The sequence below is a fragment of the Acinetobacter equi genome (assembly GCF_001307195.1).
Classification (GTDB): Bacteria; Pseudomonadota; Gammaproteobacteria; order Pseudomonadales; family Moraxellaceae; genus Acinetobacter; species Acinetobacter equi.
The window spans coordinates 346028-403698 of the sequence record NZ_CP012808.1; the positions used below are offsets into that span (position 1 = coordinate 346028).

Below are 57671 nucleotides of genomic sequence, written 5' to 3' on the forward strand. Positions count from 1 at the left end.
CCAACCTCATTAAAAATTAAGGCAATTTGTGCATGTAATCTATCACCTATTACTGTATGTGACAGATTGTTTTGTAATTTAAAATAATTTGCTAAATCTATCTCATCAAGCACTTGTGAATAGCCATAATACAAACCTGCATTACTTGGGATACTTTCTGTACTTGCTATAAGAAAATGATCTACTGTATCTAATTTAAAATTAGAGTAATTAGAACTAACGTATTGTTTCAATTTATTATTATTATAAAATAATGCTCTAATAGGATAATTTCTATCAGAAATTGATTTTTCTTTCAGTAATTCATAAAAAAACTCAGAAATCTTTGGATAATTAACCGAGTCACCAATTACAATACCTAAAATATTAAAAAACTCTCCTAAAATTTCAATATTTTCTTTATCAAAATAATTTTCCATATAATGGAAAAATAAATCTCCTTTAAAAAAATCGATATATGTATCTGATAAATTATCAATTTTTGAATTTAAATCTTTATAAGCATTAGATTGCGTCCATTTCTGATATTTATTTTCATCTACAACTTCTAAATAATTCTTCCAATTACTTTTAAAATCTTTATCCTTTTTTTCATTTATACTTCGAATAAAAATTTCTTTAGCTTCAGGTGTGAGTATTTCTAATAAATCAAATTTTTCATCATTAAGTTTATTTTTCAATTCCTTTTTACTTAACCCATTATTTATTTTAAATTTATTGCCTTGTAATCCATACATCATTTCATTTGGTAACAAGCCTTTTTTATAATTCGCTAGAATTCCTCTTTTAGTATAGTCCTCCACTTCAAAATATGCTGAAGCAGCACATGATCTACTAACCCCAAGTTGAATTTGTGAAAACTTTTCATCCATATAAAGATCTTTTTCATTATTCTTGTTATATTTTTCTTTGTAATACCTCATCACTTGCCCAATATCTTTTAGAATTCCAACTGGATCATCTAATACAATAACTGGATAATCTATTGATTTTTTATCTCCATCAAAATAGTAATTTTTCAAATTTTCAAAAATTTTATTTTGATTTTTAAATAACGGATTTTTTTTGAAATATCTCTATCTTTAATCCATGAATTTGAATGTTCAAAATCAAAATTAGCTAAATCATCAATATATGTATACTGACTTTTCTCTAATCTATATTCATGTTGTATCTTATTTTTTGACACTATTCTAAATAAATCTTTTCTATTTTCTAATTTTTTTATGACTGTTTTTGAGAACTGGTGTCTTGAATAAATAATCCCTATTTCATCTACTCCTACATATAAATCTAAATGCAATGCATTTATAGTTGTATCACCATAACCTTTTGACTTTTTAGACTCTTGCGTCTCAAAACATATCGCATGTGTTTTTTCAACATCTTCATGATCTTCTATATTTTCTAACGGTATTGTCGACAAATAGCCATTGCTGCTTATAGAATAAGCTCTAATAGGATATTCAAGCCCTTGTTTATGATGATCATGACTCCAAGCCTCAGCGTATACATATAAATAGCCTGTTTCCAATAATCTTAATGTATAAACCAAATTATCAGGTAAGTTTGGATAATTTTTTGTTAAATGACTGGGGCATTCTTTCACTTGATTTTTAAATCCTATGCCAATTCTTACTGGCAAGTCTACTCCTAATCTGGCACAAATATCACAGCGATTACCATCCCCTTGATCTAAATTTCCTTGTTCTATATTTTCATTTACATCTTCCATCTTAAATTACTCCATACTTTTTATACACATTTGAAACTATTTCTATAAAATATTCTTTTCTTGGAAGCTTTCTTAAATTATCTACCATTTCATTTATTTCTTTCTTTATATCTAAATTAATATCATCAATTAAACTAATATCTAATTTTTTATTATAAATAAAATCATCTTGATTTAAATTCAACCCTCTAAACTCTCCATTTATACATATAATATACTCATCAAAGTTATTTAAAAACTTTTCTTTCCACCCAGAAAAAATATTTCTATATATTTTATTTTCATCGTACATAAGAGCATTTAAATGTAGAGAAACCCTTGGATCATAAAACCGAAAAAGGCTTTTCCTACTATTTCCAACTACCATTAATTTCACCATAAGATCAGCCATTTCCTCTAAATCTAATGTAGACTTAATTAGATTCTGGGCTATATACATATCATCAAAATAATTTACAAATCTTGTATAATAATTTAAAACTAGTTCTTCTAAAAAACTTTGCTTAATATCTTCACTGATGGAATTTAAATCTACTAATATTGGACAAAAATATTTTTTTTTAAAAACATCTTCACCTAAATATTTATATTTAATATTATTTCCATCATATATTTCAATCATATTAGGAAAAAACCGTTGTTCATATACCATATAATTATATTTCTTAAAATTTTCTAAATTTAAATCTATTACATTTAACATTCATTAAAACCTTAATCTAAACTTATTAAAGCATTGCCATTTCTAGCTGCATTTTGCAATTTATAAGGACATTTTAATATTGGAAGCTCTATAAATTTGCTATCAATATGTTGCCCTGCCTTAAATAAATGCTGCCCTGCTTTACTTTCAAATTTACTTGCCGTTGTAGAAAAAATCCCTGATGCATTAATCTTTAATTCTGAACCATCTGCAACAATTTGAATTTCTTTAGGACTCGTAATATAAACAGTATCTTCTGTCGATATTACCTGTATTCCCTTACGTGCAATAAAATCTGCTTCACCATCTTGTGCCTGTAGTTCTACATTCCCTTTAGCTGCATAAGCACGCAACCCCTCTTGGGCTGCAAATAAACTTATTTTTTGGCTTGCATGCCCAACTAAAGACTTTTGAGTAGACACATTAATACTATCACCTGCGGTATAACCCATCTGTCCATCTGCAGATAAATACAAATCCTCATTTGTAGAAACTGCTATAGATTTTGGAGCAGCCAAAACCATTACAGCTGCTTTAAAAGCATCGGCCTTTTTAGGATCTTCTTTCACCAAAGTTGCAATAAAACCTTGTATTTTATCCAATACTTCTAAAGGATCAGTCTGTTGATTCTTCGCTACTTCACTTAAAGCTTTTGCACTACTTAAATTCGATTCAAGCTGACTTTTCGCTTCATTCGCATCTAAGTGACTACCTTCGGCATTGTCTTGTTTATGCGTTGTCAGTAATAAACCATTGCCTGCGCGTACCGCACCCCATTGGTCTGTTCTCAGCTCAAAACCTTCTCCACGTCCTTCACTTTCTGCTTGCTCTTTAGGATGACTTAAATTACCTAAGTTAAGCTGAGTTGCCCCATGACTACTTTGAAGTTGAGTTGAAATTTGCTCTGTCGTATCATCAAATCTTAATTGTCCAAAGCCTTCACCTGCAACTTCCTTGGAACGTATACCACTGAGCTTTTTGGTATCTGGCAATTGCCCTTTTATATCGAACTTAGTTGGGCTTCGCTCTGCTTCATGAATACGTCCAACTACAAATGGTCGGTCAATATTGCCATCAAAGAAGTCGATAACGACTATTTCACCAATACGAGGTAAGAAACGTGCTCCATATCCTTCACCTGCCCAAGGTGTAAGGACATCTACCCAAGCAGAGTCTGTGTCATTGTCATTTGTCCCTGCACCACTATCATGAGCATGGTCTTCACTTCGGGTAAATAGGAAACGGACTTTTATACGTCCCCATTCATCCACATGAATTTCTTCACCTTCAGGACCAACCACTTTGGCACGTTGTGGATATGTTGTCGGTCGATCTTTCAGTAAATGATATTCGGGAACAACGGGTATTGTGCGTCTTTGTAAAACTAATTCATTGGCTTGACGTTCATCACCAACCTGTTGTTCTGCTTTCAACCAGTTACTTTGTTGAAGTAATTGTTGAATTTGCTGACTTAAATCTTTGGGTAAATTATTTTGGTTATAAAAGTGTTTTGATAGAATTAGAAATTGTTTGTCTGAACCACTATGTAAATCTATTTCTGGATGTTCATTAAATTCAAACCAATAACCAACTTGAGCATCTCGTACAGTCGATTTTGCAATAAATTGTTTGGCTTGGGCATCATAATATTTACTGAGGTTTTCATTTAATTTTTCTATTTGTTGATTACTTGATGCTGTAGCTTGGTCTTCTCCATTTAAGTCCTGCATCCAAGCAGGGCTCATATGCCATGCTTGTTCTAGGCTTAAACTGACATTATCTTGATTTCCACTATGTTGATGCTTACTCAGTACTGAACCTGCACCTTCTTCTTGGCTTAAGCTATCGGCTTGCCAACGTTGTACATGAACTGCAGTGGGTTGTAAGCTACGTTGGGCAATAAAGCTCACGATACTGTCTTGCTTTTCTGTAGCATTTGAACGGTGGTAACGAATATTCCCACGGCTTAATGATTTGTATTGTGCTTGATCATCAATTAAACGTAGTTTTTGAGCTTCAATTGAAGCCATAAATGATGAAACCGTTTGCTGTGCTTCATCTATTAAGTAGCTAATACCTTCACTTTTCCATAGTCTTTGTAAAAAGCTAAGGTCAAGTTCATTACTTTGCATAATGAATGGGCGAACATCGCCATTTTAGCTTAGTCCTGTTAAATCTAAGTTTAAACTGGCAGCAAAAAGTGGACTTTTGTCTTGCCATTCTTTAAAAAGAATTTCCGTTACCTCACGGACACTTTTATTCATAAAGACACGGCTATTGCGTCGTTTTGTCCAAAGAGAAGTTGGATCTTCTAAAGTGAGTTTGTATGCAGTTAATGCACCATCACTTTGTCCTTGAGCAGCTTGGGTAATAATTCCTGTGGTACGAAACAATTGCCCACGGTCAGTCACCTGATCTACAGCAACTTGTACGCCAATAAATTGTTTTAATGGTAAATATGCATTCGTTGAGAAACAAATAAGTTCAGCCTGAAGTCCACCATTAATTTGATGTTGACCTTCAATGCGTTGTAAAAAGACTTCAGTATTAAGTGCTGGATTTGAAAACTGAATATGAAGTGATCTTTTTTGTGCACCTAAGCCCAAGTTTTCTAGGGCTGAAAATATATTTCCCAACATAATTTTTGTCTTATTTAATTTGAGGTAATAATTATCTTTAATCTTAACAAATTAACGTGACTTATTTAACTATTTAGACATATTTGTAACAATTTTAATGCAAAAAAACGGTGCCTAAGCACCGTTTCTATTGAAGTAAAATTATTCTACATCCATCAAATCTGGGCTCATACCTACTGTATTAAAGCCTGCATCAACATATAAAATTTCACCAGTAATACCATTTGCCCACGGTGAACATAAGAACAACGCAGCATTACCTACATCTTCAATTGTCACATTACGCTTAAGCGGTGCAACTTTTTCATTGGCATCTAACATTTTACGGAATGATTTAATACCAGATGCTGCTAATGTACGAATTGGTCCCGCAGAAATTGCATTTACACGAATACCTTCAGCACCTAAGCTTGATGCTAAATAACGAACACCTGCTTCTAAAGATGCTTTTGCCATACCCATAACATTATAGTTAGGCATAACACGCTCAGAACCTTGATATGTCAATGTCAATAAACAACCTTGACGCGCTAACAATAACGGTTTTGCTGCACGTGCCATTGAAATAAAGCTATATGCACTAATATCGTGTGCAATTTTAAAACCATCACGGTCAGTTACATCAGTAAAGTCACCATCTAAAGTATGTGCAGGTGCAAAACCAATTGAGTGAATCAAGCCATCTAAACCATCCCAATGCTTTGCTAATTCTGCAAATGCTTGGTCAATTTCAGAGTCAATAGCCACGTCGCAAGGAAAAACGAGTGTTGAACCAAATTGTGCAGCAAATTCATCTACACGTTTTTTTAATTTTTCATTTGGATAAGTAAATGCGAGTTCTGCACCTTCACGATGTAATGCTTGTGCAATACCAAATGCAATTGAAAGTTTACTTGCAATACCTGCAATCAGGAAACGTTTACCTGCCAATAATCCTTGTGCCATGGAATTCTCACTTAAAATAGTTTGCCGACATAATGCCTAATTTTCTGCATTTCTGAAATTGCATAATGCATCTTTTTTAACTTTTAAGCATATAAAAAAATCGCTCAAATAAATTGAGCGATTTTTCTAGCATTCAAACTTCATCTATAAATTAGTCGTCTTGTAACATGCCTAATAAACGTAAAAATGAAAAATACATCCAAACCAAAGTGGCTAAAAGTGCAATACCACACAACCATTCCATTGATTTTGGTGCATTTTGTGCTGCACCATTTTCAATTAAATCAAAATCTAGAATTAGATTAAGTGATGCAATTACGGCAACAAAAGCAGCAAAGCCAATTCCCAATGCACTCGTTTCAAATAAAAAAGGAATACTTGAGCCAAAAGCCATACGCATAATAAATTGCACAACAAATACAATCGCAATTGCAATTGTTGCTGACATCACAATAGATTTAAACTTTTCTGTCGCACGAATAATACGGAAACGATATAAACCAAACATCACTAATGTCGTCACAAAAGTCGCTAATAAAGCTTGCAACGGCACACCTGGAAATTTCAATTGGAAAATAACTGAAATACCACCTAGAAATGCACCTTCAAACAATGCATAAGGAATCGCTAAAACTCGTGCTAAATTCGGTTTAAATGTTGCAACTAGTGCAATAATAAAACCACCAATTGCTCCGACCATTGCCCCAGCATAAGCCAATGAGCCATTACCTGTTAAGAATGTATAAAAAAATAAAGCGACACCCACAACAGCAGCGATCACAGTTAAAAGCACAGACTTTTGAATTGCACCTTGAACAGTCATTGGTTGTGCGTAGTCACTAGAAACCTCTACACGCGTTAAAATTGGGTTATTACTTTGCATATTCCTCTCGTTTTTATAATCGAAAATATAGTTAATATTTTACACTCAGTTGATATTTTAACCAAAATAAAACTGAGCACTTTTGTAAGTTTTCTATACATAAAATGCATAAATAAAAAGAAAGGTATTTTTACCTTTCTTTTATAATGTATTTACTAAATGAAATTGATTTTATAACCTAGCTTTTTCATCTTTTTTAAAAATTAAAGAATGAAAAAGTAAATGATTAATCTTTATTCATAATAAAGAAGTATTCACGATAATACTTTAGCTCTGCAATTGAATCACGAATATCATCCATTGCTAAATGAGAGGCATTTTTTTTCAATCCGCTCATAATTTCAGGACGCCAGCGTTTTGCAAGTTCTTTCACTGAGGATACATCTAAATTACGATAATGGAAATATTGTTCCATTTCAGGCATTAAACGATGTAAAAAACGTCTATCTTGGCAAATTGAGTTACCACACATTGGTGATGTCTTTGGATTTACCCATTTTTTCAAAAATTCTAAAGTTTGTAATTCCGCATCACGTGCAGTCAATTTACTACGACGTACACGTTCAATTAGACCTGATTGCCCATGTTGGCGAGTATTCCACTCATCCATTGCATTAAGAATCACATCTGACTGATGAACTGCCAGCACTGGACCTTCTGCCAGAATATTTAAATTATCATCAGTTACAATTGTTGCAACTTCAATAATTTGATCGTTATCTGTATCTAGACCTGTCATTTCCAAGTCAATCCAAATAAGGCGAGTATCAGGTGTGCTGCTCATAAATGTGCAATCTTATTAGGCTAAAAAATACAATAGTAGCAAATTTATTTGTTCTTTGCTGTAATTCCCCCCCTGCTTCATGCTATTTTTGCCATTCTGTATTCATGGTTTTTTTAGGATGTGAATGGCTTTAATTCGTAAGCGTCGTTTGACCGAGCAACAACAACGTCGTATTGAGAAACAGCATAAAACTCGTCAGGAAGAAATAGATACTTCTAATGATTTAGAAGGTCTAGTCGTACAGCATTATGGCCGCCAGTTAGAGGTGCAAGCCTTATCGTCGCCTGAACAACATCCAGAGAAACCACAGGTCAAAGAAGGTGAACCTGATCCTTTTTGGAAGCCAATTGAAGTTGGTAGTGTTTGGCGTTGTCATACGCGTACCAATCTTGAACTATTAGTTACTGGTGATCGTGTTAAATGGCAGGCAGATCCTAATACTGGTTTAGGTATTATTACTGCAATTCATCCACGAAAATCATTACTCACACGCCCAGATCGCTATCACAAAGTGAAGCCTGTTGCGGCTAATATTAGTTTGATTGTTATTGTATTTGCAGTATTACCAGAACCAGCACCGGGTTTAATCGATCGCTATTTGGTTGCTTGTGCTGATGCAAATATTCCTGCACTATTGGTTTTAAATAAAACAGATTTGCTACAAGAAAATGACCCTATTCTAGGTTTAGTAAAAGAATACGAACATTTAGGATATGAAGTCATGTTGACACAATCGACAGGTGATCTATCTGACTTAGCGCAACGTCTAGCAGGTGAAACTGTCGCTTTTGTAGGACAATCTGGTGTAGGTAAAAGCTCACTCATTAATACGATTGTTCCTAATGCAGCGCAGAAGACAAATATCATTTCAGAAAACTCTGCTTTGGGACAACATACTACAACCTCAACTCGTTTAATTAGTTTTGGGGATGGTGCTGCTTTAATTGATTCTCCAGGAATTCGTGAATTTGGACTCTGGCATTTAAATAGCGACAAAGTTCAGCAAGGATTTCCTGAAATTGAAAACTTACTTGGTCATTGTCAATTTCGTAATTGTACGCACAAACATGAAAAACAATGTGCACTGCGTTTAGCTGCTCAAAATGGCGAAATTTTAACGCGTCGTTTGGACAGTTTTTTACGTTTAATTGATGAAATTGCTGAGGCTCAGCAAAAAAATTAAATTTTATTAACATTTAGCCCTTGAAGCGGTGATTTTGATCGCCATATTTATAGGCTATACTCTTCGACAATTTTAAAATTGTAATTAGGTGACTTGTGGAACGTTGGTTCGAATTTATGGGGAATCACCCCTTCTTATTTGGAACATTGGCTGTTTTAATCGTATTGTTCTTCATTTTAGAAGGCCAACGTAATGGTCGTAAAATTTCCCCGCAATCTTTAGGTATTTTGGTAAAAGCCAAAAATGCAATGCTTATTGATTTACGTGATGCGAAAGATTTCCGTGAAGGACATATTAGCGGTAGCCGCAATATTCCTTATAGCCAGATCACAAAGCATATTGAAGAGTTAAAAACATCTGAACGTCCACTTGTTTTCATTTGTAATTTAGGTCAAGTCGCAGGCACTGCCCTACAACAAGTTGGTCATTCAGACGCCTATCGTCTCGATGGTGGTATTAGCAACTGGAAAGCCCAAGGCTTACCTTTGGTTAAAGCTAAATAATTCGCTAAAGGAGGCCAATCATGGCTAATGTTACAATTTATTCAACAACCGTTTGCCCATATTGCATTCGCGCTAAGCAACTTCTTGAGCGTAAAGGTGTAGAATACAAAGAAATTAATTTATCGAATGAAGCGCCAGAAGTGCGTATTGAATTAATGCAACGTACAAATCATCGTACAGTGCCACAAATTTTCATCAAAGATCAATTTATCGGTGGTTTTGACCAACTTTATGCTTTAGAGCGTGAAGGTAAACTCAACGATTTATTGGCATAATATTTACTAATCATACTCTTTTAAATTCAAGGATTAAAAAATGAGTGAAGAACAACAAGTTCAACCACAATTAGCTTTAGAACGTATTTATACAAAAGATATTTCTTTTGAAGTACCGGGTACACAAGTTTTTACAAAGGCATGGGAACCTGAACTCAATATCAATCTTTCATCTTCTGCTGAAAAAATTGATCCTACACATTACGAAGTTTCTTTAAAGGTTGTTGTTCAAGCGAACAATGCTGGCGAAACTGCGTTCATCGTAGATGTAACACAAGCAGGTATTTTCTTAATCGACAATGTTGAAGAAGATCGTCTTCCATACATCTTAGGTGCTTACTGCCCTAACATTTTATTCCCATTCTTACGCGAAGCTGTAAATGATATGGTAACTAAAGGAAGCTTCCCTCAATTGCTTCTTACACCAATCAATTTCGATGCTGAATTTGAAGCTAACCTTAAGCGTGCTCAAGCTCAAGCCGTTGAAGGTCAAGCTTAATATTTTAAGCAAAAAAAAGACCGCTTATGCGGTCTTTTTTTATTTTATTTTTTTAGCTTATCTAATCTTTTCAATACTTCAGAAACAGCAACCATAGCAAAACTAGAAGTCACAACAACAGCTGAACCATACCCACCACAACGTAAGCCTGCACTTGGACAAACATCTGCACTAGAAAATGGATTATCAATTGAATAAACACAGGTAATTCCAAATTTTTCTTTTGGCTTTTTACAAACTCCTTTACTTCGCAATTGTGCACGTAATTTTGCCAACATTGGATCTTGTTCAGTCTTAGATAAATCTGCCACACGAATTTTTAATGGGTCTAATTTTCCACCTGCCCCACCAGATACAATTAAAGGAATTTTATTAAAACGACAATGAAGCATTAAGGCTAATTTTGCTTTTACATCATCAATGCAATCTAAAATAATATCAGGTGTGTTGGCTAATACTTCTTTAATATTTTCAGGTGTTAAATAATCATCAATTAAATTAATTTTAATTCGTGGATTAATAGAACGACAACGCTCAGCCATGACTTCAATTTTTTCATGCCCTAATGTTGATGTCATTGCTGGAAGTTGACGATTAATATTTGATGCCGCAACGACATCCATATCAACCAATGTTAATTCACCTATACCCGTTCTTGCTAAAGCTTCTACAGCCCAAGAGCCAACGCCACCTATACCAATCACCATCACATGACTTTTTTCATAATGATTAAATGCATCATCTCCATAAATTTTGGCTACACCAGCAAAACGGCGATCATATTCATCATTGTGAGGAAGGTCTGTCATGATTCATTCTAAATAACAAAAATCTTGAGTTTATTTTATCAAATTAAAATACTTCATTGCTGATTAATCTATTCCCCATGACTCAGGGAAATAGATTTGATCAATTAAATATTGAATTTTATAACTCTTTCTTTCATTTATTTTAACGTTATTAGATACTGGCGAAAGTTCACGATAATAATGATAATTCATTTGCCATACATAAGGTTTTAAATATTGAATATTCAGCACTAAAGTTTCATCATCATGACACTTTCCCATACTTATATCGAAATCCATGTAAGAGAAACATGCTCGAATCATTCTCCATACTGAAAATGGAATATCTTGGAATCTAAGTTTATACTTACTATCTATCAATAATTCAAAAAAATCTGCCCTTTCTTCACTCATTCCTCCACCTGAATACATTTCTCCAAATGACTGAATTAGAGCAATGGCAAACGTATTTTCTGAAATTTTAAACAATCGTGGATAAATAAATTTATGATCAGAAGGTTCATTTACATCGCCTTGTGTAGCCCAAAAGGTATTCACCTTTTGTGGACTATAATTAGAAAAATCCCATGAGTTCAATAACTCATAATTTTTATTTATCTTATTCAATTGATAGAATTTCAAATCTGATATTACATAAAATTGATTGCTAGAGTTTTTGACTCTATATAAATGCCAATCTTCATTTTGTTGACATTCAATGATAAGGACTTTACAAATATTTTTCTTATCTTGAGCTTTAATCTCGATTCTTTTGAAATCTATTATATTTTCTGTCGCCCATCCCATTACTGGATAGAACAACAAAAGACTTAATAATATTTTTTTCATTTTCATTCACATTTTTATTTTCAACTTATTAAATCAAAAGTTTTTAAAGAATTCCACCATACTCTCTCCGCTAATTGAGTACGATTCATCTTCAAACACTCAGCTAATCCATCAAGCACATAAGGTAAATTTACAGGAGTATTTCTTGTTCGATGCTCTGTTGAAGTCTGACAACATAAAGGTGTCATATCTGGACAATCCGTTTCTAAAACAACATGATCCGCACCAATAGCTTGAACGACTTGTTGTAATTTTTTCGCATTAGGATTGGTAATTTGCCCTGTTATGCCAATTTTAAAACCTAATTTAATAAAGGCTTTTGCTTCTTCAATACCACCACTAAAAGCATGTGCAATTCCGCCATATTGAAACTTCTGTTGTTTTAAAATTGATAAAACATCGGCATGAGATTTTCGAATATGAAGTAAAATAGGCTTTTTAAACTGCTTTGCTAATTCAATTTGTGTAATAAAGAAATCTTTTTGTTTTTGAACCATCTCTAAAGCTTTATGCTGCGTTAAAAAGGTATCTAATCCAATTTCCCCAATAGCAATACATTCATGTTGTTGTAATATATGTTCTAAAGCATATAAATGCTCTATGCGATGCTCTTCAATATAAAATGGATGCAATCCTGGGGCTAAATGACTTTTAGGCGCATGATCTAATTGATTTATAAATTGATGTGCCTGAATTAAATCATTAAATCTAGAATGTAAAAAACCAATTAAAATTAAATGTTCTACACCTTTTTCTTTAGCTTCATATGCCAATTGTTCCCGATCTTGATCAAAATCGGGAACATCGAAATGTGTATGTGTATCAAATAATGGTAAGCGCATTGAAGTGATCCAACCTTACTTATTGGCTGAAATTAGAACTTCACTCGTCGCAGTAGCTTGTGGTAAATATTTTGCTTTTATAATTCCATTTAATTGATCGTATGGAATCGTTAAACGAGGCAACCCTACAATATAAGGTCCAATTTCATATTCACCATATTGCAAAATTAATCCATGAGTCCCAAGGTAATAATTATTTGCTAATTTAAATTTCCAAACTTGCTCATATTCATTTACATCTGTAGACAGCTCAGATTCAACAATCCATGTTTTAAATGCTTCATAAGCTTGTTTTTCTAATTTGGGTAACTGATCCTTTTCAAGAATTTCTGTTAATGGAACTAGTTTTTTAGACTCTAAATCAAAATTAAAATATTGTTGTGATGATGATCCATGTGCTCCCCCCAAATAATTACTGCTATTTAGTACAACTGTTGCCAAAGGTCCTTCTGAATTTAAAATTTTTGGCTTAATCATAAAACTAATTTTATGATTCGCACTTAATTCTTTAACCTCCTGATCTAATTGTAAAAAGCTATGGATATATGGAATCAGTTGATATTCTAATTTTTGTTTAGCTGTTTCATTGATATTTTCTGCATTAATATCTGAAGCTGATTTTTCGACTTTAACCATGGAATCTTCTAAATCTTCTGGATCAAGAATCTGTTTAAAAATCTCAATAATATGTTGATCAATCACTTGATCAACAAAAAACTGATTACTACTTAATCTTTCAATTGATAATTCAGGACAATTTTTATCCTCACATTTTGGTAAATTTAAGTTTAGCTTTTCAATTACACCTTTAAGTTCAACTTCCTTTTTTTCAGACTGTAGCTCTGATTTTTCAGCACTTTGTAATGGCTCCTGAGGCTGACAAGCACTAATAAAGACAGTAGCGACAAAAATTGAGGTAATCAAACTTATTTTATTACTAAACATTAACTTCCCTTTCCATTAGTGAGGTAACAGTTATCATTTGTCTTCAGTTATAACATTTATTACCCATAAAATGGGGCTTAAAATTGAATTAAATTTAAAAGTTTTTAAATTTTATTTACATAGTTTTAATTTGTGGAATGACTTTACTTAAATATCATTATTTCTATTCTTAGAATAAAAAAACAGCTTCATGATGAAGCTGTTTTTTATCTTTATTCTAAATTAATGTTCACGTGTACTACGGAATACAATATCAGGATAACGTTCCTGCATTAATTGCAAATTCACACGACTTGGTGCTAGATAAGTTAAATGACCACCACCATCTACAGAAAGTTGATCATGTGCTTTCTTCTTAAATTCATTAAATTTCTTTTCATCATCACAAGAAACCCAACGAACCGTATTAATGCTTACTGGCTCATAAAGACAATCAACTTTGTATTCTTCTTTTAATCGATATGCAACAACTTCAAATTGAAGAACCCCAACTGCACCAACAATTAAATCGTTGCTATTTTGTGGCATAAATACTTGTGTTGCACCTTCTTCTGAAAGCTCTTTTAAGCCTTTTTGCAATTGCTTAGACTTTAAAGGATCTCGTAAACGTACTCGACGGAACATTTCAGGAGCAAAATGTGGAATACCTGTGAAACTTAACTTTTCACCTGAAGTAAATGTATCACCAATTTGAATTGTACCGTGGTTATGTAAACCAATAATATCGCCTGGCCATGCCTCTTCTAAATGCTGACGATCACCCGCAAGGAATGTTAATGCATCACTAATTCGCACATCTTTATCAATACGAACGTGTTTCATTTTTAAACCTTTTTCATATTTACCAGAGCAAATACGCATAAAGGCAATACGGTCACGATGTTTAGGGTCCATATTAGCTTGAATTTTAAAGACAAAACCAGTAAAACCTTCTTCTGTTGACTCAACAATTCGGTCTTTTGTTGGATGTGCTTTTGGTGGTGGAGCATAGTTAGAAAATGCATCTAACACATGATCAACACCAAAGTTACCTAACGCAGTTCCAAATAATACTGGAGTTTGACGACCTGCTAAGAACTCTTCACGATCTAATGGTTCATTTGCCATTTGAACCAATTCTAAAGATTCTTCAAATGCTGCCCAAGCAAGTTCCCCAACTTTGTCTCGTAAATCTGCATGATCATAACCATCACGAACTTCAATATCCGTAATCGTTGAACCAAAGCCTGCTTTATAAACGTAAAACTTTTCTTCAATGAGGTTATAAACACCAGCAAAGTCACGCCCTGCACCTAAAGGCCAAGTAATTGGTACACATTTAATTTTAAGAACATTTTCAATTTCATCTAATAACTCTAATGGTTCACGAATTTCTCGGTCCATTTTGTTTACAAATGAAATAATTGGTGTATCACGCATACGACACACCTCCATTAATTTAATGGTACGATCTTCGACCCCTTTCGCACCATCAATCACCATTAATGCAGAATCAACTGCAGTTAATGTACGATATGTATCTTCAGAGAAATCTTCATGTCCCGGTGTATCAAGAAGATTAATCATATGATTTTTATAAGGAAATTGCATTACAGATGTGGTGATAGAAATACCACGTTCTTTTTCCATTTCCATCCAATCTGATGTTGCTGCACGGTCAGACTTACGACTTTTTACCATACCTGCAACTTGAATCGCTTGCCCCCACAATAACAATTTTTCTGTCATTGTCGTTTTACCCGCATCAGGGTGGGAAATAATCGCAAAAGTCCTGCGAGCTGCGACTTCTTTAGCTAATTGATCTTTAAACATAAGGGAAAATCTTCAATATATACACCGTTTTGACATATCAAATGCTATGTAACAAACCAGTGAAGTGATCATTTAAAATTGGCGCAATTGTATCAGATTTATTAATATTTTAATTACGCTTCTTATATAAGATAAGTATCTAGAAAGGAGTCTAAAAATTGAAATATCTAAAATTTAGACTGCATACCATATCTTAATTAATGATTTTATTGGGTCATCATAAATAGATCAGCATTAACATATGCATTTAAAATACATAAAACTCAATCAATTGATATAAATTTTAATTTTAAAAAATCTAATTTACATTTACTCATTCTCTAACATATGAATGTATTTCAAATCCCATTTTTCTAATTCTTCAACAGGCATTGGCATACTAAATAAAAAACCTTGTAACTGCTGACAGCCAAGTTTTGTAAGCTTATCAACCTGTGCAGGCGTCTCAACACCTTCTACAGTCACTGTTAAACCTAATTTAATGGCTAAATTAATAATACTTTCTAATATAATTTCACTTTTACTATTGCATTCAATATCTTGAATAAAAGCACGATCAATTTTTAACTCATCAATCACTAAACTTTTTAAATATAAAAGACTTGAATAACCTGTACCAAAATCATCAATCGCAAGCTTAATCCCCATCTGACGTAAGCGCTCAAAACGTAAAATACTCATTTCAATATTATGCATTGCAGTCGATTCAGTAATTTCAATCGTTAAGTGACTCGGATCAATTTGATATTGATCAAAGAAGCGCTCTAAGTTTGAAAATAATTCTTTATGTTCGAATTGAACTACTGATAAGTTTAAAGCTAGTGGAAATAAACTGATTCCTAATTTTTCCCATTTCTGAATTTGTTTAAATGCTTCTTCAATTACCCAATATCCCATCTGGATAATCACACCAGTTGCTTCAGCACCTTCCATAAACATATTTGGAGTAAGTAAGCCATGTGTAGGATGTTGCCAGCGAATCAGTGCTTCAACGCCACAAATTTTGTGTGAATAGGCTGTAAATTTAGGTTGATAAAATAATATAAATTGCTTTTCTTCTACTGCCTTATACAGATCATTCATTAATTTCGTCTGATTCTGAGACTTTAATAATTCATCTGAATAGTTAAAAATAGTATAGGTATTACGCCCCTGATGCTTTGATTTTAGCATCGCAGCATCTGCATTCATTAATAAATCTTGTAAGTTCTGACCATGTTCCTGAAATAATGCAACGCCAATGCTTGCAGAAATGTTAATTTCTTTTCCTTCAATCAGAAAATGCTCATTAATAATCTGCTGTAGTCGTTCTGCAACTTGTTGTGCTAAAACAGCCGTTGTATTTTCAATGAGTAATAAAAATTCATCCCCACCTATTCGAAATAACTTTTCATTACTATTTAAATATTTATGTATTCTATTCGCTAACTGAATAAGCAAACGATCACCAACATGATGTCCAAAAACATCATTAATTGCTTTAAAACGATCTAAATCTATATATAAAAATGCACTTTTTTTCGCATGAATATTTTTTTCAGAAAAAAGCTGATGTGCATATTCAGTTAAAAAAAGGCGATTAGGTAATTTAGTTAAAGCATCTTGTTTAGCTTGGTTTGCTAAGTCATGATTCGCTTGTGTTAATTGACGATTTCGCTCATCCAAACGTTTTTCTAAAAATGCAATTAGCCCTGAAATCAAGAAAATTACAGCAGCCATTGTAATAACTGAAAACAAAATTAAATTATGATTACTATTTAATAAAAACTCATATCTGTACTCTAAGTCTTCATAAAAAGAAATAGAAAGCATTCCTGTGTAATGCATTCCAACAATACTGAGTGCCATAAGAGAGGCAAATATTAAATGATCTATGCTTTTCGGCATAGATTTCTTTTTCTTTTGAAAGCTTACATAAATTGATAATCCAGCACCACAGACTGCCAAAAGAACCGCAACAATCATAATTTTAGGCTGATAAATAACAATATGATTATCAATTAATAACCCCATAATACCGACATAATGCATGCCAGCAATTCCTAGTCCCATTAGAATTGAACCTAAAATAAGACGAGTGAGATTAAGCTGAGATAATACTGTAGTCCAAATGGCAAAAGTAGATGCTATAAATGAAATTAAGAATGAGACTAGCGCTAATCCATAATCAAAATGAAAAGTATTGGGAATATCCGCTGCTAATATAACTAAAAAGAAGGAAACCCAAATCGCAAGACCTAAAAGAAATCCGCTTAAAATGAGAAACATTTTATGATGCTTATTCTGACGACTACGGACACGTAACTGATGTATCGATAGTGTTGCCAAATAACACAATACAAATGCAGTGATAATTGAAGATATCACCAACTCTAAATCATAATGGATAAGCGCCATTATTTCCCTTCAAAATTAAAATATCTAACACACAGTTAATGAAATATTATTTTAAAAAATACAATTATTTAGATCAAAATATAAATCAAAAATAGAATGGTATACATTTTAGTCGAGGTCAAGTCTTAAAAATACATTATTTTTATTATTAAATGTGTTTTTTTATTATTAAAAAAGTAGCGCAAGAAAATCTTACGCTACTTGAATGACGTTCAATTACTTTTTATTTGCATTTTGCAATTGTTGGTAATCAAACAAAATATTTGCCGCTTCTGTTACAAATACTTCTTCTTCAGGTAGAGCTGGTCGTTGTGCAGCTTTCATTTTTGCACGTGATTCAGCTAAACCTTCTAAAGAAGCTTGATAACTTTCCCAATTTGCAAAAGGCTTTAACCCTGTTGCTTTACGACGTTCATTTTCAGCTTCTAACGTTTGTTGCTCTAACGCCACAAGCTCAGCTTTACGTTGTGTAATATCTAGTACAATTTCTTTTTTATCTAAGGCTTGTTTAGCCAAAGTTGTACGTTGTTCTAGATATTTAAACTGAGGATCAACACTCACACGTTCGAAAGACTTCTCTGCTAATTGTGGAACATACTTTTGAACCTCACCTTCTCTTTTAAAAGGTGCTGTCTGAATCGTATCCCACATTAATGCATTTTTAGACTTTCTTTCGCCAAATTCTTCATTGTAAATATCAACTAACTTAATATCAGGCACAACACCTTTATTTTGTGTACTTCCACCCGTAATTCGATAGAATTTACGTTGCGTTAAAGTTGCTTGACCATGAGCCAAATTATCTAATTGAACTTGTGCAGTACCCTTACCTGTCGTTGTACTACCAATGACAATACCACGCTCATAATCTTGAATTGCAGCAGAATAAATTTCGCTCGCAGAAGCCGATGCTAAGTTAATTAATACCGCTAAAGGTCCATCATATGTCTGTGCTCCACCATCATCATCCTCAAAGACACTTACATTGCCATTGCCATCACGGATTTGCACAACAGGGCCAGATTTAATCACCTGCCCTAACATACGAGATACTTCTTCTAATGAACCACCTGGATTATTTCTTAAATCGATAATAATTCCATCTACATTTTTAGCAGATAATTCTTTAAGTACATTATTCGTATCTTCAGAAACTGAACGATATTCTGTTCCTGCACGGCGTGCACGATAATTTAAATAGAATGATGGAATTTCAATTACACCATATGTGTATTTTTTACCGTCACGAGTAATATCAACTGTACGAGAACGAACACCCGCATCTTCTTCTTGAATAATGTCACGAGTTAATGTCACAACACGTGCTTGATTCATTGTTGCACCAGTACCCAATAATTTTAAAGTAACTTTGGTACCACGCTTACCACGAATCAATCCGACAATTTCATTACTCGGCCAACCAATCACATCTACCATTTTCTCGCCATCTTGAGCGACACCAATGATTCGATCTCCTGATTTCACCTGTCCTGATTTACTTGCAGGACCACCTTCTACAATCGTTTCAATTTTCGTGTAATCTTCATTACCACGTTCAGGTCGAATAGAAACCCCTATTCCTTCTAACTGTAAAGTAGTTTGACGATTTAATTCCATCGCATCTACAGGTGGGAAGTAGTTACTATGTGGATCGTAAGTCAACGTCATTGCATTAAGTGTTTTATCTAAAACATCATCACTATTTAAACGCTTAATTCGTTCCAACTGACGTGTATAACGCTTCGTTAATGTTTGAACTGGGGTTAAATCTTCGGGGCTTACCAAATCTTGACCATTCGCCAACTCTGGGTTGTCTTTAAGTGCTTTTTGTTTCGCCTTTTCTTCTTCTTTGCTAATGTTTAAACTAATCAATTGAGACACTAAAATTTTATTCCAGTGCTCTTGTTGCTCTTCTTTTGTTTTAAAGAAAGGTGCTTTTTCACGATCAGTTTGGAAAACAATATCTGGTTGATTTAAGTTCTGTGGCTTTTTAAGTTCAGCCAACATATGCTCATAAAATTGTTTTAAACGATTTCGATATTGTTCATGAATTGCATAAGGACCCGTTAAATCCCCTGCTTTTAAAGCCGCTCCAAAATTTGAACCATATTTTTTCTTATAATTCGCCACTTCTGATTCTAAAAAAAGTGTGTGATCTGGATCTAAGCTATCAATATAAAAATCAAAAATTCGATTTGAAGTATTTGCATCCAATCTTTGGTTTAAATAATGTTGACGATCAACTAAAGTCGCCAATTGGCGTGAAACGAGAGCTTGTTCTTGTGTGGGAATAATGGCTTTTTGGGTAACAGCTTCCTTTGAAGTCGATGCAATTGCCCCATTAATAGCATGTGTAAAGAATAGTCCACCAGTTGCAATAGCAATAGCGCAAGCGATTGTTTGAAGTTTCATAAAAAATTCTTTGTTCCTTGGTTTATAACCAATCTAAATGTTGTTTTCTGCCTTCAATCATAGCATTTTCAAAGCAAAAACAACTTCTTTGAATTCATAATAATCAGTTTTATCATATTCTATACTGTGAAAATGTAGCAAATCATTGCAGAATTCGGTTATTGTCTTCTTGTAAAAATTCGAACACGGACACAAATATGATTGGCGCATTGATGCTCGACATCGCTGGCACATACCTAACTCAAGAAGATATTGAACTATTACAAGCTCCGCAAGTAGGTGGAGTCATTTTATTTGGTCGAAATATTGAATCGCCTCAACAAGTTCGCGCATTAACCGACCACATGCGCCAAATTCGCCCAGATATTTTAATTGCAGTCGACCAAGAAGGTGGTCGCGTACAACGCTTAAAACAAGGCTTTACACTTTTACCTGCAATGGGTCGCTTTGGCGATCTCTATAAAACAGAACCACTTCAAGCACTTGATTTAGCCGAACAATGTGGCTGGCTCATGGCAACAGAAGTTTTGGCTATAGGCATCGATTTTAGTTTTGCCCCTGTGCTTGATCTAAATGATATTAGTGATGTCATTGGGGATCGTAGTTTTGCACAAAATATTAATGACATCATTCCTTTAGCCGCAGCATTCCTAAAAGGCATGAAACGTGCAGGTATGGCATCTACAGGGAAACATTTCCCAGGTCATGGTTCTGTAAAAGCTGATTCACATGTAGCAGCAGCAATTGACTCACGTTCATTTGAAGAAATAAAAGCTAAAGATATGCAGACATTTATTAGACTGCAATCTCAACTTGATGCACTTATGCCTGCTCATGTCATTTATGATCAAATTGATCCAAATCCTGCTGGATTCTCAGAATTTTGGATTCAACACATTTTACGTCAAACTCTAAAATTTGATGGTGTTTTATTCTCAGATGATTTAAGCATGCAAGCTGCTTGTGTTGCTGGTGGTGCTGATGCACGTATTCGCGCTGCTTTAAAAGCTGGCTGTGATATGGGCTTAGTCTGTAATGATCGTGAAGCACAATGTATTGCACTTAAAGGTATTGAAGATTTACCTCTTCCAAACCAAGACCGCCTAGAAAGAATGCGTGGAAAAATTCCAGATTTAAGCATTAGTGATGTTTTAGATTTAGGTGCCGAATGGCAAAAAGTACGTGACAACATCACTGCTTTTAAAAATGCAATGCAATAAAATACTTAGTTCCTGCTCTTTCATGTTATTCATTTACTTAAAAGAGCAGATTTTCTTATTTTTATCTTGCAATGTTTTATTCATTTCAAATTAAGTCCTTATTTTAATTTTTATTATTTTTCTATTTTGATGCTTCATTGTCCGAGTTTAGACTGTTAATATCGATCATGAAATTTCTAAGTGATCAAACCGCTATGCAAGAATCTGTTGAACAATATATGCAAACGGTAGGACAACAAGCACGCCAAGCGTCTAGTGTTTTGGCAAGCGCTTCTACCCAAGTTAAAAATAATGCTTTATCTGCAATTTATACTGCGTTAAAAAACAGTGAAACTGCAATATTGGCTGCAAACCAAATTGACATGCAAAATGCGCATAAAAACAATTTAGACAGTGCTTTACTTGATCGCTTAGAACTGAACCCCACACGCTTTCAAGCTATGCTTGATGGTTTAAAAGATGTTATTGGTTTAAAAGATCCAATTGGTGAAATCACAGATATGGCTTATCGCCCTACTGGTATCCAATTGGGTAAAATGCGTGTGCCTTTAGGTGTGGTTGGTATGATTTACGAATCACGCCCTAACGTAACACTTGAAGCTGCATCTTTAGCATTAAAGTCGGGTAATGCTATTATTTTACGTGGTGGATCGGAAGCAATTGAGTCAAATAAAGCCATTGCAACAGCGATTCAACAGGGTTTAAAAGTAGCAGAATTACCTGAAACTTGCGTACAAGTCATTCAGACTACAGACCGTGCTGCTGTCGGACAACTTATCACATTATCTGAATATGTAGATGTCATTGTTCCACGTGGAGGCAAAGGCTTAATTGAACGTATTACACGTGAAGCGCGTATTCCTGTCATTAAGCATTTAGATGGTAATTGTCATGTCTTTGTAGAAGCACAGGCAGATTTTCATAAAGCTTTAGCTATTGCACTCAATGCTAAAACACACCGTTATGGCGTATGTAATGCAATGGAAACTCTTTTGGTTGATGAAAAAGTTGCAGATGCTTTTTTACCTCAAATTGCCAAACTTTATGCTGAAAAACAAGTTGAACTTCGTGGTTGCCCAATTACCCAACGTATTTTAGGTGAAACTGTAAAAGCAGCGACTGAAGAAGATTGGTATGAAGAATATCTTGGTCCTATTTTGGCTGTGAAAGTTGTTTCATGTATGGATGAAGCAATTACTCACATTAATAAATATGGTTCACATCATACTGATGCCATCATTACTGAAAATTTTAGCTTGGCACGCCAATTCCTTGCTCGTGTAGATTCAAGTTCTGTCATGATCAATGCATCAACTCGTTTTGCTGATGGTTTTGAATATGGCTTAGGTGCTGAAATTGGTATTTCAACCGATAAAATTCATGCACGTGGTCCAGTTGGACTTGAGGGTTTAACTTCTCAAAAATGGATTGTATTTGGTGATGGTCAAATTCGCCAATAATATAAATTTTGCATTTAGCTTCTAAAAAGGAGCTAAATGCTTTTTCTGCTACATAAAATTACGCAAATAAGTTCACTAAATTATTAAATAACATATTTTAATTTGCATTTATCATGTTATCTTTGTTCTAAGATTTAACATATCATTTTTAAGTGATATTTCATTAATAAATGAAAACAATCAAATGATAAATTTTAGTTATTATTGATTTTATCGTCGATTGTGCTTAAGTCTAATCTCCTAAAGTCTATCTAGGAGGAATAAAACTCCCATGATAAAACATAATTAATGATCAATATTATATCTTCCATAATTATGAATATCGATCAAATCAGGGAAAAGTATTTCAATTAAAATCGGGTAAAAAAACGTGTCTACATCTATCTTAGTTATTAACTGTGGTTCTTCATCCATTAAATATGCTTTAGTATCTGATCGACGTGAAGACCGAATTTTTGGTTTAGCAGAAAACTTAGGTTCTCCTGAAGCACGTATTAAAGGTATTACGGTCGGAGGTGAAGCTTTGGAATTATCTATTCCAAATGCAGACCATGAAAAAGCTTTAGAAACGATTTTAGAACGTTTATCTCATTATAACCCCCAAGCGATTGGTCACCGTGTCGTACACGGTGGTACTTTAACCAAAGCAGAATTACTTACTCCTGAAATTGTACAACGCATTCGTGAGGCAACTCCTCTAGCACCATTGCATAACCCTGCTCATTTAGTCGGTATTGATGCAACAATGCGTTTATTCCCTGAACTTCCACAAGTTGCTGTTTTTGATACTGCATTCCATCAAACAATGCCATCACATGCGTATCGTTATGCTTTACCCAAATTTCTCTACACCCAACATAATGTACGTCGTTACGGTTTCCATGGTACAAGTCATGCTTATGTTTCTGACCGCGGTTCAGAACTTGCTGGAAGCTTTAGAGAAGGTGGCTGGTTAACAGCACATTTAGGTAATGGTAGCTCGACTTGCGCAATTTGGAATGGTCAAAGCGTTGATACATCTATGGGTTTAACACCATTAGAAGGTGTTGTAATGGGAACTCGTAGTGGTGATGTTGATCCTAGTATCCATAGCTTCCTTGCAACCAATTTAGGTTGGGATATCTATAAAATAGATAAAATGCTCAATAGCCAAAGTGGTCTCCTTGGTTTATCTGACTTATCTAATGATATGCGTACATTGATTGAAGCTTCTGAACAAGGAAATGAAGATGCTACTTTAGCTATCGAAGTATTCTGCTATCGCTTAGCAAAATCTCTAGCTGGCTTAAGCTGTGGTTTGCCACGTATTGATGGCTTATTCTTCACAGGTGGTATAGGAGAAAACTCCGCTTATATCCGTGAAAAAACCATGTCTTACCTCCCTCACTTTGGTTTTAATCTCAGTAAAGAAAAAAATGATGAGTTAAAACGCGGTACAGAAGGTCGTATTGATGCTGGCGTTGGTCCACAAATTTGGGTTGTTCCAACAGATGAAGAAGGTCGTATTGCAAAAGAAACCATTCATGTTGTGGAAACAGAGGTTCATCAGACAACTGGAAAAAAGCTTAAAGCACAAGCAATGATGGCATAATCCATCATTGCTTGTATAAACACCATCATACTCATTCAATTTAGACTTATATTATGAAAACAATTTTATTAGTTCCTACTGGTGAAGGTGTAGGCTTAACTTCAGCATGTTTAGGCTTGGTTTATGCATTAGAATGTCAAGGTATAAAAGCTGGCTTTCTTAAACCATTTTCACAAGAAGCTAACTTTTCTGATTCAGATCGTACGACTGCCTTATATGCACATTTGTTTCAAAATGAAACAGTTGAACCGATCCGTTATGAATCATTAGTTACCCAATTAAATAATGATGAAAAAGATGAGCTCTTAGAAGAAACGGTTCGCTTACATCGTCAAGTGGCAAAATCACACGACTTAATTATTGTTGAAGGGCTTGTACCAACAAATCGTGATTCTTTTGCAACAGAATTAAATGCAACTCTAGCAAAAGCTTTAAATGCAAAAGTCGTCGTAGTCAGTAATGCAGATATTCAACACGCAGCTCAAACTGCTGAAAAAGTTGAAAACCAATTACGTCAATATAGCCTTTCACCTGAACGTCTTTCAGGTGTGCTATTTATGCGTACAAAGGGTTTATCTGAAGAATCTGCACAAATTCCTGTCACATTCGATCCAAGTTTACGTCTAGAAAATGAAACACAAACATTTATTCAAAATATTCAAAAAACGCACGCACATATCGGAAGCCAACAACTTCCTATTATTGGGTTAGTTCCATTTAGTAATATATTAAGCGTACCTCGTATTTCTGACTTAGCATCATGTATTCAAGCAACTTGGATTAATGAAGGCGAAGCACATTTACGTCGTGTCTTACACAGTAGTTTAATTTCCTCTAATATTGATAAAGAACTGCATAAGTTTATTGCAGGCGAACTCATTATTGCTTCTGCTGATCGTAGTGATGCTATTTTGGCAGCAAGTGTTGCAAATGAAAGTGGTATTCCATTGGCAGGCTTAGTTCTTGCTGAATCAGATTTACAGCAATCTGCAATTCTTAAATTCTGTCAGCATGCAATCAAACAAGGTTTACCTGTTTTACATACACCTCTTAATGCTTTTGAAGCCGCACAGAAACTTGCTAACTTTAGTAATGAAATTCCAGTAGATGATACAGAACGTGCGACACAAGTTACCCGTTTTGTTTCTAGTCATATTCATCCAGAATGGATTACACAACTTTTAGCAGGCACAGAACAATCTCGTTTATCCCCTTCTGCATTCCGTCATGAATTGGTGCAAAAATCAATTGCAGCGAAAAAGCGTATTGTATTACCTGAAGGTGATGAACCTCGTACTGTTCAAGCAGCAGCAATTTGCCAAGCACGTGGTATTGCCGATTGTATTTTACTTGCTAAACCAGAAACTGTATTAGAGGTCGCAAAAGCACGTGGAATTGAATTACCAAGTAGTTTAGAAATTATTGATCCTGATTTAATTCGTGATCAATATGTACCCAAAGTGGTTGAATTACGTAAAGGTAAACTCAACGAATTACAAGCCAAAGAACAACTTCAAGATACTGTTGTTTTAGGTACGATGATGCTTGCACTTGATCAAGTTGATGGTTTGGTTTCAGGCGCTGTTCATACCACAGCAAATACGGTACGCCCTGCTTTCCAGCTCATTAAAACAGCACCTGAATACTCTTTAGTTTCATCTATTTTCTTTATGCTGTTACCAGATGAAGTTTATGTTTATGGTGACTGTGCAATTAATCCAGATCCAACTGCAGAACAATTGGCTGAAATTGCAATTCAATCTGCCGATTCAGCTAAAGCATTTGGTATTGACCCTCGTATTGCCATGATTTCTTATTCAACAGGAACTTCTGGTGCTGGTGCCGACGTAGAAAAAGTGGCTGAAGCAACACGTATTGCGCAAGAACGTCGTCCAGATTTATTAATAGATGGTCCTTTACAATATGATGCTGCATCTGTAGAAAGTGTTGGTCGCTCAAAAGCACCAAACTCTCAAGTTGCAGGTCGTGCCAATGTCTTTATTTTCCCAGATTTAAATACAGGCAATACGACGTACAAAGCGGTACAACGTGCAGCAAATGTTGTGAGTGTTGGTCCAATGTTGCAAGGTTTAAATAAACCTGTCAACGATTTGTCTCGTGGTGCTTTGGTCGATGATATTGTCTTTACCATTGCATTAACAGCAATTCAATCTGCTCAACAAGAAGCATAAATTTTATATTCGCTCTATAAAACATCAGCTTTTAAGGCTGATGTTTTTTATTTCCAAATGAAAAGTATTAAATAAGTCACATTATTTAAATTCATAAAACTCATATTATAAAAATAAGCTTAAAATTCTAAATTTAAACATTTTTATTCAATTAAACAAATACTTAAAGTTAATAAAAATATTTATATTGTCTTTAAAATCATTTAAAAAATATTTCTAATGCGCACTTAATATGCTATAAATAATAAAAATATAAAATAAAAAATAACATAAAAGTGATTTTAATCACACAATAAAAAATTAAAGGGGTCTATTTAAATGAATCATTTAATAAATAAAAAATATCTGAACAATCATGTCATTCAAGCAATGATACAACACCATGACCACTTAACAGTTTTCAAAAAAAGTGTACTCAGTTTAAGTATTATTTTAATGTCTACAACCACATTAGCCATTCAAGTCATTGAAACAAATGGAAGCGGTGGTGCTATTAGAACGCCAAATGCTTCTGTCAATGAGGCAAACAGCAATAATGCAGAACTTAATAATCCTTATCGACCAATTGATTTACCTGTTTCTCAGGACAGTTATGGTGTTGCTTTAGGCACTAATGCAGATGCCAGTTCTGGTGCCTCAATCGTTATAGGAAGTAACTCTGCAACACAAGAAGGTTCTGGTTATAGAGGTAACTCTATAATTGTTGGGAGTGGCTCCTATGCTGCTGGTTGGTCAAATATGATTATTGGAAATAATTCGTATGCACATGGTGATGGTTCACAAGCTATTGGTCGCGAAGCCGTTGCAAATGCAGATAATGCACTAGCTCTTGGCACAACATCTGCTGCAACTGGTGATCGCTCTATTGCAATTGGTCAATCTGCCAATGCTTCTGGTTTTGCAGCAATTGCTGTAGGTTCATCAAATTCAAGTAATATTGGCTATGCAAATAATGCAGCAAATGCTTCTGGTAATTACTCACTTTCGTTAGGTTCTATGTCTACTTCAAGTGGCTCTAATAGTATTGCGATTGGTACTGATACACATGCAAGTTATAATTCATCACTTGCTGTAGGACAGAATTCTAGTGCTTCAGCCAATAATGCAGTTGCTCTTGGACAAAATTCTACAGCAAAAAATACAAGTGCTATCGCTTTTGGAGCAAATTCCACTGCAGAAGCAAACAATGGAATCGCAATTGGAAGTTCATCACATAGTGAAGGAAATAGCTCTGTTGCTATCGGAAGTAGTTCTTGGACAAATAATGATAGTAGTGTTGCCATTGGTCAAACTGCTTATGCCATTGGCACAAATGCTGTCGCTTTAGGTACAAATACTCAATCAACTGCTACCAATATAGTATTGCAATTGGGCAGTCTGCTGATGCTGTCGCTACCAGCGCCATCGCTTTTGGTGATAACTCTCTGTCTAATGCAACAAATAGTATTGCTGTAGGAACAGCCAGCCAAGCGACTGGGAATAGTGCTGTCGCTTTTGGAGATAGCGCTATTGCTAACTCTTCAAATAGCGTTGCGATTGGTAAAAACTCCCTTGCAACCAATAGTAATGCAACTGCTTTAGGTAGTTATACAACTGCTAGTGGAGTCAATAGTGTAGCTTTAGGAACATCATCGGTCGGCTCAGGAATACAGTCTGTTGCAATTGGAACTGCTGCAGTAGCAAATAGTGACAATAGTGTTGCCATTGGTCAAACCTCTCATGCCTACGGAAATAATTCATTGGCTTTAGGGACAAATTCAACTGCATATGCCAATAATACGATTGCGATTGGACAAGAAGCAGGTGCAACTGGTGTTAATGCTATTGCATTAGGAACGAATTCTACTGCAAATGGTATTGCAGGTGTTTCTCTTGGACAAGCATCCAGTGCAGTTGGTAACAATTCCGTTGCGATTGGACAAAATTCACTTGCAAATAGAACCAATGCTATTGCCTTAGGTGCAAATGCAACCACCACTACAGGTGCCACTCAAGTTGCTAGTGTTACCCAAAAAAATATTACTTTTGGAAACTTTGCTGGACAAGTTTCTGATGCGGGCATGCAAGTTTCAGTTGGTTCCGCTGGTGCAGAACGCCAATTAAAAAATGTCGGTTCAGGAAGTATTAGTGCAACCAGTACCGATGCGATTAATGGTAGCCAGCTCTATGCCACCAACAATGCTTTAGGTAATACAGCTAATAGCCTTGTACCAATTATTGGTGGAAATACCGTACTTAATCCAGATGGTTCAATTTCTACAGGGAATATTGGAAATACTGGAAAAAATAGTATTCATGAAGCCATTGCTGCTGCAAAAACCAAAGTCTCTCAGGGTAAAAATATAAAAGTGACCCCAACTATTAACTCTGATGGTAGTACCACCTATGAAGTTGCAACACAAGATGATGTTACTTTTAATTCAATCAATGTCGGTCCTGTAACCATTAACCAAGCTGGAATTAATGCAGGTAATACTAAAATCATCAATATTTCCAAGGGAGATATTTCATCCACCTCAAAAGATGCTGTTAATGGTTCACAACTTCATAATGTTGGAGACACCATTTATAACATTATTGGTGCAGGTGCAGATTTTGATGCAGGACAAGGACCCACTTTTATTGTTACAGAAAACTCATACTATACAATTGGTGATGCCATAGATGCTTTGGATCGTGAAGATAAACGTTTAGATAAAGATTTAGAAAAAGCTTCAAAATGGGCAAATGCAGGAATTGCATCTGCTATGGCTTTAGAGCCAGCTCCTCATCTCGCTGGAAAATGGACATATGCTATAGGTGCAGCACATCATTCTTCGGAAACTGGATTTGGAACAAATCTAAGAAAAACAGCAGATAATGGACGTTGGTCTATGACCATTGGTGTTACTGGAGCAACAGCTGGTCTACCTGGAGTTCGATTTGGAATGAGTGGTGTAATCAACTAATAAAAATATAAGAATAAATAAAAAATATAAATTAAATTGAGATATTAAAATGAAAAAGAAAATTCTAATCACAAGCCTATTCATGGGGTGGATGGCAATTTCTACAGCTTTAAGTGCTGATGAACCTATTGACTCAAATTCAGAACTCCACTTCCCTGAAATTAAAAAAAGTTACTTAAAACAAGTTCATCGTTATGAATACGATGATGTTGCTCGTCTAGACATTGAACTAACGAAAGATCAATTTAGACAGCTCCTTGGCAACCCTCATTTTAATGAAGGGCTCCTTTTTGAAAAAGTTTGGCACTATGTCCTCGATATTCGTATTCCCAATACTCAAACCTATAAACGTTGCCAACTCCGCATCGACTTTGATAAAAAATATTTAGCTAAACAACTCACTTGGAAATGTGAAGATTGTTCTAACTTTATTGAACCTAGCGTATCTAATGTTCCAGAGGTCGTACCTGTGGAGTTATCAACGCCTATTGCCGAACTAATGCCTGAACCAGTACTAAGCACTGAAAGAATCACATTAAATGGTGATGTCCTATTTAAATTTAATGGTTCTGATGTAGCAAGCTTATTACCTAAAGGCATTCAAAATTTAGAAAATATTTTATTTAATCTTCAAGATACCTATCGTCATGTAGAGAGCATTCGTGTGATTGGGCATACTGACCGCTTAGGAAGTACCCAATATAACCATGCACTCGGTTTAGCACGCGCTCAAACCATACAACAGTATTTAGTCAATCAAGGTGTGCCTGTCGAAGTCATGTCTTCTGATAGTTTAGGTGAAACAACTCCTGTGACTGATGGTTGTTATCATGAAAAAAATCTAAAACAACAAAAAATATGTTTACAACCAGACCGCCGAGTAGAGTTAGAAATTACTGGCGTAAAAAGATAATTAAAAAAAACAAAATTAAAATATTTTAAATTGGGGTTTTAAACATGGATAGAATCATAAGAAATGTACGTTCATCACATCATCAATATTTAGAATATACGACTGATCTTAGAGCACACATTTTTAAAATGAGTGTACTGGGCATGAGTATACTTTTTGCAAATTCTTCGGCTTTCGCTGAACGTGTAATACAAACAACTGATAGTGGCGGTGTTATATCATTTTCTATAAGAACAACTGATGCTACAGCCAATCCTGGTACTGTAAATCTTATAAACTGGATGAACCCAGCAACCCCAACCGGACTAACAGATACAAGTGATTATGCTCAAGCTATTGCTATTGGTTCAAATGCGAATGCTTTCGCAGCAGGATCAATTGTTATAGGAAGTGAATCTACTGCTACAAGTAATAGTGCCTTTAGTATTAACGGTTCCCACCCAAACCAAGGCGTTCATTTACTTATAGGACAAGGTACTTATGTGAATGGTAATAACCATGTAGCAATTGGTGCAAACTCCTTTGTAGACGGTGGTGAAGGTGCTGTTTCTATTGGTCGTGAATCAGTTGTATACGGTAATGCAGTCGCCATTGGGAATACAACCACATCTATTGGAACAAGTTCCGTCGCTTTAGGTCAATCATCAACAGCAACAGGACATGCATCATTTGCTTTAGGCTCTTCTACCAACTCTGGGCTTTATTATGGTAATGATGCTGCCAATGCCGCAGGAAATTATGCATTCACTATAGGCTCTCAATCTTCTGCAAATGGAACCAGCAGCCTTGCCGTCGGTCGGTCAGCACTAGCCTATGATAGTCATACGATAGCTGTAGGAAATGATGCTACGGCCGTTTCAGAATATAGTGTTGCTCTTGGAAAAGAAGCATATTCTGCCGGTACAAATGCACTTGCTTTGGGTGGTAATACCTCATCTACAGCAAGTGATAGTCTTGCTATTAGGCAATCAGCTCAGGCTTCTCATAATAATGCAACATCTATAGGCTATAGTTCTGTTGCTAGTGCATCAAATAGTATTGCTATTGGTCAATCGGCTTATGCCACAAATACAAATGCCACTGCTGCTGGTGCAAACTCAGTTGCAAATGGAAGTAATAGTTTTGCTATTGGCTCATCTGCCCAAGCTCTAAACTCTAATAGTCTTTCATTAGGTGATAGAGCTTATTCAAGTGGAATAAATAGCGTAGCAATGGGTACATCCTCTCAAGCGACTAACACTGGAGCACTTGCACTTGGTACAAGTGCTATTGCTAATTCATTAGAAAGTATTGCATTAGGTCAATCAAGCCAAGCCATTAATAGTAGAGCGACATCTATAGGAAATTCTGCTTTTGCGAGTGGTGTAGATAGCTTGGCAATAGGAAATGTAACTAGAGCCACCAGTAATAACTCTGTCGCAATAGGAGATAATACTCAAGCAAATAATATAAATGCTGTTGCAATTGGTGAATCGGCAAAAGCAAATGCAAATAATGCTTTAGCCTTGGGAAATAATGCAACAGCAAATGCCGAAAGCTCTATTGCAATGGGTATATCCTCTACAGCAAGTAATACTAATGCAATTGCTTTAGGTACAGGCTCACTTGCAAATAGCTCCAGCAGCATTGCTGTTGGTCAATCATCCCAAGCAACCGCAACAAATGCTACTGCGATTGGTCAAGGTGCAATTGCCAATAAAACAAATGCTGTTGCTTTAGGAGAAAATGCAACGACCAATACCAATGCTACCAAAGTTGCTAGCGTCACTCAAAAAGGCATTACTTTTGGAAACTTTGCAGGGCAAGTTTCTGATGTTGGAATGCAAGTTTCTTTTGGTGCTACAGGTGAAGAACGTCAACTAAAAAGTGTTGCTGCAGGAAATATTAGTGCTTCCAGTACCGATGCGATTAACGGTAGTCAACTTTATGCAACCAATAATGCCTTAGGTAATATGGCACTTAGCTTAGTTGATATTATTGGTGGAAGTACAATTCTTAATCCTGATGGTTCAATTTCCACTGGGAATATTGGAAATACTGGAAAAGATAACATTCATGAAGCTGTTGCTGCTGCAAAAACCAAAGTATCTGCAGGTAAAAATATACAAGTTACCCCGACTATTAATGCCGATGGAAGTACAACATATAACGTTGCAACTAAAGATGATGTTATTTTTAACTCTGTCAATATTGGTCCTCTTGTCATTAACCAAGAAGGAATAAATGCTGGTGATACAAAAATTATAAATGTCGCAGATGGAGATATTTCTCCAACATCCACGGATATGATTAATGGTTCTCAACTACATAATGTAGGAACAACAATTTATGACATTATTGGTGCAGGTTCTGATTTTGATGCAGGACGTGGTCCAACATTTATTGTTGCTGGAGACTCATATTATACGGTCGGTGATGCAATACATGCATTAGACCGAGAAGATAAACGCTTACAACAAGCAATTAATGATGCCGCAGATAAAGCATATGCAGGTATTGCTGCTGCAATGGCATTAGAATCAGCACCGTATATTGCAGGAAAATGGACTTATTCAGTAGGCGCAGCACATTTTGCATCAGAAACAGCTTTTGGTGCAACACTGAGAAAAACTTCAGACAATGGCCGTTGGTCTATGACAATTGGTGTTGCAGGAGCAAGTGAAGGAGATGCCAGCGTCCGATTTGGTATCAGCGCAATTACCAACTTATAAACACTCAGAATAAAATAAATAATCATGAGAAAATGAAAATGGAAAAAACAATCTTAATAATGAGCCTGATTATAGGATGGGGAACGTTTTCAGGAACAGTGAGTGCAAATGAACCCATAGACTCAAATGCTGAGCTATATTTTCCTGACATAAAGAAAAGTTACTTAAAACAAGTTCATCGATATGAATATAAAGATATTGCACGTTTAGAAATTGGTTTAACTAAAGATCAATTTAGACAACTATTAGGTAATCCACATTTTAATGAAGGACTGCTTTTTGAACATATTTGGCACTATGTTCTAGATATTCGTATTCCTCATACACAGACCTATAAACGCTGCCAACTCCGTATCGATTTCGACAAAAAATATTTAGCGGAGAAATTGACATGGAAAGGTGAAGATTGTGCTCACTTCATTGAACCAGAGCCTGCTATCGAGTCCGCTGAAAATACAATAAATCCTATGCAAGAAATAACAACAGAAAAAATTTCATTAGATCAAGATATCTTGTTCAAATTTAATGGTTCAACATTAGATAGTTTACTACCAGGAGGGATCCACAATTTAAATACAATATTATCGAGTATCGAACAACGCTATCAGCAGGTTAACTCTATTCATATCATAGGTCATACAGATCATATTGGTGATAGCACCAAAAATTATGCTCTAGGCTTAGCTCGTGCACAAACTATTCAACAGCACCTAATCAACCTGAATATTCCAGCAGAAATCATTACGTATAGTAGTTTAGGCGAAACTCGCCCACTGACCGATGGCTGTAATAACATTAAAAACTTAAGTCAGCGTAAAATTTGTTTGCAACCTGATCGTCGTGTCGACCTAGATGTCTCGGGCATTCTTAAATAATTATTATGCTCACTATGATTTTTAAAAGACTAGAAAAGAAATAAAGCCAGCTCTATGTTGGCTTTATTAAATCTCATTTATATATACAAACAGTTTAAAATAGCTAAAAATCAATATAAAAAAACATAATAAGATTGAAAGAGAAGAAAATACATTTGATCGAAAAATTAATAAATATGAGCAACAAGACATTGAACTAGAAAGAATGTATTTACCATAATTTTAAATATTATGAATACAGCATAAGTAGATAGATCAAAGAATATATTCAGTCATATTAATGCTTATGCTCAAATATTAGCTTCACCGCTAAACCTGCTAAAACTGTTCCCATTATCCATTTTTGTATTTTAATCCATTGTGGTTTTTTACTTAAAATTAAAGCCACATATCCCGCAGTAAATACAATTAAAGCATTCACTGAAATACTAATTATAATTTGTGTAAAGCCTAGTAAAACTGTTTGTAAAAATATAGTCCCCTGCTCAGGGCGAATAAATTGTGGTAATAACGATAGATACATGATAGCAATTTTAGGATTGAGTAAATTGGTTAAAAATCCCATCAAAAATAATTTTATCGCGCCATCTTCTTGTAATTTTTGTGGTTGAAAAAGAGACTTTGCACTTGGCTTAATTGCACTCCATGCTAACCACAGTAAATATATTGCACCGAGTATACGAATTGCATCATAAGCATAAGGAATCGCGAATAATAATGCACTAATTCCCAATGCAGCACACAGCATATAAAAGACAAAGCCTAAAACAACACCACTTAATGAAATGAGGCCAGCCTTTCTCCCCTGACAAATTGATCTTGAAATTAAATAGATCATATTTGGTCCAGGTGTAAGAACCATTAAAAAAGCAATAAATGCAAACCCAAGAATTTGATGAAAATCCACTTGAAGTCAATCTTTCAGTTAACTAAAAATATTTTATAACGAACAATGAAATAAGGATATTAAAATAAGAAGATTGAATGAGGAATATAAAAGAAATTGAAATTTTTATTATTTTTATTATTTTTATAGAAAAGAAGATGAAGCTTATGCTTGATCTTCTTGTTGACCGTAGAACCAAGTTGCTGCGATATACAAAGAAAAACCAATAACAGAGACAATGGCAGTAATCATAAATTTAAACTCTAACTTCGATAACGCCATTATGTAAAAGAAATATGACAACTTTATGACAAATATGACATCTACAATAAATATTTTAAATTAAATAAAATCAATTACTTATATTTATTAATTTTAAACAAATGATTAATTATTTTCCCTTATGTCATAATTTTCAATCAAATAAAAGATAATTTTTAGAAAATATGACAATAAATTAACAATAATGACAATACATTAAACTTTCGACCAAAGCTTGAGCAAAACACCCACAACTTACTCATTTTATCTTATAATTTAGCCCGCTAGCTAACAGCCCGCTCAAGAGATTTTTTGATATGACAACTATTATCAAGCAAGATGACTTGATCACATCGGTTAAAGATGCGCTTCAGTTCATTTCTTACTATCACCCACAAGACTTTATCCAAGCGATGAGTCGTGCGTATGACCGTGAAGAAAACAAAGCTGCAAAGGATGCAATTGCACAAATCTTAATTAACTCTCGTATGTGTGCAGAAGGACATCGTCCAATTTGCCAAGATACCGGTATCGTAAACGTATTCGTTGAAGTGGGCATGGATGTTAAATTTGATTTAACCATGAGCTTAGACGATGCAATTAACGAAGGTGTACGCCAAGGTTACTTAGAAAATACGAATGTGCTTCGTGCTTCTGTTCTTGCAGATCCTGCTTTTGGTCGTAAAAATACAAAAGACAATACACCTGCTGTGATTTACCACAAACTTGTTCCTGGTAATAAAGTTGATATTACTGTTGCAGCAAAAGGTGGTGGCTCAGAAAATAAATCTAAACTTGCAATGCTTAACCCATCAGACTCAATTGTAGATTGGGTGCTTAAAACTGTTCCAACCATGGGTGCAGGCTGGTGTCCACCAGGTATGCTCGGTATCGGTATTGGTGGTACTGCTGAAAAAGCTATGATGCTTGCAAAAGAAGCACTCATGGAAGAGATCAATATGGACGAATTACTTCGTCGTGGTCCACAAAACAAACTTGAAGAACTTCGTATTGAAATCTTCGAAAAAGTAAATGCGCTTGGTATTGGTGCACAAGGTCTTGGCGGTTTAACAACTGTTCTAGACATTAAAATTAAAGATTATCCATGTCACGCTGCTGGTAAACCAGTCGGTATGATTCCGAACTGTGCTGCAACTCGTCATGCACATTTCCAATTAGATGGCACAGGTCCAGCTTATATCCAAGCACCGAGCTTAGAAGATTATCCTTCTGTAACTTGGGATTCATCAACTTCTAAACGTGTTGACCTAGACAACATCACTCAAGAAGAAATGAATGCTTGGAAACCAGGTGATACACTTCTTCTTAACGGTACAATCTATACAGGCCGTGATGCTGCGCACAAACGTATGGTTGATATGCTAAATAATGGTGAAGAACTTCCTGTAGATCTTAAAGGTAAATTCATCTACTACGTTGGCCCTGTAGATCCTGTGGGTGATGAAGTCGTTGGTCCTGCGGGTCCTACAACTGCAACACGTATGGACAAATTCACTCGTCAAGTGCTTGAAGCAACAGGTATGTTCGGTATGATCGGTAAAGCGGATCGTGGTCCTGCTGCCGTTGAAGCAATCAAGGACAATAAAGCAACTTACTTAATGGCTGTTGGTGGTGCCGCATACTTAGTATCTAAAGCAATCCGCGAAGCTGAAGTTGTTGCATTTGCTGATCTTGGTATGGAAGCAATTTACAAATTTGTAGTAAAAGATATGCCTGTATCTGTAGCTGTTGATGTAAATGGTACGTCTGTACATGCAACTGCACCAAAAATTTGGCAAGCTAAAATTGGTAAAATTCCAGTCGTTGATGCTGCTGCAAAATAATGTAAATTAATTTACTAGATTCAAAAAAAGCACTCTATGATTAGAGTGCTTTTTTATATTGGAATATAAAATCACAATGAGTTTATTAAAGAAAATAGGTATTGGAAGTCTATGTATATTTGCGATAACTACCCATGCTCAACAACCTACCGAACAGCAAGTCACAAAGCTGATACAAGTAATGAATGTAGAACAATTATTACAAGAAACAGTTCAACAACTAAAACCACAATTTGACCAACAAGCAAATAGTGTTGTAAAAAGTATTGTGAAAAAAGAACAATTGTCTCCTGAACAACAGAAAATTGCAGATGAATTTGCAGAACATCTTTTTCAATATACATTGAATGCAATTGCATGGGACAAAATGAAACCAATTTATGAAAAAATATATAAAGATATTTATAACGAAAAAGAAGTACAAGCTCAGATAGACTTCTATTCATCAGCTATTGGTCAAGCTATTTTAAAAAAAACCCCTTTAGTTGCAGAAGAATCAATGAAATTGGTAAATCAACAATTAATGTCTACATTACAAAATTCTGAAAAAGAATTTATGGAAATAAATAAAAAGTTGAGCACGCTAAAATAATCAGACATATATTTTTTCTTTTTAAATAGAAAAACGTGGAAAGTAAACTTTCCACGTTTTTTCAAGATTATTTCAGGATCTAAGCAGATTTAGAATCTAAAATTTTCAAATCTACTTTTTCTTCCTCAACTTCTTCAGTTTTTACTTGACGCTCTGGTTTGAATTCTGGTTGTGCTTTATCGTTAATGACCGCAGCATTAACCACTACAGTACCAACATCTGTACGGCTTGGTAAATCATACATCGTTTCTAAAAGCGCATTTTCCAAAATTGAGCGTAAACCACGAGCACCTGTATTACGTTCCAACGCTTTCTTTGCAACTGCACGTAAAGCATCGTCTTCAAATACAAGATCAACATTTTCCATGTCAAATAAATATTCATATTGACGAGTTAATGCATTCTTAGGTTCAGTTAGAATTTGCATAAGCGCAGCTTCATCTAACTCTTCTAAAGTCGCAATTACTGGTAAACGACCAATAAATTCAGGAATTAATCCAAACTTCACTAAATCATTCGCTTCAACTTGACTAAATAATTCCGAAAGTTTTTTAGTCTCATCTTTATTACGAACTTCAGCAGTAAAACCAATACCACCTTTTTCTTGACGTTGTTGCACAATTTTCTCAAGACCTGAGAATGCACCACCACAAATAAATAAGATGTTAGCAGTATCAATTTGAATAAATTCTTGCTGAGGATGCTTACGCCCACCTTGTGGAGGAATTGACGCAACAGTTCCTTCAATCATTTTCAATAATGCTTGCTGAACGCCTTCACCAGAAACATCACGCGTAATTGATGGGTTTTCAGATTTACGTGTGATTTTATCAATCTCATCAATATAAATAATGCCTTTTTGGGCTTTATCTACATCGTAGTCGGCTTTTTGAAGAAGCTTCTGAACAATGTTTTCAACATCTTCGCCCACGTAACCAGCTTCAGTTAATGTTGTTGCATCTGCCATAGCAAATGGAACATCAAGTAAGCGAGCCAAAGTCTGTGCAAGTAATGTCTTACCTGAACCCGTTGGACCAACCAATAAAATATTACTTTTTGCAATTTCAACATTATCATCTTTTTTATGACCATCTTGACTTACTTTTAAGCGCTTATAATGGTTATAAACAGCAACAGATAAAGTTTTCTTTGCCACATCTTGCCCAATCACATATTGGTCAAGTGCTGCACGAATTTCATGTGGTTTTGGTAATGGCTTTGCTGCCCAATCACCTGTTTCCACTTGTTGACTGGTTTGAACTAAATCTAGGCATACGTCCACACATTCATTACAGATATATGCGTCCTCACCTGCAATCAGTTTCCCGACTTCAGACTGCGTTTTACCGCAAAATGAACAATGCTTTTGTCCTTGAGGATGTTCGGACATATTAACTCCAATAAATTAATTTTAAAGAGATGGACGTTTTGTTAACACTTCATCGACCAAACCATATTCTTTTGCCTGCTGTGCAGTCATAAAGTTATCACGATCTGTATCTTTAGCAACTTGTTCGTATTCTTGACCACTATGTTCAGCCATTAAACGATTCAAGCGCTCTTTAATAAATAAAATTTCACGAGCATGAATTTCAATATCAGATGCTTGTCCACGGAAGCCACCCAATGGTTGGTGAATCATAACACGTGCATTTTCTAGACAATAACGTTTACCTTTTGCACCTGCATTCAGTAAAAACGCGCCCATTGATGCTGCTTGCCCCATACAGTATGTCACAACATCTGGTTTAATAAATTGCATGGTATCGTAAATTGCCATACCTGCAGTTACAGAACCACCTGGTGAGTTAATATAAAGATGGATATCTTTTTCAGGGTTCTCTGCCTCTAAAAACAACATCTGTGCAACAATTAAGTTCGCCATGTTGTCTTCAACTTCGCCTGTTAAGAAAATAACACGCTCTCGTAGCAGACGAGAATAAATATCAAAAGAACGTTCGCCACGAGAAGATTGCTCTACGACTACCGGTACCAAAGCGTTTTCAATTGTTGGAACATACATATGTTTATCTATTCCTAATTTTTTGTGAGTTCACCCATACTTACAATATGAGGGATAATGACTAAAATTGCAAAAGGTTCCCCATCAATTCTTTGATATTTTTTACATAATATTTGTGAATTTAAATGCAATTCTTTTCATTTTAGGGAATAAAAATGGCGCTTAAAAGCGCCATTTTTACCACAACTTAGTAATTAGCCTTGTTGACGAGCTTGTTGCTCTTTCAACAAATCTTCATAACTAACTGTTTTTTCAGTTACTTTTGCAGAATTCAAGATAAAATCTACAACTTGATCTTCTAACACAACACCCTCAATTTGAGCACGTTGTTGTTTATCATTGTTAAAGTAAGCAATTACTTCTGTTGGATCTTCATAAGAAGAAGCCATTTCTTCGATGTATGCGTCAACACGAGCTGCATCAACTTCAATTTTAGCATCAGCTAAAACTTTGCTTACTAATACGCCAAGTTTAACTGCTTTTTCAGCTTGTTCTTTGAACAAGTCATCTGGAAGCATGCTTGAATCAAACGCTTTAGCACCTTGAGCACCAAATTGTTGAGTGAATTGTTGAATCATTTGTTGACGTTGACGGTCAATTTCTTGAGCCAACATAGAAGCTGGAATTTCAACTTCGTTTGCAGCTACAAGTGCATCAAAAGTTGCACCTTTAACTTGGTTACGAAGACCATTCTTCACTTCACGTTCCATATTTTTACGAACGTCAGCTTTTAACTTCTCAACGCCTTCTTCTTCAGTTAAACCAAAGATTTTTAAGAATTCAGCATCAATTTCAGGAAGCTTTTGTTTCTCAACCAATTTAACATTGATTTTGAATTGAGCTGTTTTACCAGCAAGGTTTTCAGCTTGATAATCTTCAGGGAAAGTTACATCAATAACTTTCTCTTCGCCTTTCTTCATACCGATGATGCCATCTTCGAAGCCAGGGATCATACGGTTAGAACCCAATACTAATTTAAAGTCTTGAGCAGCACCGCCTTCAAATTTTTCGCCATCAATAGAACCTTCGAAATCAAAAGTTACTTGCATGTCTTTTTTAGCCATGCCTTTTGTTTCAGCCCATGAAGCACGTTGCTTTTGAAGATTTTCGATCATTTGATCTACATCTTTATCAGTCACTTCTGTTGATTTACGTTCAACTTCCAAACCTTCGAATTTAGCTTCGACTTCTGGATAAACTTCAACAGTAGCTTCAAAAACTAAAGCATCATCTTTCATTTCAGTTTTTTCGATGTTTGGCATACCAACAGCATTGATTTTCTCTTGCTGGATTGCTTCGAAAACTGTGTCACGAATAATATCGTTTACAACTTCTTGGTAAATACCCGCGCCATATTCACGACGTACAACATTTACAGGCACTTTACCTTGACGGAAGCCGTTAATCTTCACAGTTTTGGCAGTGCGTTTCAAGCGAGCTTCAAACTGCTCGTTAATACGGCTCGTCGGTACAGAAACATTTAAACGACGGGCAACGCCCGAAACCGCTTCAGAAGTTACTTGCATGGCTTCCTCTATATATTTAGTAATAACAGTTTTATAAAAAGTGCCACATTATATGACAACATTTGAAGATATACAAAATAACCTCATCATCTTCGTTAAAAATGTTGTAAACATAATAATTTTGTATACATTTTCTACATGATATTTATACCACAGCTTTACAATATCAAAATTTATTCTATATTTCTTTTCTTCTAATCTCTCTATCTTATCCCAACCATTTTACTTGGGATTAAAAAATGCCATTTATTACACAAAAATTATTCAACATAACTATATTTAGTCTTACAACAACATCTGTATTCGCAACATCAACAGCTATTCAAACCTCACCTTCAGAGATTCACCAACTTTCGCCCATTATTGTTTCAGCATCTGGCTTTGAACAAAGTTTAAAGGATGCTCCTGCAAGTATTAGCTTGATTACTAAAGAAGATATTGAAAAGAAAAATGCGACAACAATTGCGGACTTACTTACAGATATTCCAGGTGTTGATGTCCGTAACGGTGTTGGCAAAACATCTGCGCTTAACATCAATATTCGAGGTATGAAATCTGCTAATACCTTAATTTTAATTGATGGTCGTCGGCAAACAACTTCTATAGATGTTACTCCAAATGCTTTTGGTGAAGTTGCTACTGCTTTTTTACCTCCTCTGTCTGTAATTGAACGTATAGAAGTAATTCGTGGTCCTATGTCAACGTTATATGGTTCTGATGCGATTGGTGGAGTCATTAATATTATTACTAAAAAAGTAACAGATGAATGGCGTGGCAATATCACGTTAAGTGGCAATGCTATGGAAAATCGTGCTGAAGCAGACTCATGGAAAACAAGTTTTGCTCTCAATGGTCCTATTGTTCCAAATAAACTTGGTATGCAATTACGTGGTAGTTATTTTAATCGAGGTACTTCTGATCGTGTTTTTGGAACAAAAGGAATAGATCCACGTCCACATAAAGCACATCAATATGAAATTGGCAATAAATTCAACTACACAATCAATGATCAAAATAATGTATGGATGGATGTGTTTTTCGCTAAACAATTTTATAAAAATGATGAAAACCGTCTAGGTACTGTCGATACGAAAAAACAAGCTTATGGTTATAAAGATGAATTAGAATTTACCCGACAACAATTTGCCATTGGTCATGAAGGTGAATATGACTTTGGGCAATGGAAAACTTACATTAGCCAAATTGAAACAGAGACTAAAGGTCGTACCCTTCCAAGTGAAGCGTTAAGAAATGGACGGCGTAATCCACTTTCTGGTCAGGATCGTACGTTAAAAAATACAGATGTAATTATTGATAGTCATATTATTCATACCCTAGATACTCATAAATTTACGCTTGGTTCCGAATTTAAAGACTTAACTATTCAAGATAATATTGTTGAAAATGGTTCACATAAATTTAATAAAAAATCATGGTCTATTTATGCTGAAGATGAATGGAGTTTAAAAGATAATTTAATCTTCACTTATGGTACTCGTTATGAACGACATAGTAGTTTTGGTGGAAAATTTAGTCCACGTGCATATTTAGTTTGGAATGCAAATGATCTTTTAACAATAAAAGGAGGTATAAGTACGGGATATAAAGTTCCTTCCCCCAAAGAGCTACATGATGGCTTAATCAATTTTGGTGGACAAGGTACTATTCCAACAATTGGTAATTCAAAATTAAAACCCGAAACCTCAGTAAATTACGAACTTGGTTTGAATTTCCAACCGACAGATCAACTTAACTTTACAGCAACTGCATTTCATAACGTCGTGAGCAATGCCATTGTATCCGACCGAACTTTATGTTCTTTATCCCAAGCCTGTTTAAATTCTTATCCTAATACCAAGGCCAATGCTCTTTTCAATCAAAAATACAACTCAGTTGAAGCGCAAGTTAATGGCTTAGAAACTTCCCTAGAATATAAAATTATTCCTGAATGGGAGATTAAAGCAGCATATACCTTTATGAAAACAGAAATTACCAAAGGAAAAAATAAAGGTGGTTACTATACTAATGTACCTCGCCATGCATTTAATTTAACCTCAACATGGCATATCCATGATGATTTCAATCTTTGGTTACAGCATGAATATAAGTCAAGCAGAACTCGTTTTCCAAGTACACCTATTGCACCTAAATCTGGTTTAGGTTCTAGTGACTATGAAGAGTACAAATTATTTGGTAATTCATTTGCTGGTTATAGTGTATTTAACTTAGGTGCAAGCTATTCTATCAATAAAGATCTACGTCTTAATGTTGCTGTAAATAACTTATTAAACAAAGATTTTACTGAAGGCAGTAAAACCTACGCTTATAAAGATGCAAAAGGCAAAATTCAACAAACAACAAGTTATAAATACTTTGATATTGATAAAAAAACCAATGGAACTTTCATATCAGGACGAAATTACTGGCTTTCATTATCTTATGATTTCTAAATTTAATCTGAACTTAGTGCCGTTTTCATGGTACTAAGTTCTAAATTTAATCGGACATCTGATTCATTATTGCACTAAAATTCAAATTACAATTTTATAACAAATAAAAATATTAAAAATCTTTTATGAAACTTTAATCTCCAATTATTCATATTTTACTTACAAAACAAGATGAAAAAGTCACTATCTGAAAATTAATCAAAATTTAATCAATCATTTTTATTTTATCCTTCCATGTCTAACAAAAAATAATCAACAAATTACATAATCGTTTATGTATGATGAATGCAAATGATACGTTTTCTTATTTAGTTTTCATCTCGTCCATTTGGAATTCATTTATGAGTCACTTTAACCTTCATCCATTAACACTGGCACTATTTGCAGTATTTACAACAACAAGTTTTGCAAACACCACTGAACAAAATTCAACTCCACACCAACTATCAACGATCGTTGTTTCTGCAAGTGGCTTTGAACAAGATTTAAAAGATGCTCCCGCAAGTATTAGTGTTGTCACAAAAGAAGACATAGAAAAAAAGAACGCAACCACAATTGCAGATCTTTTAGTTGATATTCCAGGTGTCGATGTTCGTAATGGCGTAGGTAAAACATCAGGTTTAGATGTCAGTATTCGAGGTATGAATGCATCTGACACGCTTATTCTTATTGATGGTCGTCGTCAAACAACATCTACAGATGTCACTCCAAATGGTTTTGGTGAAACAGCGACAGGTTTTATCCCCCCTCTTTCTTCAATTGAAAGAATTGAAGTCATTCGTGGTCCAATGTCTACACTTTATGGTTCAGATGCCATGGGTGGTGTCATTAACATTATTACTAAAAAAGTAAATGATGAATGGAATGGTAATATCACAGTAAGTGGTAATGCGATGGAACATAGTTCAGAAGCTGATTCATGGAAAACGAGCTTCTTGGTCAATGGCCCTCTCATTCATGATCAATTAGGTCTTCAACTTCGCGGAAGCTACTATGACCGTGGACATTCAGACCGTATCGAAGGATCTACTGGACGTGATCCTCGTCCAAACAAAGCACATAATTATGATGTTGGTGGAAAACTAACATATAAAGTAGATGATAAAAATGCGGTATGGTTTGATAGCTTCTATTCAAGTCAAAACTATAAAAATGAAGATAGTCGCCTAGGTTCATTAGATTTACCTGGAAGTGCAAATGGTTATAAAGATGAATTAAAATTCAATCGTACTCAGTTTGCTTTGGGTCATGATGGTGATTATGACTTTGGTCAATGGAAAACCTACGTTAGCCAAACAGATACTGAAACCAAAGGTCGTACATTACCAGGTGCTGCTCTAATTGGAGGTAATAACAACCCTCTCGCAGGTACTGACCGTACTTTAAAAAATACCGACTTAGTTGCTGATAGCCATCTCATTTCAACTTTAGGTGATCATAAAGTTACAACAGGTGCTGAATATAAAAAGCTAACAGTTAAAGATAATATTGTTGAAAATGGTACAGATAAATTCAGTAAAAATTCTTGGGCAATTTATGCTGAAGATGAATGGAACTTAATCGATAGCCTGACCTTTACTTATGGTGCACGCTATGAAGATCATTCAGGTTTTGGTGGAAAATTTAGCCCACGTGCATATTTAGTATGGAATACGAATGATATCTTAACCATTAAAGGTGGTGTAAGCACAGGTTATAAAGCACCTTCACCAAAAGCACTTTATGATGGTCTAATTAACTTTAGTGGACAAGGAACAACTCCTACTTTAGGTAATCCAGACTTAAAACCAGAGCAATCTACAAACTATGAACTTGGTTTTAATATTCAACCAACAGATCAAATCAACTTCACAGCAACAGCATTCTATAATCAAATTAAAGATGCAATCGTTTCACGTAATGCTCTTTGTGCCTCTTCAGCTGAATGTTTAGCGGTATTCCCAAATCCAACAGCTGAGACAACATTTGGCAAAAGCTACAATGCCGATAAAGCCAAAGTTCAAGGTGTAGAAACATCGTTACAATATAATATTATTCCAGAATGGGATATTAAAGCTGCCTATACCTACATGAAAACAGAAATCACTGAAGGTGAAAACAAAGGCGGTTACTATAATAATGTTCCACGTAATGCATTTAACTTAACATCGACTTGGCATATCAATGATGCTCTTGATCTTTGGTTACAACACGAATATAAATCAAGTCGCGCTCGTTTCCTAAATACACCTGCTGCTCCAGTATCTGGTCTTGGTTCAAGTGATTATGAAGAATATAAATTATTCGGAGATAAGCTTGCGGGCTACAACCTATTTAATTTAGGTGCAAGTTACAGCATGACAGACAATTTACGCTTTAACATGGCTATCAATAACCTACTTGATAAAGACTTCACAGAAGGTAGTCAAACCTATAATTATGTCGATGCTCGCGGTCGTACTCAGTCAGCAACAGCTTATAAATATTTAGATGTTGGCTCTAGTATTTCAGGCACTTATTTACCAGGTCGTAATTATTGGTTGTCAGTATCATATGACTTTTAATCTTTAAAAGGCTAATCAACAGTCCTCCTTTTATAGGAGGACTTTTTTTCATGCAAAATTATATCAATTTACTCATTATTTTCTTTATCTTAAAAATAGATAAAATTGCATATATAAATAACATAGATAAAATATTCTAAATCCAAATATCATTCTTTTCTATTTATTGTCACCGTATATTTTAAATACCATCAATATTCCCAATATAAAATAAAAAAATCATCGTTATAAAAATTAATATTTAAAAACAATAAATTAACTATAAAACAATACAATATAACATTCATATTTTCATTTTATAAAAAATTATCGATTGCTAAAACCAATAAGCTGATATTGGAATACAAAATAAGAATCATTATTATTCGCAATCAATCTCATCACATATTTAATGGATTTGAAATGGGCTTCATAAAAACACGTAAAAAAATCGTATCCTCTGCGATTGCGTCGTCACTAAGTATTATGGCAGGGAATGCAATTGCCCAAGAGCAACAAGTTGCTCAACTTGAAACAATCCATGCAGAAGCTGCTGCAGAAAAAAGCTTAAAAGTAGACAATTCTGCAAACAATAAATATGTTGTTCCATTATTAGATACTCCAAAATCTGTATCTGTTATTTCACAACAACTTATTGAAGATACTCAAGTTACAACACTAAGCGATGCTTTACGTTTAGTACCTGGTATTACTTTAGGTGCTGGTGAAGGTGGTAATCCAAATGGTGACCGCCCTATCATTCGTGGTTATAGCTCAGAAAGCTCTATTTATCTTGATGGTATTCGTAACTCGACTTCACAAAACCGTGACATGTTTGCTGTAGAACAAGTCGAAGTAACTAAAGGCTCAGGTTCATCTTTAGGTGGTGCAGGTTCTGTTGGTGGTAGCATCAACATGATTACTAAAGAAGCGAAAAAAGGTAACTTTATCCAAGGTTCTGTAGAATCTGGTACAGACAACTACCAACGTATTACTTTAGATGGCAACAAAGACTTTGGTAATGGCATTGCTGCGCGTGTTGCAGTGTTAGGTCATAAAAATGAAAAACCAGGTCAAAGCGATGGTGCTGAATACAAACGTGCTGGTATTGCACCAAGTATTACTTTTGGCTTAGATACAGATACTCGTGCAACATTAAGCTATTACTACTTACGTAGCGATGATACGCCAGATTCAGGTGTACCATTTAGTTATGACACAGTTAAAAAAGCAACTGCTGGCAAGCCTGTAGATGTAAAACAAGGTATTTACTACGGTTTACAAAATCGTGATTTCCAAAAACAAGAAAATCAAATTGGTACAATCAAATTAGAACATGACCTGACTGATGATTTGACTATTGCTAACATTGCAATGTATTCAAAATCTAAGAATGATTACATCTGGACTCAACCAGATGACTCACAAGGTAATGTTGCTAATGATAAAGTTTGGCGTCGTATTAACTCACGTATTACAGATACTGAAAGCTTTACAGATCAATTAAGCTTACGTGGTAAATTCAACACAGGTCTTTTTGAACATAAATTCAATACAGGTGTTGAATATAGCCATCAAAAATCAGATAAAGGTGCTTACGTAACTACATATCCTGGTTATGAAGGTACAACATCTGGTGGATTCAATAATAAATGTACAGTAGTTAATGCTTGGTGTACTTCTTTAACTGATCCAAATCCTTCTGATCCTTGGTTAGGTTCTAGTACAGCAAACAAAGCAGTAACAACAACTAAAGCTAAAACAACATCTTTATACTTCCTAGATAACATTGAAATTAGTCCTCAATGGTTACTGGACTTAGGTGTTCGTTGGGATAAATTCGATACAGAACTTAGAACCAATTCAACAGGTATTACACTCGAAAACAATACAGATTTCTGGAGTTGGAATGCAGGTGTAACATTTAAGCCAGCTGAAAACGGTGCAATCTATGTAAGTTATGCAACTTCTGCTAACCCAGTAGGTATTGATGCTGGTGATGGTTCTGAAACTGCCGTAAATGCAAATAACCAAGACTTAGATCCTGAAAAAGCACGTACTTATGAAGTAGGTACAAAATGGGATCTAATGGATGATCGCTTAAACTTAACTGCTGCTGTTTTCCGTACTGAAAAACAAAATACACGTATTCAATTAAGCTCTGATACTTATACAAATGGCGGTAAGAGTAAAGTTGATGGTTTTGAAGTTGGTGTAAATGGTAACATCACACCTAAATGGGCTGTTTCTGCTGGATATACATACCTAGACAGCAAACAAACTGATCCAGGTCCTTCTTGTAATCGTTCTGGTGCATGTACATATCCAAACCCAGCAAAAGGCAAAGACTTACCAAACGTACCTAAAAACTCTGCAACACTTTGGACAACTTACCAAGTATTACCACAGTTAATGATTGGTGGTGGTGCAGTAGCATCTGATAAAGTATATGGCGATGCAGCAAATACCAAATGGGTTGCAGGTTATGTTCGTTATGACTTAATGGCTCGTTATGATGTAAATGAAAACCTTAATTTACAACTTAACGTAAATAACGTAACTGACCAACGCTACTTCACTAAAGCATATGCTTCTCACTATGCAACCGAAGCAGATGGTCGTAATGCTGTATTGTCTTTAAACTTCAAATACTAAGTTTTATACACCATAATGCATTAATTCCATATATTTAATATGGAATTTAAATTAAAATAGCCTCTGTACAGAGGCTATTTTTATATCAAAATAAAATGATATTTTTAAAAAAGGTGTTGCCGTGATTCATCATATTCCAAATGTCTTAACCAAAGAGCAAGTTCAATATTTCCGTCAAGAAATGGATAAAATTGAATGGATTGATGGTAAAAAAACGACGGGTTCACTTTCTGCACATGTTAAAAATAATCAACAACTTCCAGAAACACATCCCCTCACTCAACATCTTGGCGATATCATTTTAGAAGCATTAAATAGTAATACCTCTTTTATTTCAGCGGCTCTTCCTTTAAAAATTTTACCACCTTATTTTAATCGTTATGAAAATGGTGAAACATTCGGCTTCCATGTAGACAATGCTATTCGCTGGATACAAGGAACAAATACCCGTATTCGCACTGACTTGTCTTGTACAGTTTTTCTAAGTGAGCCAGAAGAATATGAAGGTGGTGAATTAGTCGTTGAAGATACCTACGGCTATCATGAAGTTAAATTACCTGCAGGCGACCTCATTTTATATCCATCAACTAGCGTGCATGAAGTTAGTCCCGTAACTTCAGGTTGCCGTATAGGTTCATTTTTCTGGTTACAAAGTATGATTCGTGATGATACAGATCGTCATACTTTATTTAATTTAGATCAAACCATTCAAAATTTACGCATGCAATTAGGCGATCAACATCAAGAAGTCGTAAAACTTACTAGTCTTTATCATAATTTAATACGTAAATGGGCTGAGCTTTAAATCTTATTTTGACTTTTAAATTATCAATGGAATGTTTATGACCACTAAAATTATTGCACCGCCTTTAACTCAGATTCCTGCCTATCTTCAAACTATTCATGATTATGAAATTGAAGCCGAGAAGCATTTGTCTGATATGGTTTGGGCATATTTACAGGGTGGCTCAATGGATGAAATTAGTGTTCAAGAAAATTTAAATCAATTTCAAAATATTCAATTATTACCTCGAATGTTACGCGACTTAACACATGGCAGTACAGCATGTGAAATTTTAGGTCAGCAATTTCCTCATCCTATTTTTTTAGCTCCTATTGGTCATCAACAACAATTTCATACTGATGCTGAGGCTGCCTCTGCCCTTGCGGCTGAAGTACTTGGTAGTAATATTATTTTAAGCACGTTTACCAATACTGATATGCGCAGTCTTAAACAAGACAATCCATACAAATGGTTTCAATTGTATTGGCAAGGTGATCGTGAAAAATCTTTGGCATTAGTAAAAATGGCGGAAGCTCATAACTATAAAGCCATTGTGATTACGGTTGATTCGCCTCATACAGGTATTCGTGATCGCGAACGCCAAGCTTTTTTCCATTTACCAGAAGGGATGTTACATCCACATACTCCAACGCATATTCCATTACCTGAATTAAAAGAAGGTGATCATCCTGTCTTTGCTGGTTTAATGAAAATTGCACCGACATGGGATGACATTGCTTGGATTATTAAAAATACATCCCTACCTGTTTTTCTCAAAGGAATTGTTCATCCTCAAGATGCAAAAACGGCTATTGAATATGGTGTTCAAGGTTTGATTATTTCAAATCATGGTGGTCGTGTTTTAGATACTTGTATTTCACCACTTACTGCATTAGAACGAATTAAAGAGATTGTCCCTATAGACTTTCCACTTATTTATGATGGTGGTATTCGTCGTGGTTCTGATATTTTTAAAGCCTTGGCTTTCGGTGCTTCTGCTGTCTGTATTGGTCGCCCCTATATTTATGGCTTAGTTGCTGCTGGCGCTTTAGGTGTAGCACATGTCATTAAAATTTTAAAAGAAGAATTAGAAATCACAATGGCACTTATGGGAACCGCAACGCTTAAAGAAATCAATAAAGATTATATTTTTCAAAAATAAGTCATTTATCGAAAATATTTTTCTAGTTTTTTTAATAATACGCAAAAATAGAAAAATATTTTCGATATAAATTTATTACTATTAGATTATAGAATTTGATGGTTATCGGTAAAGCTAAGTTATATTATTTCAAAGACTTTTTATTATATTTTGAAAAGTGTCAGTGAAATATGACTTGTAATTTTTGCATATAGACACCATCTACTGTGTTATATGTTACCAATTTATATAAAAAAGCGACCGATGCTACATAAGGAGTTTTCACATGATGTTGGCAGATCCAAGTAAAAAATACCGTCGCATGTATCAACGTGTCGACTTACCCGACCGTCAATGGCCGAATAATGAAATCAATAAAGCGCCTATTTGGATGAGTACCGACCTACGTGACGGTAACCAAGCGATCTTTGAGCCAATGAGCATTGAACAGAAATTTAAAATGTTCCAAATGCTTGTGAAAATTGGTTTCAAACATATTGAAATTGGCTTCCCTTCAGCATCGCAAATTGACTTTGATTTTACTCGCTTATTGATTGAAGGCGGTCATATTCCTGATGATGTTTATATTGAAGTTTTAGTACAAGCACGTGATCATTTAATTCAACGTACTTTTGAATCTTTACAAGGTGCAAAACGTGCAATTGTGCATATCTACAATTCAAATTCGCCAACATTTCGTAATAAAGTTTTAAATGTAGATATTGCCGGAGCTAAACAGCTTGCAATTAATGCTGCAACTAAAGTGAAAGAATACGCAGCAAAACAACCTGAAACTGATTTTATTTTCCAATATAGTCCAGAGTGTTTCACAGCAACAGAACTTGAAGTTGCTAAAGATGTTTGTGATGCTGTCACTGAAATTTGGGAAGCATCTCCAACCAATAAAGTGATTTTGAATTTACCTGCAACCGTTGAAGTTTCAGGTCCTCATGTTTATGCAGACCAAATTGAATGGATGCACCGTAATTTAGAACGCCGTGATGGTGTCATTATTTCGGTTCACTGCCATAACGACCGTGGTTGCGGTATTGCAGCTTCTGAGCTTGCAATTATGGCAGGTGCTGACCGTGTTGAAGGCTGTGTCTTTGGAAATGGTGAACGTACAGGTAACGTAGACGTTGCTGCAATTGCATTAAATATGTATACCCAAGGTGTTGCACCTGAATTAGATTTTTCTAATATCAACGAAATTATTGCAATCGTTGAAGAATGTACAGGGTTACCAGTACATCCTCGTCACCCATATGCAGGTGATTTGGTATTTACAGCATTCTCTGGTTCTCACCAAGATGCTATTAAAAAAGGCTTTGAGTACCAAAAAGACGAAGAAATTTGGGACATGCCTTACTTACCAATCGACCCTAAAGATTTGGGACGTGACTACGATGCTGTAATTCGTGTCAACTCTCAATCTGGTAAAGGTGGTATTGCTTACTTACTTGAATCAAATTACAACGTTTCTTTGCCACGTCGTTTACAAATTGAGTTTTCTCAAATTGTACAACAACGTACAGATGAAGCAGGTACAGAAATTTCAGCACAAGAAATTTGGAAATTATTCAAAGAAACTTATGTTGAAACAAAAGATGCCCATTACACAGCGAAAAACTACAAATTGTCAGATGACAATGGTAACCAAGTTATTGAGCTGGATGTCGTAGTAAATGGTGAAACCCAACATCTTCGCGGTGAAGGAAATGGTCCAATTTCAGCAATTTTAAATGCACTTCAATTACCAATTGATGTTCTTAACTATGAAGAACGTAGTATTAGTGCAGGTGCACATGCAAAAGCATTGGCATTAGTAGAACTTCAAGTTAAAGGTACTGGAAAATCTGCATTTGGTGCTGGCGTTCATGACAATATTGTGACCTCATCAATTGAAGCTATTATTGCATCGACTAACCGCTTGATTGAGCAAGGTGTATTAAGCGCAGATCAAGTTATTGCTGCTGCGGTATAAGTAATAGCAATATCTATTACCAATAAAATGACTTTTGAAAGGATACCCCAAGTGGTATCCTTTTATTTATTGATACTAAAGATTTAAGGCGAATAACTGTCGTGTCTTTTCCAGCTGATTCCGTAGGCTTAGTTAGTCCACAAAAGTTCATTTTTGAAGAACCCTTAGCGCTTGAATGTGATCGAATTCTTCCACGTTTTGAGCTCATGGTCGAAACTTATGGTGAACTAAATGTAGACAAATCTAACGCTATTTTAATCTGCCATGCTTTATCAGGTCATCATCATGCCGCAGGCTATCATCATGAAGATGATAAAAAACCAGGTTGGTGGGATGCCTGTATTGGTCCAGGTAAAGCCATCGATACTTCTAAATTTTTCGTAGTTGCACTGAATAATATTGGTGGCTGTAATGGTTCAACTGGACCAACCTCTCCTAATCCTGAAAATGAAAATCGTCCTTATGGTCCCGACTTTCCACTTGTGACTGTGCGTGATTGGGTAAAAACTCAAGCCATGCTTTCAGACCGTTTAGGTATTGATGTTTGGTATTCAGTGATTGGCGGTTCATTAGGCGGCATGCAAGCATTACAATGGTCTGTAGATTATCCAGATCGTTTACAAAAGTGCGTGATCATTGCAAGTGCACCAAAACTATCTGCACAAAATATTGCATTTAACGAAGTTGCACGTCAGTCTATTTTATCTGATCCAGATTTCCATAATGGACGTTATTTAGAACAAGACAGTTATCCAAAACGTGGCTTAATTTTAGCGAGAATGGTAGGACACATTACCTACTTATCTGAAGAAGCCATGAAACAAAAATTTGGTCGTGATTTAAAATCTGGCAAATTTATGTATGGTTTTGATGTTGAATTCCAAGTAGAAAGTTATTTACGCTATCAAGGTGAACAATTTAGCCGTAACTTTGATGCTAATACTTATTTAATTATGACCAAAGCCTTGGATTATTTTGATCCATCTCGTGAATATGAGCAGTCACTCACTAAGGCAATGGCAAACACAAAATGTAAATTCTTAGTTGTTTCATTTACTACAGATTGGCGATTTGCCCCTTCTCGCTCACAAGAAATTGTAGATGCATTAATTACAAATCATAAACCTGTAAGTTATTTAGATATTGATGCTGAACAAGGTCATGACTCATTCCTCTTCCCAATTCCTTTATATGTCAAATCATTACGTGCATTTTTAGGTGGTGAAGAACATCTGCAATCCACAGCGAAGGAGAATGTGTAATGCGTATTGATCATCAATTAGCAGAGAAATGGATTAAGCCAGATTCTAGCGTTCTTGACTTAGGTTGTGGTGATGGCACTTTACTTGCTCATATGAGCAAAAAACACAATATTCGTGCGTATGGTCTCGAAATTGATCAAGAAAAGATTGCAATTGCCGTCAGCAAAGGGTTAAATATCATCCAACAAGACTTAAATCTCGGTCTAAGTCGTTTTGCCGACCAGTCATTTGACTATGTCGTTATGGCACAAGCTTTGCAAGCAGTAGATGCCCCTGACGTATTATTACGAGATATGGTGCGTGTTGGGAAACAAGCCATTATTACATTTCCAAACTTTGCACATTGGAAAACCCGTTCTTTCTTAGCATTGAAAGGGAAAATGCCTGTTTCCGATGCATTACCCTATATGTGGTACAATACGCCCAACATTCATTTATGTACTTTCCGAGATTTTGAAGCACTTTGTGCGGAAAACAATATTCGGATAATTAATCGACTTGCCGTAAATGGGAACCAACAAGACAGTTTACTGAGTAAATATATTCCGAACCTGTTTGGTGAAGTCGCAATTTATCGAGTGAGCGCTCTATGAAGAAAACATTATTAAATACAACATTATTATTAGGACTATTTAGTGTCCAAGCACATGCAGATTATGTTCCTACAACTGCATCAGTATCTAGTCAAGCGGCAAAATATGCTGTTATGGATACACCAAATTTAGTCAAAGCTGCCCAAACTGGTCAAGCTGGTGCACAATTTTATTTGGCGACAAAATATCAACAAGGTAAAGACGTACCTCAAGACTTACGTAAAGCTTTTACGCTTTATAAAGCTGCTGCAGATCAAGGTTTATCTTCTGCTCAACTGAATGTAGGTCGTATGCTTGCCGATGGTATTGGTACAAATAAAGATGAAGTACTTGCTCGTAAATACTTTGAAAAAGCTGCTAGCCATGGTGATAACCGTGCAAGCTTTAATCTTGCCGTTATGGAAGAAAAGAAAAGAAATTACATGGGTGCATACCAATGGTATGAACTTTCTACACGTGATGGCATGCTCGACAACAAAGTAATTAAACTTTCTGAAGGTAAGAAAACTGCTCTTGCAGCAAACTTAACTCAAGATCAAATTCGTCAAGCACGTGACCGTGCTGACCAATGGATTCAAGCACAATAAATGTGCATTGAATGAATTAAAAAGCACCTTCGGGTGCTTTTTTATGATCTATCCCATAGCTAAGATCCATTTTCACAAACCTTATACCCTCTTTTTCACAAACATCAGATCTCTCTTCAAAACCAAACTTTTTATAAACAGGTACAGCATACAGACTAGAATTTACTGTAATTTTGATTTCTTTTTCTAAAGAATAATGTTCACATAATAAGTCCAAAACATATCGCCATAACTGCTTTCCAACACTCATCCCTTTATACATTTGATCTACAAAAAAGTGCATTATATGTACAGCATCTGTATAAGAGATAAATCCAATAATTTTTGAGTGATATTCATAAACATAAAAATGAATATCAGACTGATTCATTACATGGTTTAAATAATCTTCATTAAATTTTTCTTTTCCCTGCTCACTCACAACAAAATCTTGAATATATTGCTGAATCAGTTCTTTTATAGCAGGGAGATCTTCAAAATTTGCTCTTCTAATCATAATCATCTCTATATTTTATTATCTTGTCTTCACTCATCATAAAATAAAACACTTCTAAACTTTATTCTGTTTAAATCCGTTAAAATAGCAATCATTATTTAAAACTAGAGTGAAACTCAATGTCTTCTCAAGATTGGTTATCTCAAGGAACACTTGTTCTAGCAAGTAACAATAAAGGTAAAATTGTCGAATTTGAAAAACTTTTTGCAGAACTTAAATTACCTGTAGAAGTCATTCCACAAGGTCAACTCAATATTGAAGATGCTATTGAAGACGGTTTAAGTTTTGTGGAAAATGCCATTATTAAAGCACGCCATGCTTCTAAAATTTCAGGTAAACCTGCTATTGCAGATGACTCTGGCATTTGTGTCCCTGTACTTGGAGGCGCTCCTGGTATCTATTCAGCACGTTATGCTGGAGAACACGGTAATGATGCTGCTAATAATGAAAAATTATTGGCTGACTTAAAGCCTTATCGTCAAAATGGACAAACTATTGAAGGTATGTTTGTTTGCGTGCTTGCATTAGTACAACATGCAGAAGATCCATTGCCACAAATTTTCCAAGGAATTTGGAAAGGTGAGGTTTTAGAACAAGCTCGTGGTGAAAATGGTTTTGGCTATGATCCATTATTTTGGTTGCCTGAACTCGGAATTACGAGTGCAGAAATGAGTAAGGAAGAAAAAAATAAAATTAGTCACCGTGGTCAAGCAATGCAATTATTTAAAGCAAGCCTAGAAAAATAAGGCTTTCAAAAGCATTAAAATACAGTTTCCTCTTCCCTGCAAAAACACCTGTAAGAAAGAGGAAATTTTAGATTAAATGTAAAATAACACCGAAAATAAAAACAACTAAACAGCTCACCATTGTTCCTGATGCAATAATTTTTGCTGACGTTCCAGTTCCTTGATAATAAGTTTCTAATGCCACAATATTTGCAGCTGGTGGTAAACAAAATAATAAAAACATCACTCCAATATAAGCATCAATATTTGGAATAGGCACCCAATAATAAACACCTGAACAAATCACTAAACCACATAAAATTTTATAAAAAGCAATTTTGCCACTTTGTATTAAATCTTGAATTTGAACTTTTGTACGGCGTAACCAAATACCCAAAACACACATACCTGCAAAGCTCATCCCTATTTTTGCAAAGGTATAAACTGCATCTAAAATTTGATGTTCTGTTAAATGTTGAATACCAATAATACGGCAAAAAATTGCAATCGTAATCGCAAGAATAGGTGGAGACTTTGCAATTTTTAATAAAACTTTATAGACAGATTCTTGTTGTTGACTTAATGCAGCAACAGCCCAAATATTGCCAAAAACTGAACCACCAATATAAACAGCGACCATTGGAGCACTTACACTTGGACCAAATAATGCAATAGCAAAAGGAAATCCTAACCATGCCATATTAATATAACTAAAACATAAAGCATGAAGTGAATTTTTGGTTATTTTCTTATAAAGATAAAATAAAAAAATACAAATACTAAAGCTAAAAATAATTAAACTTAGACTACCAGCTTGATAAAAAACTAAATTATAAATAATCACAACTGGAATGAAAAAATTTGCTAAAAGGCTAGATAATATGGTTTTAATCTGATGTGTAATTCCATCATGAGCCTGTGCAATCAATAAGCCACAAATAAATGCACCTAGCGGTAATATAAATCCCAAACCTTTAGTCCAATTTGTTTTTAGATGACTATCTTAACATTTCTAAAATTATTCATTTGAATTTCCCCCATCTTTAAACGGTCAAAAAACTGTCATTGAAATGTCATAGAGAATTGTTGATATAAGATGATTATCTAAATAGGAAAATTTAAATGGCTGGTTTATCAATTTGGCATGTCGTAATTTTTGCAATTGTCGTTATTCTACTTTTTGGAACATCAAAATTAAAAAATTTAGGTAAAGATGTCGGTGGTGCAATTAAAGAT

44 protein-coding genes and 3 pseudogenes (2 of these 47 running past the window's edge) are annotated in these 57671 nt (G+C 35.0%); 27 read left to right on the plus strand and 20 right to left on the minus strand.

The features are described 5' to 3' along the window. The 7 genes and pseudogenes from AOY20_RS01590 to orn form a co-directional block, all read right to left on the minus strand. Window positions 1–1022, minus strand: the beginning of a protein-coding gene (locus AOY20_RS01590) for a hypothetical protein (RefSeq protein WP_054580251.1). The gene continues 1024 nt to the left of window position 1, outside the view; only the first 1022 of its 2046 coding nucleotides appear in the window; the start codon lies at window positions 1020–1022; the stop codon falls past the left edge of the window. Then, window positions 1019–1735 (minus strand): toxin VasX, encoded by a 717-nt coding sequence (locus tag AOY20_RS01595; RefSeq protein ID WP_054580252.1) that lies wholly within the window; start codon window positions 1733–1735, stop codon window positions 1019–1021. The genes AOY20_RS01590 and AOY20_RS01595 overlap by 4 nt, the downstream gene beginning before the upstream one ends. A 1-nt stretch (window position 1736) precedes the next feature. Beyond that, window positions 1737–2438, minus strand: coding sequence for a DUF4123 domain-containing protein (locus tag AOY20_RS01600; protein ID WP_054580253.1), 702 nt, complete (start codon window positions 2436–2438; stop codon window positions 1737–1739). An 11-nt stretch (window positions 2439–2449) separates the two neighbouring features. Next, window positions 2450–5077: pseudogene (locus AOY20_RS01605) on the minus strand (type VI secretion system Vgr family protein). Window positions 5078–5218: 141 nt separating this feature from the next. Continuing rightward, on the minus strand, window positions 5219–6022 hold the full coding sequence (locus AOY20_RS01610) for an enoyl-ACP reductase FabI (RefSeq protein WP_054580254.1): 804 nt from the start codon (window positions 6020–6022) through the stop codon (window positions 5219–5221). Window positions 6023–6173: 151 nt separating this feature from the next. Continuing rightward, window positions 6174–6905 (minus strand): Bax inhibitor-1/YccA family protein, encoded by a 732-nt coding sequence (locus AOY20_RS01615; protein ID WP_054580255.1) that lies wholly within the window; start codon window positions 6903–6905, stop codon window positions 6174–6176. A gap of 226 nt (window positions 6906–7131) precedes the next feature. After that, window positions 7132–7689 (minus strand): oligoribonuclease, encoded by a 558-nt coding sequence (gene orn / locus AOY20_RS01620; protein ID WP_054580256.1) that lies wholly within the window; start codon window positions 7687–7689, stop codon window positions 7132–7134. A gap of 124 nt (window positions 7690–7813) precedes the next feature. On the opposite strand from orn, the gene rsgA reads away from it, so the two are divergent. The 4 genes from rsgA to secB all read left to right on the plus strand — a co-directional run bounded on the left by rsgA (window position 7814) and on the right by secB (window position 10149). Further along, on the plus strand, window positions 7814–8872 hold the full coding sequence (rsgA, locus tag AOY20_RS01625) for a small ribosomal subunit biogenesis GTPase RsgA (RefSeq protein ID WP_054580257.1): 1059 nt from the start codon (window positions 7814–7816) through the stop codon (window positions 8870–8872). A 95-nt stretch (window positions 8873–8967) separates the two neighbouring features. Beyond that, entirely contained in the window at window positions 8968–9375 is a 408-nt protein-coding gene (locus AOY20_RS01630; protein ID WP_054580258.1) for a rhodanese-like domain-containing protein, read from the plus strand. A gap of 17 nt (window positions 9376–9392) precedes the next feature. After that, window positions 9393–9650 (plus strand): glutaredoxin 3, encoded by a 258-nt coding sequence (gene grxC, locus AOY20_RS01635; protein WP_171250428.1) that lies wholly within the window; start codon window positions 9393–9395, stop codon window positions 9648–9650. A gap of 40 nt (window positions 9651–9690) precedes the next feature. Next, on the plus strand, window positions 9691–10149 hold the full coding sequence (gene secB, locus AOY20_RS01640; RefSeq protein WP_054580260.1) for a protein-export chaperone SecB: 459 nt from the start codon (window positions 9691–9693) through the stop codon (window positions 10147–10149). A gap of 44 nt (window positions 10150–10193) precedes the next feature. On the opposite strand, the gene AOY20_RS01645 is transcribed toward secB, so the two are convergent. The 7 genes from AOY20_RS01645 to AOY20_RS01675 form a co-directional block, all read right to left on the minus strand. Continuing rightward, window positions 10194–10958, minus strand: a complete 765-nt coding sequence (locus AOY20_RS01645; RefSeq protein ID WP_054580261.1) for a tRNA threonylcarbamoyladenosine dehydratase — start codon at window positions 10956–10958, stop codon at window positions 10194–10196. 63 nt (window positions 10959–11021) lie between these two features. Continuing rightward, complete coding sequence (locus tag AOY20_RS01650; protein ID WP_054580262.1) at window positions 11022–11786, minus strand: hypothetical protein; 765 nt, start codon at window positions 11784–11786, stop codon at window positions 11022–11024. 20 nt (window positions 11787–11806) lie between these two features. Then, window positions 11807–12628, minus strand: coding sequence for a TatD family hydrolase (locus tag AOY20_RS01655; RefSeq protein ID WP_054580263.1), 822 nt, complete (start codon window positions 12626–12628; stop codon window positions 11807–11809). A gap of 15 nt (window positions 12629–12643) precedes the next feature. Next, entirely contained in the window at window positions 12644–13573 is a 930-nt protein-coding gene (locus tag AOY20_RS01660) for an RsiV family protein (RefSeq protein WP_054580264.1), read from the minus strand. Between the two features lie 222 nt (window positions 13574–13795). Next, window positions 13796–15385 (minus strand): peptide chain release factor 3, encoded by a 1590-nt coding sequence (locus AOY20_RS01665; protein WP_054580265.1) that lies wholly within the window; start codon window positions 15383–15385, stop codon window positions 13796–13798. A gap of 309 nt (window positions 15386–15694) precedes the next feature. Further along, window positions 15695–17782, minus strand: a complete 2088-nt coding sequence (locus AOY20_RS01670; RefSeq protein ID WP_054580266.1) for a putative bifunctional diguanylate cyclase/phosphodiesterase — start codon at window positions 17780–17782, stop codon at window positions 15695–15697. A 216-nt stretch (window positions 17783–17998) separates the two neighbouring features. Further along, a complete protein-coding gene (locus tag AOY20_RS01675; protein WP_054580267.1) occupies window positions 17999–20194 on the minus strand; it encodes a carboxy terminal-processing peptidase in 2196 nt (731 codons plus the stop codon). A gap of 197 nt (window positions 20195–20391) precedes the next feature. On the opposite strand from AOY20_RS01675, the gene nagZ reads away from it, so the two are divergent. From nagZ to AOY20_RS01720, 10 genes and pseudogenes are all read left to right on the plus strand, one after another. Further along, window positions 20392–21414, plus strand: a complete 1023-nt coding sequence (nagZ, locus tag AOY20_RS01680) for a beta-N-acetylhexosaminidase (protein WP_054580268.1) — start codon at window positions 20392–20394, stop codon at window positions 21412–21414. A gap of 194 nt (window positions 21415–21608) precedes the next feature. Further along, window positions 21609–22874, plus strand: coding sequence for a glutamate-5-semialdehyde dehydrogenase (locus tag AOY20_RS01685; RefSeq protein WP_054582514.1), 1266 nt, complete (start codon window positions 21609–21611; stop codon window positions 22872–22874). 370 nt (window positions 22875–23244) lie between these two features. Next, window positions 23245–24465 (plus strand): acetate/propionate family kinase, encoded by a 1221-nt coding sequence (locus tag AOY20_RS01690; RefSeq protein WP_054580269.1) that lies wholly within the window; start codon window positions 23245–23247, stop codon window positions 24463–24465. Between the two features lie 53 nt (window positions 24466–24518). After that, window positions 24519–26657: a phosphate acetyltransferase gene (pta, locus tag AOY20_RS01695; protein ID WP_054580270.1), complete on the plus strand. Its 2139-nt coding sequence runs from the start codon at window positions 24519–24521 to the stop codon at window positions 26655–26657. A 318-nt stretch (window positions 26658–26975) separates the two neighbouring features. Further along, a complete protein-coding gene (locus AOY20_RS01700; RefSeq protein WP_054580271.1) occupies window positions 26976–28112 on the plus strand; it encodes a hypothetical protein in 1137 nt (378 codons plus the stop codon). After that, window positions 28025–29242 (plus strand): annotated as a pseudogene (locus AOY20_RS14875) (hypothetical protein); the annotation flags it as partial. The gene AOY20_RS01700 and the pseudogene AOY20_RS14875, both read left to right, overlap by 88 nt. Window positions 29243–29374: 132 nt before the next feature. After that, a pseudogene (locus AOY20_RS15230) lies at window positions 29375–29605 on the plus strand (hypothetical protein); the annotation flags it as partial. A 49-nt stretch (window positions 29606–29654) separates the two neighbouring features. After that, window positions 29655–30518 carry an OmpA family protein gene (locus AOY20_RS01710; RefSeq protein ID WP_081403334.1) on the plus strand — a complete coding sequence of 288 codons (864 nt, stop codon included), beginning with the start codon at window positions 29655–29657 and terminating at the stop codon, window positions 30516–30518. A 44-nt stretch (window positions 30519–30562) separates the two neighbouring features. Further along, window positions 30563–33229: a YadA-like family protein gene (locus AOY20_RS01715; protein ID WP_054580274.1), complete on the plus strand. Its 2667-nt coding sequence runs from the start codon at window positions 30563–30565 to the stop codon at window positions 33227–33229. Between the two features lie 38 nt (window positions 33230–33267). Further along, window positions 33268–34104, plus strand: a complete 837-nt coding sequence (locus AOY20_RS01720) for an OmpA family protein (RefSeq protein ID WP_054580275.1) — start codon at window positions 33268–33270, stop codon at window positions 34102–34104. Between the two features lie 277 nt (window positions 34105–34381). Here AOY20_RS01720 and AOY20_RS01725 read toward each other — a convergent pair whose 3' ends face one another. Next, the gene (locus AOY20_RS01725) at window positions 34382–34966 is read right to left on the minus strand and encodes a LysE family translocator (RefSeq protein WP_054582515.1); all 585 of its coding nucleotides are present in this window, start codon (window positions 34964–34966) and stop codon (window positions 34382–34384) included. Window positions 34967–35568: 602 nt separating this feature from the next. Here AOY20_RS01725 and AOY20_RS01730 point away from each other — a divergent pair. Further along, window positions 35569–37095: a fumarate hydratase gene (locus AOY20_RS01730; RefSeq protein WP_054580276.1), complete on the plus strand. Its 1527-nt coding sequence runs from the start codon at window positions 35569–35571 to the stop codon at window positions 37093–37095. Between the two features lie 76 nt (window positions 37096–37171). Beyond that, the gene (locus tag AOY20_RS01735; RefSeq protein WP_054580277.1) at window positions 37172–37687 is read left to right on the plus strand and encodes a DUF2059 domain-containing protein; all 516 of its coding nucleotides are present in this window, start codon (window positions 37172–37174) and stop codon (window positions 37685–37687) included. A 79-nt stretch (window positions 37688–37766) separates the two neighbouring features. Here AOY20_RS01735 and clpX read toward each other — a convergent pair whose 3' ends face one another. From clpX to tig, 3 genes are all read right to left on the minus strand, one after another. Next, entirely contained in the window at window positions 37767–39077 is a 1311-nt protein-coding gene (clpX, locus tag AOY20_RS01740; RefSeq protein WP_054580278.1) for an ATP-dependent Clp protease ATP-binding subunit ClpX, read from the minus strand. 21 nt (window positions 39078–39098) lie between these two features. After that, complete coding sequence (gene clpP, locus AOY20_RS01745; protein WP_054580279.1) at window positions 39099–39710, minus strand: ATP-dependent Clp endopeptidase proteolytic subunit ClpP; 612 nt, start codon at window positions 39708–39710, stop codon at window positions 39099–39101. 194 nt (window positions 39711–39904) lie between these two features. After that, window positions 39905–41236, minus strand: coding sequence for a trigger factor (tig, locus tag AOY20_RS01750; protein ID WP_054580280.1), 1332 nt, complete (start codon window positions 41234–41236; stop codon window positions 39905–39907). Between the two features lie 239 nt (window positions 41237–41475). Here tig and AOY20_RS01755 point away from each other — a divergent pair, with 239 nt between their 5' ends. The 9 genes from AOY20_RS01755 to AOY20_RS01795 all read left to right on the plus strand — a co-directional run bounded on the left by AOY20_RS01755 (window position 41476) and on the right by AOY20_RS01795 (window position 55214). Beyond that, window positions 41476–43686: a TonB-dependent receptor domain-containing protein gene (locus AOY20_RS01755; protein ID WP_054580281.1), complete on the plus strand. Its 2211-nt coding sequence runs from the start codon at window positions 41476–41478 to the stop codon at window positions 43684–43686. A gap of 341 nt (window positions 43687–44027) precedes the next feature. Beyond that, window positions 44028–46229, plus strand: a complete 2202-nt coding sequence (locus AOY20_RS01760) for a TonB-dependent receptor domain-containing protein (protein ID WP_054580282.1) — start codon at window positions 44028–44030, stop codon at window positions 46227–46229. A 402-nt stretch (window positions 46230–46631) separates the two neighbouring features. Further along, window positions 46632–48863, plus strand: coding sequence for a TonB-dependent receptor (locus tag AOY20_RS01765; protein ID WP_054580283.1), 2232 nt, complete (start codon window positions 46632–46634; stop codon window positions 48861–48863). 121 nt (window positions 48864–48984) lie between these two features. Beyond that, on the plus strand, window positions 48985–49668 hold the full coding sequence (locus tag AOY20_RS01770) for a Fe2+-dependent dioxygenase (RefSeq protein ID WP_054580284.1): 684 nt from the start codon (window positions 48985–48987) through the stop codon (window positions 49666–49668). A gap of 37 nt (window positions 49669–49705) precedes the next feature. After that, complete coding sequence (locus tag AOY20_RS01775; RefSeq protein ID WP_054580285.1) at window positions 49706–50809, plus strand: alpha-hydroxy acid oxidase; 1104 nt, start codon at window positions 49706–49708, stop codon at window positions 50807–50809. Between the two features lie 265 nt (window positions 50810–51074). Beyond that, window positions 51075–52772 (plus strand): 2-isopropylmalate synthase, encoded by a 1698-nt coding sequence (leuA, locus tag AOY20_RS01780; RefSeq protein ID WP_054580286.1) that lies wholly within the window; start codon window positions 51075–51077, stop codon window positions 52770–52772. A gap of 101 nt (window positions 52773–52873) precedes the next feature. After that, window positions 52874–54034 (plus strand): homoserine O-succinyltransferase MetX, encoded by a 1161-nt coding sequence (gene metX / locus AOY20_RS01785; protein ID WP_054580287.1) that lies wholly within the window; start codon window positions 52874–52876, stop codon window positions 54032–54034. Continuing rightward, on the plus strand, window positions 54034–54627 hold the full coding sequence (gene metW, locus AOY20_RS01790) for a methionine biosynthesis protein MetW (RefSeq protein WP_054580288.1): 594 nt from the start codon (window positions 54034–54036) through the stop codon (window positions 54625–54627). Before metX ends, metW begins: the two co-directional genes overlap by 1 nt. Next, entirely contained in the window at window positions 54624–55214 is a 591-nt protein-coding gene (locus AOY20_RS01795; RefSeq protein ID WP_054580289.1) for a tetratricopeptide repeat protein, read from the plus strand. The genes metW and AOY20_RS01795 overlap by 4 nt, the downstream gene beginning before the upstream one ends. Before the next feature lie 16 nt (window positions 55215–55230). Here the strand turns inward: AOY20_RS01795 and AOY20_RS01800 are convergent, their stop codons facing one another. Continuing rightward, entirely contained in the window at window positions 55231–55710 is a 480-nt protein-coding gene (locus AOY20_RS01800; RefSeq protein WP_054580290.1) for a GNAT family N-acetyltransferase, read from the minus strand. Between the two features lie 119 nt (window positions 55711–55829). On the opposite strand from AOY20_RS01800, the gene rdgB reads away from it, so the two are divergent. Continuing rightward, window positions 55830–56456, plus strand: coding sequence for an RdgB/HAM1 family non-canonical purine NTP pyrophosphatase (rdgB, locus tag AOY20_RS01805; protein ID WP_054580291.1), 627 nt, complete (start codon window positions 55830–55832; stop codon window positions 56454–56456). Window positions 56457–56523: 67 nt separating this feature from the next. Here the strand turns inward: rdgB and AOY20_RS01810 are convergent, their stop codons facing one another. Next, a complete protein-coding gene (locus tag AOY20_RS01810; RefSeq protein WP_054580292.1) occupies window positions 56524–57405 on the minus strand; it encodes an AEC family transporter in 882 nt (293 codons plus the stop codon). A 152-nt stretch (window positions 57406–57557) separates the two neighbouring features. Here AOY20_RS01810 and AOY20_RS01815 point away from each other — a divergent pair, with 152 nt between their 5' ends. Then, window positions 57558–57671, plus strand: partial view of a Sec-independent protein translocase subunit TatA gene (locus AOY20_RS01815; protein ID WP_054580293.1) — the 5' portion only. Its footprint extends 105 nt past the window's final position; 114 of the gene's 219 nt are visible here — the first part of the coding sequence; it begins with the start codon at window positions 57558–57560; its stop codon lies beyond the right edge, outside the window.

Excerpts from the sequence above, each read along its gene's own strand:
- AOY20_RS01595 (WP_054580252.1), bottom strand. The coding sequence starts at position 1,735 with ATGGAAGATGTAAATGAAAATATAGAACAAGGAAATTTAGATCAAGGG.
- AOY20_RS01600 (WP_054580253.1), bottom strand. The coding sequence starts at position 2,438 with ATGTTAAATGTAATAGATTTAAATTTAGAAAATTTTAAGAAATATAAT.
- AOY20_RS01610 (WP_054580254.1), bottom strand. The coding sequence starts at position 6,022 with ATGGCACAAGGATTATTGGCAGGTAAACGTTTCCTGATTGCAGGTATT.
- AOY20_RS01615 (WP_054580255.1), bottom strand. The coding sequence starts at position 6,905 with ATGCAAAGTAATAACCCAATTTTAACGCGTGTAGAGGTTTCTAGTGAC.
- orn (WP_054580256.1), bottom strand. The coding sequence starts at position 7,689 with ATGAGCAGCACACCTGATACTCGCCTTATTTGGATTGACTTGGAAATG.
- rsgA (WP_054580257.1), top strand. The coding sequence starts at position 7,814 with ATGGCTTTAATTCGTAAGCGTCGTTTGACCGAGCAACAACAACGTCGT.
- secB (WP_054580260.1), top strand. The coding sequence starts at position 9,691 with ATGAGTGAAGAACAACAAGTTCAACCACAATTAGCTTTAGAACGTATT.
- AOY20_RS01645 (WP_054580261.1), bottom strand. The coding sequence starts at position 10,958 with ATGACAGACCTTCCTCACAATGATGAATATGATCGCCGTTTTGCTGGT.
- AOY20_RS01650 (WP_054580262.1), bottom strand. The coding sequence starts at position 11,786 with ATGAAAAAAATATTATTAAGTCTTTTGTTGTTCTATCCAGTAATGGGA.
- AOY20_RS01655 (WP_054580263.1), bottom strand. The coding sequence starts at position 12,628 with ATGCGCTTACCATTATTTGATACACATACACATTTCGATGTTCCCGAT.
- AOY20_RS01660 (WP_054580264.1), bottom strand. The coding sequence starts at position 13,573 with ATGTTTAGTAATAAAATAAGTTTGATTACCTCAATTTTTGTCGCTACT.
- AOY20_RS01665 (WP_054580265.1), bottom strand. The coding sequence starts at position 15,385 with ATGTTTAAAGATCAATTAGCTAAAGAAGTCGCAGCTCGCAGGACTTTT.
- AOY20_RS01670 (WP_054580266.1), bottom strand. The coding sequence starts at position 17,782 with ATGGCGCTTATCCATTATGATTTAGAGTTGGTGATATCTTCAATTATC.
- AOY20_RS01675 (WP_054580267.1), bottom strand. The coding sequence starts at position 20,194 with ATGAAACTTCAAACAATCGCTTGCGCTATTGCTATTGCAACTGGTGGA.
- nagZ (WP_054580268.1), top strand. The coding sequence starts at position 20,392 with ATGATTGGCGCATTGATGCTCGACATCGCTGGCACATACCTAACTCAA.
- AOY20_RS01685 (WP_054582514.1), top strand. The coding sequence starts at position 21,609 with ATGCAAGAATCTGTTGAACAATATATGCAAACGGTAGGACAACAAGCA.
- pta (WP_054580270.1), top strand. The coding sequence starts at position 24,519 with ATGAAAACAATTTTATTAGTTCCTACTGGTGAAGGTGTAGGCTTAACT.
- AOY20_RS01700 (WP_054580271.1), top strand. The coding sequence starts at position 26,976 with ATGAATCATTTAATAAATAAAAAATATCTGAACAATCATGTCATTCAA.
- AOY20_RS01710 (WP_081403334.1), top strand. The coding sequence starts at position 29,655 with ATGAAAAAGAAAATTCTAATCACAAGCCTATTCATGGGGTGGATGGCA.
- AOY20_RS01715 (WP_054580274.1), top strand. The coding sequence starts at position 30,563 with ATGGATAGAATCATAAGAAATGTACGTTCATCACATCATCAATATTTA.
- AOY20_RS01720 (WP_054580275.1), top strand. The coding sequence starts at position 33,268 with ATGGAAAAAACAATCTTAATAATGAGCCTGATTATAGGATGGGGAACG.
- AOY20_RS01725 (WP_054582515.1), bottom strand. The coding sequence starts at position 34,966 with ATGGTTCTTACACCTGGACCAAATATGATCTATTTAATTTCAAGATCA.
- AOY20_RS01730 (WP_054580276.1), top strand. The coding sequence starts at position 35,569 with ATGACAACTATTATCAAGCAAGATGACTTGATCACATCGGTTAAAGAT.
- AOY20_RS01735 (WP_054580277.1), top strand. The coding sequence starts at position 37,172 with ATGAGTTTATTAAAGAAAATAGGTATTGGAAGTCTATGTATATTTGCG.
- clpX (WP_054580278.1), bottom strand. The coding sequence starts at position 39,077 with ATGTCCGAACATCCTCAAGGACAAAAGCATTGTTCATTTTGCGGTAAA.
- clpP (WP_054580279.1), bottom strand. The coding sequence starts at position 39,710 with ATGTATGTTCCAACAATTGAAAACGCTTTGGTACCGGTAGTCGTAGAG.
- tig (WP_054580280.1), bottom strand. The coding sequence starts at position 41,236 with ATGCAAGTAACTTCTGAAGCGGTTTCGGGCGTTGCCCGTCGTTTAAAT.
- AOY20_RS01755 (WP_054580281.1), top strand. The coding sequence starts at position 41,476 with ATGCCATTTATTACACAAAAATTATTCAACATAACTATATTTAGTCTT.
- AOY20_RS01760 (WP_054580282.1), top strand. The coding sequence starts at position 44,028 with ATGAGTCACTTTAACCTTCATCCATTAACACTGGCACTATTTGCAGTA.
- AOY20_RS01765 (WP_054580283.1), top strand. The coding sequence starts at position 46,632 with ATGGGCTTCATAAAAACACGTAAAAAAATCGTATCCTCTGCGATTGCG.
- AOY20_RS01775 (WP_054580285.1), top strand. The coding sequence starts at position 49,706 with ATGACCACTAAAATTATTGCACCGCCTTTAACTCAGATTCCTGCCTAT.
- leuA (WP_054580286.1), top strand. The coding sequence starts at position 51,075 with ATGATGTTGGCAGATCCAAGTAAAAAATACCGTCGCATGTATCAACGT.
- metW (WP_054580288.1), top strand. The coding sequence starts at position 54,034 with ATGCGTATTGATCATCAATTAGCAGAGAAATGGATTAAGCCAGATTCT.
- AOY20_RS01795 (WP_054580289.1), top strand. The coding sequence starts at position 54,624 with ATGAAGAAAACATTATTAAATACAACATTATTATTAGGACTATTTAGT.
- AOY20_RS01800 (WP_054580290.1), bottom strand. The coding sequence starts at position 55,710 with ATGATTAGAAGAGCAAATTTTGAAGATCTCCCTGCTATAAAAGAACTG.
- rdgB (WP_054580291.1), top strand. The coding sequence starts at position 55,830 with ATGTCTTCTCAAGATTGGTTATCTCAAGGAACACTTGTTCTAGCAAGT.